This is a genomic window from Bradyrhizobium ontarionense, from assembly GCF_021088345.1.
Taxonomy (GTDB): Bacteria; Pseudomonadota; Alphaproteobacteria; order Rhizobiales; family Xanthobacteraceae; genus Bradyrhizobium; species Bradyrhizobium ontarionense.
In genome coordinates this window covers 4,566,793-4,623,967 of record NZ_CP088156.1, presented here as the reverse complement: position 1 = coordinate 4,623,967, position 57,175 = coordinate 4,566,793, and the positions used below count along the sequence as shown (strand labels likewise).

At 65.9% G+C, this 57,175-nt stretch carries 48 protein-coding genes (2 of these 48 running past the window's edge); 27 read left to right on the top strand and 21 right to left on the bottom strand.

Translation table 11 applies throughout. The annotated features are described in order from the left end of the window. Together LQG66_RS20505 and LQG66_RS20500 are read left to right on the top strand one after the other, a co-directional pair. On the top strand, window positions 1-229 hold the final stretch of the coding sequence (locus LQG66_RS20505) for an N-acetylglutaminylglutamine amidotransferase (protein WP_231317498.1). 1,544 nt of this gene lie to the left of the window's left edge; 229 of the gene's 1,773 nt are visible here — the last part of the coding sequence; the start codon falls outside the window, past its left edge; the stop codon is at window positions 227-229. Between the two features lie 21 nt (window positions 230-250). Then, window positions 251-1,483 carry a carboxylate-amine ligase gene (locus LQG66_RS20500; RefSeq protein ID WP_231317497.1) on the top strand — a complete coding sequence of 411 codons (1,233 nt, stop codon included), beginning with the start codon at window positions 251-253 and terminating at the stop codon, window positions 1,481-1,483. A gap of 7 nt (window positions 1,484-1,490) precedes the next feature. On the opposite strand, the gene LQG66_RS20495 is transcribed toward LQG66_RS20500, so the two are convergent. From LQG66_RS20495 to LQG66_RS20485, 3 genes are all read right to left on the bottom strand, one after another. Then, window positions 1,491-2,696 (bottom strand): amidohydrolase family protein, encoded by a 1,206-nt coding sequence (locus tag LQG66_RS20495; RefSeq protein ID WP_231317496.1) that lies wholly within the window; start codon window positions 2,694-2,696, stop codon window positions 1,491-1,493. A 119-nt stretch (window positions 2,697-2,815) separates the two neighbouring features. Beyond that, window positions 2,816-3,448 (bottom strand): alpha/beta hydrolase, encoded by a 633-nt coding sequence (locus LQG66_RS20490; RefSeq protein WP_231317495.1) that lies wholly within the window; start codon window positions 3,446-3,448, stop codon window positions 2,816-2,818. Next, a complete protein-coding gene (locus LQG66_RS20485) occupies window positions 3,445-4,383 on the bottom strand; it encodes a ring-cleaving dioxygenase (protein WP_231317494.1) in 939 nt (312 codons plus the stop codon). The genes LQG66_RS20490 and LQG66_RS20485 overlap by 4 nt, the downstream gene beginning before the upstream one ends. 137 nt (window positions 4,384-4,520) lie before the next feature. Between LQG66_RS20485 and LQG66_RS20480 the strand changes: the two genes are divergently transcribed. The 3 genes from LQG66_RS20480 to puuE all read left to right on the top strand — a co-directional run bounded on the left by LQG66_RS20480 (window position 4,521) and on the right by puuE (window position 7,293). Then, on the top strand, window positions 4,521-5,414 hold the full coding sequence (locus LQG66_RS20480; protein WP_231317493.1) for a LysR family transcriptional regulator: 894 nt from the start codon (window positions 4,521-4,523) through the stop codon (window positions 5,412-5,414). A gap of 89 nt (window positions 5,415-5,503) precedes the next feature. Further along, entirely contained in the window at window positions 5,504-5,860 is a 357-nt protein-coding gene (gene uraH / locus LQG66_RS20475) for a hydroxyisourate hydrolase (RefSeq protein WP_231317492.1), read from the top strand. A 5-nt stretch (window positions 5,861-5,865) separates the two neighbouring features. Next, window positions 5,866-7,293 carry an allantoinase PuuE gene (gene puuE, locus LQG66_RS20470; RefSeq protein WP_231317491.1) on the top strand — a complete coding sequence of 476 codons (1,428 nt, stop codon included), beginning with the start codon at window positions 5,866-5,868 and terminating at the stop codon, window positions 7,291-7,293. Here puuE and LQG66_RS20465 read toward each other — a convergent pair. Beyond that, a complete protein-coding gene (locus LQG66_RS20465; RefSeq protein ID WP_231317490.1) occupies window positions 7,284-8,636 on the bottom strand; it encodes an amidase in 1,353 nt (450 codons plus the stop codon). The two genes, puuE and LQG66_RS20465, sit on opposite strands and share 10 nt — an antisense overlap. Then, window positions 8,623-9,816 (bottom strand): MFS transporter, encoded by a 1,194-nt coding sequence (locus tag LQG66_RS20460; RefSeq protein WP_231317489.1) that lies wholly within the window; start codon window positions 9,814-9,816, stop codon window positions 8,623-8,625. Before LQG66_RS20460 ends, LQG66_RS20465 begins: the two co-directional genes overlap by 14 nt. A 29-nt stretch (window positions 9,817-9,845) precedes the next feature. On the opposite strand from LQG66_RS20460, the gene LQG66_RS20455 reads away from it, so the two are divergent. Next, window positions 9,846-10,187 carry a hydroxyisourate hydrolase gene (locus LQG66_RS20455; RefSeq protein ID WP_231317488.1) on the top strand — a complete coding sequence of 114 codons (342 nt, stop codon included), beginning with the start codon at window positions 9,846-9,848 and terminating at the stop codon, window positions 10,185-10,187. Between the two features lie 10 nt (window positions 10,188-10,197). Here the strand turns inward: LQG66_RS20455 and LQG66_RS20450 are convergent, their stop codons facing one another. The 8 genes from LQG66_RS20450 to LQG66_RS20415 form a co-directional block, all read right to left on the bottom strand. Then, a complete protein-coding gene (locus LQG66_RS20450) occupies window positions 10,198-11,013 on the bottom strand; it encodes an ABC transporter permease (protein ID WP_231317487.1) in 816 nt (271 codons plus the stop codon). Beyond that, on the bottom strand, window positions 11,010-11,879 hold the full coding sequence (locus LQG66_RS20445) for an ABC transporter permease (RefSeq protein WP_231317486.1): 870 nt from the start codon (window positions 11,877-11,879) through the stop codon (window positions 11,010-11,012). Before LQG66_RS20445 ends, LQG66_RS20450 begins: the two co-directional genes overlap by 4 nt. A gap of 4 nt (window positions 11,880-11,883) precedes the next feature. Then, entirely contained in the window at window positions 11,884-12,930 is a 1,047-nt protein-coding gene (locus tag LQG66_RS20440; RefSeq protein WP_231317485.1) for an ABC transporter substrate-binding protein, read from the bottom strand. A 31-nt stretch (window positions 12,931-12,961) separates the two neighbouring features. Next, on the bottom strand, window positions 12,962-14,047 hold the full coding sequence (locus tag LQG66_RS20435) for an ABC transporter ATP-binding protein (RefSeq protein WP_231317484.1): 1,086 nt from the start codon (window positions 14,045-14,047) through the stop codon (window positions 12,962-12,964). 356 nt (window positions 14,048-14,403) lie between these two features. Beyond that, window positions 14,404-15,174 carry an aspartate/glutamate racemase family protein gene (locus LQG66_RS20430; RefSeq protein WP_231317483.1) on the bottom strand — a complete coding sequence of 257 codons (771 nt, stop codon included), beginning with the start codon at window positions 15,172-15,174 and terminating at the stop codon, window positions 14,404-14,406. 66 nt (window positions 15,175-15,240) lie between these two features. After that, window positions 15,241-15,693, bottom strand: a complete 453-nt coding sequence (locus LQG66_RS20425; RefSeq protein WP_231317482.1) for a DUF3429 domain-containing protein — start codon at window positions 15,691-15,693, stop codon at window positions 15,241-15,243. Between the two features lie 13 nt (window positions 15,694-15,706). Continuing rightward, window positions 15,707-15,892: a DUF2256 domain-containing protein gene (locus LQG66_RS20420; RefSeq protein WP_231317481.1), complete on the bottom strand. Its 186-nt coding sequence runs from the start codon at window positions 15,890-15,892 to the stop codon at window positions 15,707-15,709. A gap of 242 nt (window positions 15,893-16,134) precedes the next feature. Continuing rightward, complete coding sequence (locus tag LQG66_RS20415) at window positions 16,135-17,610, bottom strand: amidase (protein WP_231317480.1); 1,476 nt, start codon at window positions 17,608-17,610, stop codon at window positions 16,135-16,137. A 369-nt stretch (window positions 17,611-17,979) separates the two neighbouring features. On the opposite strand from LQG66_RS20415, the gene LQG66_RS20410 reads away from it, so the two are divergent. From LQG66_RS20410 to LQG66_RS20390, 5 genes are all read left to right on the top strand, one after another. After that, a complete protein-coding gene (locus tag LQG66_RS20410) occupies window positions 17,980-18,564 on the top strand; it encodes a LysE family translocator (protein ID WP_231317479.1) in 585 nt (194 codons plus the stop codon). A gap of 121 nt (window positions 18,565-18,685) precedes the next feature. Beyond that, on the top strand, window positions 18,686-19,006 hold the full coding sequence (locus LQG66_RS20405) for a hypothetical protein (protein ID WP_231317478.1): 321 nt from the start codon (window positions 18,686-18,688) through the stop codon (window positions 19,004-19,006). A gap of 58 nt (window positions 19,007-19,064) precedes the next feature. Further along, window positions 19,065-20,333, top strand: a complete 1,269-nt coding sequence (gene ihpA / locus LQG66_RS20400; RefSeq protein WP_231317477.1) for a divalent metal ion exporter subunit IhpA — start codon at window positions 19,065-19,067, stop codon at window positions 20,331-20,333. After that, the gene (gene ihpB / locus LQG66_RS20395; protein WP_231317476.1) at window positions 20,330-21,325 is read left to right on the top strand and encodes a divalent metal ion exporter adaptor subunit IhpB; all 996 of its coding nucleotides are present in this window, start codon (window positions 20,330-20,332) and stop codon (window positions 21,323-21,325) included. Before ihpA ends, ihpB begins: the two co-directional genes overlap by 4 nt. Further along, window positions 21,318-24,491 carry an efflux RND transporter permease subunit gene (locus LQG66_RS20390; protein ID WP_231317475.1) on the top strand — a complete coding sequence of 1,058 codons (3,174 nt, stop codon included), beginning with the start codon at window positions 21,318-21,320 and terminating at the stop codon, window positions 24,489-24,491. Before ihpB ends, LQG66_RS20390 begins: the two co-directional genes overlap by 8 nt. A 2-nt stretch (window positions 24,492-24,493) precedes the next feature. Here the strand turns inward: LQG66_RS20390 and LQG66_RS20385 are convergent, their stop codons facing one another. Beyond that, window positions 24,494-25,153 carry a helix-turn-helix domain-containing protein gene (locus tag LQG66_RS20385; protein WP_231317474.1) on the bottom strand — a complete coding sequence of 220 codons (660 nt, stop codon included), beginning with the start codon at window positions 25,151-25,153 and terminating at the stop codon, window positions 24,494-24,496. 160 nt (window positions 25,154-25,313) lie between these two features. Between LQG66_RS20385 and LQG66_RS20380 the strand changes: the two genes are divergently transcribed. From LQG66_RS20380 to LQG66_RS20345, 8 genes are all read left to right on the top strand, one after another. Further along, window positions 25,314-26,546: a dienelactone hydrolase family protein gene (locus LQG66_RS20380; protein WP_231317473.1), complete on the top strand. Its 1,233-nt coding sequence runs from the start codon at window positions 25,314-25,316 to the stop codon at window positions 26,544-26,546. A gap of 64 nt (window positions 26,547-26,610) precedes the next feature. Next, window positions 26,611-28,152 (top strand): ABC transporter substrate-binding protein, encoded by a 1,542-nt coding sequence (locus LQG66_RS20375; RefSeq protein WP_231317472.1) that lies wholly within the window; start codon window positions 26,611-26,613, stop codon window positions 28,150-28,152. Between the two features lie 15 nt (window positions 28,153-28,167). Then, complete coding sequence (locus LQG66_RS20370; RefSeq protein ID WP_231317471.1) at window positions 28,168-29,175, top strand: ABC transporter permease; 1,008 nt, start codon at window positions 28,168-28,170, stop codon at window positions 29,173-29,175. Then, window positions 29,168-30,058 carry an ABC transporter permease gene (locus tag LQG66_RS20365; RefSeq protein WP_231317470.1) on the top strand — a complete coding sequence of 297 codons (891 nt, stop codon included), beginning with the start codon at window positions 29,168-29,170 and terminating at the stop codon, window positions 30,056-30,058. Before LQG66_RS20370 ends, LQG66_RS20365 begins: the two co-directional genes overlap by 8 nt. After that, window positions 30,055-30,927: an ABC transporter ATP-binding protein gene (locus tag LQG66_RS20360; protein WP_231317469.1), complete on the top strand. Its 873-nt coding sequence runs from the start codon at window positions 30,055-30,057 to the stop codon at window positions 30,925-30,927. The genes LQG66_RS20365 and LQG66_RS20360 overlap by 4 nt, the downstream gene beginning before the upstream one ends. Next, window positions 30,927-31,787: an ATP-binding cassette domain-containing protein gene (locus LQG66_RS20355; protein WP_231317468.1), complete on the top strand. Its 861-nt coding sequence runs from the start codon at window positions 30,927-30,929 to the stop codon at window positions 31,785-31,787. Before LQG66_RS20360 ends, LQG66_RS20355 begins: the two co-directional genes overlap by 1 nt. Beyond that, entirely contained in the window at window positions 31,784-32,500 is a 717-nt protein-coding gene (locus tag LQG66_RS20350) for an SDR family oxidoreductase (protein WP_231317467.1), read from the top strand. Before LQG66_RS20355 ends, LQG66_RS20350 begins: the two co-directional genes overlap by 4 nt. 246 nt (window positions 32,501-32,746) lie before the next feature. Then, window positions 32,747-33,346 carry a VOC family protein gene (locus LQG66_RS20345; RefSeq protein WP_231317466.1) on the top strand — a complete coding sequence of 200 codons (600 nt, stop codon included), beginning with the start codon at window positions 32,747-32,749 and terminating at the stop codon, window positions 33,344-33,346. Between the two features lie 314 nt (window positions 33,347-33,660). Here LQG66_RS20345 and LQG66_RS20340 read toward each other — a convergent pair whose 3' ends face one another. Then, entirely contained in the window at window positions 33,661-34,224 is a 564-nt protein-coding gene (locus LQG66_RS20340) for a hypothetical protein (RefSeq protein ID WP_231317465.1), read from the bottom strand. 310 nt (window positions 34,225-34,534) lie between these two features. Between LQG66_RS20340 and LQG66_RS20335 the strand changes: the two genes are divergently transcribed. Both LQG66_RS20335 and LQG66_RS20330 read left to right on the top strand, forming a co-directional pair. Beyond that, window positions 34,535-34,930 (top strand): GFA family protein, encoded by a 396-nt coding sequence (locus LQG66_RS20335; RefSeq protein WP_231317464.1) that lies wholly within the window; start codon window positions 34,535-34,537, stop codon window positions 34,928-34,930. Between the two features lie 1,018 nt (window positions 34,931-35,948). Further along, window positions 35,949-37,205 (top strand): aminopeptidase, encoded by a 1,257-nt coding sequence (locus LQG66_RS20330; RefSeq protein ID WP_231317463.1) that lies wholly within the window; start codon window positions 35,949-35,951, stop codon window positions 37,203-37,205. A gap of 93 nt (window positions 37,206-37,298) precedes the next feature. Here LQG66_RS20330 and LQG66_RS20325 read toward each other — a convergent pair whose 3' ends face one another. Next, the gene (locus LQG66_RS20325) at window positions 37,299-37,748 is read right to left on the bottom strand and encodes a DUF4399 domain-containing protein (RefSeq protein WP_231317462.1); all 450 of its coding nucleotides are present in this window, start codon (window positions 37,746-37,748) and stop codon (window positions 37,299-37,301) included. A gap of 331 nt (window positions 37,749-38,079) precedes the next feature. Between LQG66_RS20325 and LQG66_RS20320 the strand changes: the two genes are divergently transcribed. After that, window positions 38,080-38,532 (top strand): cupin domain-containing protein, encoded by a 453-nt coding sequence (locus LQG66_RS20320; RefSeq protein WP_231317461.1) that lies wholly within the window; start codon window positions 38,080-38,082, stop codon window positions 38,530-38,532. Between the two features lie 2 nt (window positions 38,533-38,534). Here the strand turns inward: LQG66_RS20320 and LQG66_RS20315 are convergent, their stop codons facing one another. Then, a complete protein-coding gene (locus LQG66_RS20315; protein ID WP_231317460.1) occupies window positions 38,535-39,356 on the bottom strand; it encodes an MBL fold metallo-hydrolase in 822 nt (273 codons plus the stop codon). Window positions 39,357-39,469: 113 nt separating this feature from the next. Between LQG66_RS20315 and LQG66_RS20310 the strand changes: the two genes are divergently transcribed. Then, window positions 39,470-40,396, top strand: coding sequence for an alpha/beta fold hydrolase (locus LQG66_RS20310; RefSeq protein WP_231317459.1), 927 nt, complete (start codon window positions 39,470-39,472; stop codon window positions 40,394-40,396). Window positions 40,397-40,402: 6 nt separating this feature from the next. On the opposite strand, the gene LQG66_RS20305 is transcribed toward LQG66_RS20310, so the two are convergent. From LQG66_RS20305 to LQG66_RS20295, 3 genes are all read right to left on the bottom strand, one after another. Then, window positions 40,403-41,929 carry a permease gene (locus LQG66_RS20305; RefSeq protein ID WP_231317458.1) on the bottom strand — a complete coding sequence of 509 codons (1,527 nt, stop codon included), beginning with the start codon at window positions 41,927-41,929 and terminating at the stop codon, window positions 40,403-40,405. Further along, the gene (locus LQG66_RS20300; RefSeq protein WP_231317457.1) at window positions 41,926-42,675 is read right to left on the bottom strand and encodes an ABC transporter ATP-binding protein; all 750 of its coding nucleotides are present in this window, start codon (window positions 42,673-42,675) and stop codon (window positions 41,926-41,928) included. The genes LQG66_RS20305 and LQG66_RS20300 overlap by 4 nt, the downstream gene beginning before the upstream one ends. Window positions 42,676-42,984: 309 nt before the next feature. Continuing rightward, the gene (locus LQG66_RS20295; RefSeq protein ID WP_231317456.1) at window positions 42,985-43,722 is read right to left on the bottom strand and encodes a transglutaminase-like cysteine peptidase; all 738 of its coding nucleotides are present in this window, start codon (window positions 43,720-43,722) and stop codon (window positions 42,985-42,987) included. Window positions 43,723-44,327: 605 nt separating this feature from the next. On the opposite strand from LQG66_RS20295, the gene LQG66_RS20290 reads away from it, so the two are divergent. Next, window positions 44,328-50,684 (top strand): Npun_F0296 family exosortase-dependent surface protein, encoded by a 6,357-nt coding sequence (locus tag LQG66_RS20290; protein ID WP_231317455.1) that lies wholly within the window; start codon window positions 44,328-44,330, stop codon window positions 50,682-50,684. Window positions 50,685-50,816: 132 nt separating this feature from the next. After that, window positions 50,817-53,045, top strand: coding sequence for a CHASE2 domain-containing protein (locus tag LQG66_RS20285; protein ID WP_231317454.1), 2,229 nt, complete (start codon window positions 50,817-50,819; stop codon window positions 53,043-53,045). Between the two features lie 265 nt (window positions 53,046-53,310). Here the strand turns inward: LQG66_RS20285 and LQG66_RS20280 are convergent, their stop codons facing one another. Further along, a complete protein-coding gene (locus tag LQG66_RS20280) occupies window positions 53,311-54,906 on the bottom strand; it encodes an ABC transporter substrate-binding protein (protein WP_231317453.1) in 1,596 nt (531 codons plus the stop codon). Between the two features lie 217 nt (window positions 54,907-55,123). Between LQG66_RS20280 and LQG66_RS20275 the strand changes: the two genes are divergently transcribed. Then, a complete protein-coding gene (locus tag LQG66_RS20275; protein ID WP_425601345.1) occupies window positions 55,124-56,773 on the top strand; it encodes an ABC transporter substrate-binding protein in 1,650 nt (549 codons plus the stop codon). A 195-nt stretch (window positions 56,774-56,968) separates the two neighbouring features. Further along, window positions 56,969-57,175, top strand: the 5' portion of a protein-coding gene (locus tag LQG66_RS20270) for an IS4 family transposase (protein ID WP_231327867.1). 942 nt of this gene lie beyond the right edge of the window; the window shows 207 of its 1,149 coding nt (coding positions 1-207); the start codon lies at window positions 56,969-56,971; its stop codon lies off the right edge, out of view.

The following is a 57,175-nucleotide window of genomic DNA, read 5'->3' as shown; positions in this document are numbered from 1 at the left end:
CCCGAAGGGCTACTTCCCGGTGCCGTCGCTGCGCTATCTGCGCGGGCCGTTTCTCGACTACGTGCGTGACGTGCTGAATGACGACAAGGCGCGCGCCCGCGGGCTCTACCAGCGCGATTTCGTCGACCACATGCTGCAGAACCCTGAAGCCGAGATGAGCCCGAAGGGGCATTCGCGGCTGTGGCAGGCGGCCCTGCTGGAAGCCTGGCTGCAGACCCACGGAATTTGACAACGGACAGGGATTGCCGAGATGGGTTTGGATCCGAGAATACTCGAAAAGCTGCGACTGGGCTTGAGCGACGATGAACGTCGCCTGGTGATCCGTTCCGCCTCCGGCGGCGAGGAAGTCACCGAATATTCCTTCGGCATCGAGGAGGAATACTTCCTGGTCGATGCGCAGACGCTGGATGTCGCGATCCGGACGCCGGACGATCTGTTCGAGGCCGCCAACTGGTCGACCGGTGGACAGGCGATGCGCGAGATGCTGCAGGCGCAGCTCGAGGTCGCGACCAACGTCCATGTCGACGTCGGCGATGCGCGCGAGGAACTGAAATTCCTGCGCCGCGAGGTCGCCAGCGTCGCGAGCCAATACGGCCTGACGATCCTGGCCTGTTCGACGCATCCGACCGCGATGTGGCGCAGCTCGCAGCCGAGCCCGAAGCCGCGCTACGCCGAAATGATGGAGGATCTGCGCATCGTCGGCCAGCGCAACATGCTGTGCGGCATGCACGTGCATGTCCAGTTGCCGGATCCCGAGCTGCGCTTCGTCGTGATGCGGGCGATGATTCCTTATATTCCGGTGTTCGTCGCGCTGTCGGCCTCCTCACCGTTCTGGAATTCGCGCGAGACGGGGCTGAAGGGCTACCGGCTCGCCGCCTATGACGAGCTGCCGCGCACCGGCCTGCCCGAGCTGTTCACGTCCAAGCAGCAATTCGACCGTTACGTCGCGGCGCTGACGAAATCGGGCGCGATGCCAAACGAGAGCCATGTCTGGTGGGCGATGCGGCCCTCGCTGCGCCATCCGACCTTGGAATTGCGTGCACCCGACGTCTGCACCGCGGTGGATGATGCGGTGGCCATCGCCTCGCTCTATCGCGCGCTCGCCCGTTACCTCTATCTCAACCCTGCTCTCGCCGAGGCCGTCGGCAACGTCGAGCGCGCGATCGCGGTCGAGAACAAATGGCGGGCACAACGCTATGGCACCGACTGCATCTTCGTCACCGAGGACGGTCCCGTCACCGGCCAGGAGATCCTGAACCGGATGATTGCCGACGTGGCGCCGCATGCCGAGGCCCTCGGCTGTCTCGCCGAGGTCGAGCGCTGCCGCACCATCATGCAGTTCGGCAGCTCGGCGGACTATCAGCTGCAGGCCTATCGGGAATCCGGCGGGCAGCTGTCGGCGGTCACGCAATGGATCGCGGCCGCAACCGTCTCGCGCGCCGAGCCGCCGCGCGCGCAGGCGCCGGTCGAGCCGGCGCAGTGAAGCCGGCTCAACGGCTCGGCCTGGTGACGCGTCCGTCACGTGCAACGAGGCGGCCGTCCTTGTACACGGAGCGCCCCCGGGGCACGGCGACCACCGCCTCGGGGATATGCTCGGCGCTGAGAGTGACGAAATCAGCGTGAGCGCCGACGCGCAGGCCGTAGCCCGCGAGACGCAACGCCTTGGCGCCGGCATCGGTCACGAGGTCAAAGGCGACACGCAACTCATCATCGATGTAGAAGCCGGAGCGGTAGCCGATCATCATGGCGCGGTTCAACAGGTCGCCGTCGCCATAAGGCCACCAGGAATCGCGGATGTTGTCGTTGCCGCTGAACACGGTGACGCCGGCGGCGCGGAGCAGGGCGACGGGCGGGAAGGGCCGCGCGCCCGGCGCATTGGTCATGATGGCGACGCCGGATGTCGCGAGCACTTCGGCGACCTTCTTCAGCGCGTCCGGCGGCAGATCGCCGAGCGCATAGGCGTGGCTGACCGCGACATGGCCCTGCATGCCGAGCGCGCGCGTGCGGGCCGCGATCTGCTCCAATTCGAACAGGCCGAGCATGCTCGCGTCGTGCAGATGGATGTCGACATCGACGCCATGCCTGTGGGCTGTGCCGAACACGACATCGAGATGCTTCTCGACGTCGCGGTCGAAGCTCGCGGGATCAAGCCCGCCGACCAGATTGGCGCCGAGCTTGATCGCCTCGTCGAGCAGCTCTGGCGTGCCCGGACTCTTGAGGATGCCGCTCTGCGGAAACGCGACGAGCTGGATCTCGATGCGATCGCGATATTCGTCACGCACCCGCAGGATCGTCTCCAGCGATTTGAGGCCGACCGAGCCGTCGACCATCACGTGGCTGCGCATCCGCGTGGTGCCGTGGGCGATGCAGAGATCGAGCTGGTTGCGGGCGCGGACGTCCATCGGTGCCGCCGCTGCCATGTTCTGGGCCTGGAACGTGACGCGCTCATGCACGTCGAAGCCGTTGGTGCAGGGCCTATGCGGCTTCCAGGCATCACCATAGAAGCTGGTGTCGAGATGGATGTGGCCCTCGACGAAGCCGGGAACCACCAGCGCGCCTTCGAGATCAATCACCTCGCGCGCCTCCGGCCGCTCGGTCTCGGCGAGCAGACCGCTGATGCGGCCATTGTCGACCGCGATCGCATGGCGCACGTCGCGGTCGAGCCGCGCATTGATGAACAGCTTGTCGACGGCCATCCTGCAGATCCCTTTCCATCTTTCGGCCGGCATCGGAGCCGCTTAAGCGGTCCGATGCCGGCGCCGATGAAAGAGCATTCTCGATCAGGAGCGGTCGAGCCTGCAAGCACCGATGCCGTTCAGGCGGCGATGGCCTGCGGCAGGCCGGCGACCCAGTCGCGTGCGAGCGCGATGTCCGCCTGCGACAGCTGATGCCCTGCCGGCAAGGTCGTGTGGGTCACGTCGGCGCCGGCGTTCGACAGCTCGCTGCAGAGTTTCGCCGACTTGCTGGCTGGCACGATCGGATCCGCCAGTCCCGACAGCATGAGCACGGGCTTGCGCTTAAGCTGGGCGACCGGCGTTTGCGACAGCGGCACCATGGCGCGGAACAGCACGGCACCAGCCAGCACCTCCGGCTGTAACAGCAGCAGCGCGGCTGCGATGTTGGCGCCGTTGGAATAGCCGACCGCGACCGGCGCCGCGATGCCGTAGCGCTGCCGCGCTTGGCTTACGAAGGCGCCGAGCTCCAGCGCGCGCCGGCGCACATCGTCCTCGTCGAACACGCCTTCCGCCAGGCGGCGGAAGAACCGCGGCATGCCATGTTCCAGCACCTGCCCGCGCGGCGACAGCAGCGCCGCGCCGGGCGACAACGTGGCGCCGAGCGGCAGCAGGTCGCTCTCATCGCCGCCGGTGCCGTGGAGGAGCAGCAGCGGGGCTGCTCCCGAGGTGCTTCCGGGCTGGAAGCGGTGGGTGAAGGACAGTGTGTCGGTCACGATGCGACCTCCTCAAGGTTGGGCAGCACGCCCTCGATCTGCTTGCGGTGCGATTCGAGGAAGGCGGGCAGCTTCAGATTCTGTCCGAGCTCGGCGACCGGCTCGTCGACCGCAAAGCCCGGAATGTCGGTTGCGATCTCGAACAGCACGCCGCCCGGTTCGCGGAAGTAGATCGAGCGGAAGTAGTTGCGGTCCTTCTGCTCGGTCGGATGCAGGCCGTGGCGATCGACCAGCCGCTGCGCCATGACGCCCTGTGCGGCGTCGTCGGCCGCGCGGAAGGCGATGTGATGCACCGAGCCCGCGCCCTGCGCGCCGCGCAGAAAGCCCTTGGCCTCGTAGATGTCGACGACGCTACCTTGCGCATCGCCTGGCGCCTTGAAACGGATCACCGAGCCTTCGCGTCCCGTCTCCGCAAAGCCGAACACGTCGGTGAGAACAGCGGCGGTCTTCTCAGCAGAGTCGAGCAGCAGGGTGACACCATGAAAGCCGCGGATCGCGTGCTCGGCCGGGATGTCGCCATTGCTGAAGCCGGGCTCGTTCTCCGCGCCGGGAACGCCGACCAGCGCTAGCGCCATCCCGTCGGGATCGGTGAACGGCAGCACGGATTCGCCGAAGCGCTTCTCGAGCGCCTCATAGGCGATGCCCTTCTCGGTGAGGCGCTGCGTCCAGTAGCCGAGCGAGCGCTGCGGCACCCGGAACGCGGTCTGGTGGGTCTCGCCGACACCGCGGCGGCCCGGCCGCACGCCGGCCCAGGGGAAGAAGGTCAGGATGGTGCCGGGGCGGCCGGTCTCGTCGCCGTAGTAGAAATGGTAAGTGCCGGGATCGTCGAAATTGACCGTCTTCTTGACGAAGCGCAGGCCGAGGTCGCGGGTGTAGAAGCCGAAATTGCGGATCGGATCGCCGGCAATCGCGGTCACGTGGTGCAGTCCGGGCATGTGGGTCTCCTGTCGATAAGGCCCCGCGGGGCCGTTGAATTCCTGTTGCGCAATATTGGTCGGCTTTGATTTGGAGACAATCCGTGCTTTTGTGACGTCTCTGTCTACAATTTGGCGACAATGGCGGCCCGGGACCGATGGACAAGCTCAGCAGCCTGCGCGCCTTCGTGAAGGTGGTCGAGAGCGGCAGTTTCGCCGAGGCCGGCCGCCAGCTGCGGCTGTCCCGCTCGGCGATCTCGAAATATATCGGCGAGCTGGAGCAGAGCCTCGGCGTGCAGCTGATCGTCCGCACCACCCGTCACGCCAGCCCGACCGAGACCGGCCAGCGCTATTTCGAGCGCGCTGTCTCCATCCTGGCGGAGCTCGACGCCGCCGATCAAGCCGTCAGCCAGTCGCAGGCCGCGCCGCGCGGGCTGCTCCGCGTCAATGCACCGATGTCGTTCGGCACCATGCGGCTCGGGCCCGTCGTGGCCGACTTCATGGTCGGCTATCCAGAGCTGCAGCTCCAGATCGTGCTGAGCGACGATCTGCTCGATCCGGTCCAGGACGGCTTCGACGTGACCTTGCGGATCGCCGAGCTGGAATCATCCAGCCTGGTGGCGCGGCGGATCATGCCGGTGGAGCGCGTCATCTGCGCCGCGCCGGCCTATCTGGCGCGGCACGGCACGCCTGATAGCCCCGAGGAGCTGCGCCGCCACACCTCGCTCACCTATGGCTTCCTGCTGACCGGCAATCAGTGGAAGCTCACAGGCCGCGATGGCGATCATTGGATCCAGCCGGCCTGGACCTTGTGCGTCAACAACGCCGAGGTGCTGCGCGACGTCGCCATCCGGGGGCAGGGCATCGCGCTGATCCCGCGCTTCATCGCCGCGGACGCGCTTGCCAGCGGCGCGCTGACCGCGATCCTTTCCGACTACGTGGCACCGCCGCTGGCGCTCTATGCGATCTATCCGCCGACGCGGCACCTGTCGGTGAAGGTGCGGCTGTTCATCGACTTCCTGGTCGAGCGCTTCGGCAGAGGAGAGAAGTGACCATCCCGCAGGCGGTTGGTGAACTGCAAATCGCCTCGAACCTTTAACCGGGCGCTGATAGTCTTTGGAGACAACAGAAGGGACGACGGATGGGCCGCCTGAGCACGCATATTCTGGACACGGTCAGGGGCAAGCCCGCCGCCGACGTCGCGATCGATCTCGATGCCCTGGAGCCGGATGGCTCCTGGCGTCGCGTCAAGCAGGTCCGGACCAATGCCGACGGGCGCACCGACCAGCCGATGCTGGCAGGGGATGAACTCACGACCGGCACCTACATGCTGACCTTTCATATGGGGGCCTATTTCAAGGCGCACGGCCTCGCCGCCGAAGATCCGCTGTTTCTCGATCTGATCCCACTCCGTTTCGCGGTCGCTGACGCCGGCGCGCACTATCACGTGCCGCTGCTCGCGACCCCCTGGAGCTATCAGACCTATCGTGGGAGTTGAGCCGGATGACCAATGATCCCTATCCGCGCGACATGGTCGGCTACGGCCGCACCCCGCCGCATGCGGGCTGGCCCGGCGACGCCCGCATCGCCGTGCAGTTCGTGATCAACTACGAGGAGGGCGGCGAGAACAACATCCTCCATGGCGATGCCGCCTCCGAAGCGTTCCTGTCCGAGATCGTCGGCGCCCAGCCCTGGCCGGGCCTGCGCCACATGAACATGGAGTCGATCTACGAATTCGGTTCGCGCGCCGGCTTCTGGCGTCTGTGGCGCCTGTTCACCGCCCGCAAGCTGCCGGTCACGGTGTTCGCGATCGCCGCCGCGATGGCGCGCAATCCGGAGGCCGTCGCCGCGATGAAGGAGGCGGCCTGGGAGATCGCCTCGCACGGCCTGAAATGGATCGACTATCGCGATGTCTCCGAGGCCGACGAGCGCGCCCATATCGAAGAGGCGATCCGCCTCCATACCGAGTTGACCGGCGAGCGACCGCTCGGCTTCTACCAGGGGCGCACCTCGGCCAACACGCTCGACATCGTCCTGGAGGAGCAGGGCTTCGTCTACAGCGCCGACTCCTACGCCGACGAGCTGCCCTATTGGATCGAGGGACCACACGGCCCGCATCTGATCGTGCCCTATACGCTTGACGCCAACGACATGCGCTTTGCGACCCCGCAGGGCTTTAATTCCGGCGACCAGTTCTTCGCCTATCTGAAGGACAGCTTCGACACGCTCTACGCCGAAGGCGCGGAGAGCCCGCGCATGCTATCGGTCGGGCTGCACTGCCGTCTGGTCGGCCGCCCCGGGCGCGCGGCGGCGCTCGCGCGCTTCCTCGATTACATCATGGCGCATGAGAAGGTCTGGGTCGCGACCCGGCTCGACATCGCCCGGCACTGGATCAGGACGCATCCGCCGGCCGGGGTGTTGCGGCCGTCGCAGATGTCCCGCGTGCTGTTCGTCGAGCGCTATGGCGACATCTTCGAGCACACGCCGGAGATCGCCGACCGCGCCTATCGCGCCGGCCTGTCCGCCTTCGACGATACCGCCGATGCCCTGCACTCCACGCTGATGAACGTCGTCCGCGCCATGAGCCGCGACGAGAAGCTGAAGCTGATCCGCGCCCATCCGGAGTTGGCGGGCCGCGAGGCGCTGGCGGGCGATATGACCGATGACTCCATCGGCGAGCAGGGCCGGCTCGGCTTCACCTCGCTCACGCGCGCCGAGTTCGAGCGCGTCTCCGACATCAACCGCCGCTATCGCGACAAGTTCACCATGCCGCTGATCGTGGCGCTGGCGCTGCACGCCGACCGCGCCTCCGTCATTGCCGAGATGGAGCGGCGGATCAGCAACGATCAGGACACCGAGATCGTCAACGCGATCGACCAGATCGGCCACATCACCCGCGCAAGGCTGGCGAAGAAGTTCGATCAGGGCTGAGCGAGTATCCGTTCAGCTTGCGCGGCGACGTCAAGCAGCAGGCGATCGCGGCCGCGGGCCGCAATCAGCTGCAGACCGAAGGGCAGGCCGATGGCGTTGCTGCCGCAGGGAATCGAGATCGCAGGCACCCCGGCATGATTGGCGTAAGGTGTGAACACGGCGTGCGCGCGCGGGCTCGCCGGTCTGCCGCCGATCTCAGCCGGGCCGAGCTGCGTGAGCGGCCAGGCGACGCAGGGCACCGTCGGCGCCAGCAGCACGTCGACCTCCATGAAGAAGCTGGCAAAAGCGCGCGCGATCCGTGCGCTCGCCTCCAGTGCGCGGCCGACATCGGTCCCGCTCAGGCCGAGGCCGCGCTCGATCTGCTTGGCGATGTCGGGATCGAACTGCGACGAGTCACGCCTGAAGGCGTCGCCGTAGAGCGCGGCGAGACCGGCATGCTGCAGCGGCATCACGGCATCCTCGGCGAGGCCCGCTGGCCAGATGGGGTCCGAGTTCACGATCGACATGCCGCTGGCGCGGAGCCGATCGATCGCCTGCTGCAGGCCCGTGCTCACCTCGTCATCCACCGCGACATCCAGCCCGAGCCGCGGCGAGAACGCCACGCGCAGCGACTTGGCAAGATCTGCCGGCGGCACGTTGAACGAATGCGGGTCGCGCGGATCGGCCCCTCTCATCACCTCGAAGGCCAGCTCGGCGTCGCCGACATCGGCCGCAATCGGCGCGATCACCGAGATGCCCCAGAACGGCTCGGGAAAGCCGGGTCCGTAGGGGATCGCGCCATAGGACGGCTTGAAGCCGACCACGCCGACATGGGCCGGCGGCCGCCGGCTCGAGCCGCCGGCATCGGTGCCGATCGCGAGCGGCACGAGCCCCGCGGCCACCGCGACGGCCGGTCCGCCCGACGAGCCGCCGGGCGTGAGGCGCGGGTCCTGCGGATGAACAGTCGGTCCGAACAGCAACGAGGTCGTGACGCCCTTGCAGGCGAACTCGGACGTCGCGCCGATGCCGACGATGACCGCGCCGGCGCGGCGCAGCCGCGCGATCGCGATTGCATCCTCTGTCGCCGTGAAGTCAGCAAATAGCCGCGAGCCCTGCGTGATGCGCCAGCCTGCGACCCAGATGTTGTCCTTGACCACGATGGGTACGCCGGCGAGCGCCAGCGTCTCGCCGGCGGCGACACGCGTGTCGACAGCGTCGGCCTCCGCGCGCGTTCTCTCCGGATCGATGGTGGCGACAGCGTTGAGGTCGCGCGCAGCATCGATGCGCGCCAGCGCCTGCTCAGCCATCTCCCTCGCAGTGGTCTGCCGCGCGCTGACGGCGCTTGCGATCTCATTTGCGCGCATATGATCGCTCCATCAGCAGCACGGCCGCACCCGCAGCCGCCGTCAATCCAAGCGCGACGAAGCTACCGCCAAGCCCGACGCGCGGTGTCAGTACGGCAACGAGCAGAGGCGCCGCGACGAGGCCGAGAAACGAAGCGGTCAGCACCGCGCCGGTAGCTTCTGCAACACGACCAGGCTTGGCGAGATTGGCGATCTCGGCAATGAACACGCCGTTCCAGCCGCTCGCGGTCAGACCGAATACGAAGGTGAGCAGAATCAGGATCGGCCTGCTCAGCAGCGGACCCCAAAGACCCAGCAGCAGCGCGCAGATCGCCATACCCACGCCCGCCATCACCAGCACCGCGCGTGCCGAGCGCAGCCTCGTGGCGACGACGCCCCAGCCGAGCCGTCCGAGGATGCCGGCGCCTTGCGCCGACGCCAGCACCCAGCCCGCTTCGACATGGCTCAGCCCGAGCTCCGCGGTGCCGAAGCTGACGAAGCAGGTGTTGAGGATCACCTGCATGCCGCTGAACGGGATCGAGGCAATGGCCAGCGCCGCCATGCGGCGGTCGGCGCTGATCAGCTGCAGCCGCTCGGAGAGGCCGAGCCGCGGCATGACCACCGGCGCGATGGCGTAGGCCGGCCGCAACCACTCGAAGGCGGCGAAGGCGATGGCGGCACAGACGATGACGGCGGCATAGGCGGAGCTCGGCGCCATCATCACCGCGATCGGCGGCAGCACCAGCGAGCCGACCACGGCGCCGATCTGGCTGCCGGTCTGCCGGATCGAAAACACCATCGCCCGCTTCTCGGCCGGCACCAGCCGTCCCAGCAGCGCCGAGCTCGCCGGCGTTTCCGGTCCGACCGCAAGCCCCAGCATCAGCCCGGCGCCGAGCAAGGCCCATCCGCTCTCGAACAGCGCGAGCGACATGCCCGCGCTGACGGCGACGGCGCACAGAGCCGCGACCCGCAGCGAGCCCAGCTTCTGCACCAATGTGCCGCCCCAGAACGAGGAGACGAGGCTGATAGCGAACGCCGCAGTCGAGAACAGCGACAGCTGTTCGATGCTGAGGCCTGCGCGCGGCGCCACCGTGCCGGGCGCGAACAGCGCCAGCGACACCAGCGCCTGCAGCGCGGTCATCGCGGCCAGCGCAGGCCACAGCGGTACGGCTGGCGCCGCGGCAGGTTTCGCGTCTATCATGCCGCCATGACCTGAGGGTGGAGTACGAAATGGCCGGCGGTATCTCGGTTCACGCAGTCGACGTGGCGAATGGGCGTCCGGCGCTCGGACTGCGGGTCGCGATCTGGCGCGTGGCGCCCGATCGCACGCTGCTTGCCGAAGGCGAGCTCGGCGCCGACGGCACCCTTCAGGCGCCGGTCGTCAAGGGCGACGGCGTCACCGCCGGCGAATATGAGGTGCTGTTCCATCTCGGCGAGTTCTTCGGGGCGGGGGCACAGACGAAATTCCTGACCATCGTGCCGTTTCGCTTCGCGATCGACAAGGTCGAGGAGCATTTCCATCTGCCGCTGAAATTCACGCCCTGGGGTTATTCGCTGTTCCGCGGCGCTTAGAAAGTCTGCGTCAGCCGGTCAGGCGCTTCGACAGGCCGGTGGTGCGCTCCATGATCGCCATCAGCGCCACCGTGCCGATGATCAGGACGCTCGACAGTGCGGCGATGGTGACGTCGAGCTTGCCTTCGAGGTCCTGCCACATCCGGATCGGCAGCATGTCGGTGGCGGCGTCGCGCAGGAACAGCGACACCGGGACGTTGTCGAACGACGACATGAAGGCGATGAATGCGCCGGAGATGATGCCCGGGCGGATCAGCGGCAGCACGATGCGCCGGAAGGTGTAGAGCCTGGACGCGCCGAGGATCGCCGAGCTCTCCAGCAAGGTCGGTTCGAGTTGGGCCAGCGCCGCGACGGTGTTGCGCACCACGTAAGGTACGCAGACGATGGTGTGGCCGATCACCAGCGTCAGCAGCGACACCGGCAGGCCGATCAGCGAGAAGAACATCAGCGCCGCAAGGCCGAAGGCCAGCGCCGGCAGCACCAAGGGCGACATGAACAGGGAATCGAGCAGCTTCGCGGTCAGGCTCTTGGAACGCGAGATCGCAAGCGAGGCTGCAACGCCGAGCACGATCGACAGCCCGGTCGACCACAGCGCGACGACGACGCTGTTGCGCGCGGCGAACTGCAGCTGCCAGGCGTTCCACAATTCGACGTACCAGCGTGTCGAATAGCCCGGCGGCGGAAATTTCAGCGAGAAGCCCGAGGTAAAGGAGACGATCACGACGACGAGCGACGGCGAGACGATCAGGACCAGCGCCAGCACGGCGATGACCGTCATCACGATCTGGAAGCTCAGCGCTTCGAAATTCGTCTGCCTGCGGCTCATCGGGCGTCTCCATAGCCGCGGGCGCGCCGTCCGAGCGTCGAGAACAAAGCGACGATGGCGAGCACGGCGAACAGGAAGATGATCGAAATCGCCGCCGCGAACGGCCAGTTCTGCAAGGTCGAGGCCTGCTGATAGAGATACATCGGCATGAACAGCATCTGCCCGCCGCCGACCAGCGACTGGGTGATGAAGGCGGTGATCGCCGCGGCATAGGTGAGGGTGCAGCCGGCGATGATGCCGGGCATCGACAGCGGCAGCATGATCTTGAAGAAGGTGCGCCAGCTGCCGGCGCCGAGCGAGGCCGAGGCGTCGCCGAGGTTGACGTCGATGCGGCCGATCGCGGTGATCAGAGGCAGCACCATCAGCGGCATCTGCACCTGCGCCAGCGCCGCCACCAGCCCGCCTTGCGTATAGATCATGCGCAGCGGCGTGCCGATCAACCCGAGTGACTGCAGCACGGAGTTGATGATGCCCTGCCGGCCCAGAATCACGATCCAGGCGAAGGTGCGGACGACGACGCTCGTCAGCAGCGGCAGCAGCACGATCATGATGATCAAGGTCTGCACCCGGCTGCCGGAGCGTTGATACAGCCAGGCGATCGGATAGCCGAGCACGAGGCAGGCTAGCGTGACCTCGGCACCAAGCAGGAGCGTCGAGCCGAGCACGGAGAGGCTGAAGGGGTCGGTCAGGAACTTGATGTACTGGCCGAGCCCCCACACCGTCGCCGCGGTGTCGTTGTGCAGCGACAGATAGAACAGCTGCGCCAGCGGCAGCACGAAGAAGATCGCGAACACTGCAGTCAGGGGCAAGGCAAGCCCGAGGCTGAAGCTGGTCACGTCGCCCGGTGCGGTCGTGGCGCTCTTCATCGTGTCAGATCTTGATGTCGCGATTGAACTTCTCGATCCAGGATGCCCGCTGCTCGTTGATCTTCTTCCAGTCCTGGAACACGAACTTCTTCTTCAGCTCCTCGGTGTCCTTGGCCAGCACCTTCGCGATCTCGCCGGTCATGGCGACCTTGGTGTTGGTCGGCACGATCAGATAGGGCGAGTTCATCAGCGTGGTCTGGACCTCCGGCGACAGCGCCGCCTCGATCAGCTTGAAGGCGAGCTCCTTGTTCGGCGAGTTCTTGACGATGTGGATCGTGGTCTTGAACGCGATCGCGCCTTCCTTCGGCGCCACGAATTCGACCGGAACGCCGCGCGCCTTGAGGATCTGGATGGCGTTGAAATTGCCGGGCGAGATGTCGATCTGGCCCTGCTGGAACAGCGTCGCCAGCGCGCCCGGATTGGCGGCGACCGCGGCAAGGTTGGGCTTCAGCTCCTCCAGCGCCTTGAAGCCTTCATCGACATTGGCCTCGGAGCCGCCGCGCATGCGCGCGATCTCGACCAGCCAGCCGGTGCCGAGCGTCGAGTTCAGATTGGTGATGCCGACCTTGCCCTTGAACTCGGGCTTCCACAGGTCGGCCCACGAGGTCGGCGGCGTCTTCACGGTCTCCGGATTGTAGGTCAGGCCGACCACCTGGAAGAACGGCGCCGGGCCCATCGCGTCCTGCGCTTCCGGAATCAGGTCCTTGTAATAGGCGCTCTTGTCGGCCGGGAACGGATCGACCAGATCCTGGCCGATCGCGACCAGCGCCGGGCCCGGATCGTGCAGCATGACGTCGATCGGCGGGTTGGCCTTGGCGGCGTTGACCTTGGCGATCTGGTCGACCGACAGCATCGGATCGAGCACGATGGCCGCGTCGGCATTGGCCTTGCGGAAGGCCGGCACCAAGACCGCCTTGTGCGCTTCCTCCCAGCTGCCGGTGAAGGTCGCGAACACCAGCGGCCGCGCCTGCGCGAGGCTGAGGCCCGGGAAGGCGTGCATGGCGCCCAGCGTCAAGGCGCTGGTCAGGAGCCGTCGTCGGTCAAGCATCATGTCTCACTCCCATCTCGATCTGAATCGTTGTCTAGGCCGGAAATACGGTGGCAAGCCCCGGCGCCAGCGGTGCAACCCGCACCGGCGTGCCGGCATCGCGCAGCGGGGTGTCGCCGCTGCGCGCCTGCGAAATCTTGATGCTGCCGCCGTCCTTGGTCTTGATCTCATGCACGACGGTGGCGCCGAGCGGCAGCGCCATGCCGATGTCGCCGGCGAAGCCGGTGTCGTCGCGGACGAAGGTGAGATGCTCGGGACGCAGGCAGACGGTGACCTTGTCTGAGGCACTGACCGGCTTCGGCGCGCGCGCAATGATCTCGCCGCCGGCGTCGAGGCCGACCCGCACGCGGCCAGCATCGGTCGCAAGCACCGTGCCCTTCATCCGATTGGCGGTGCCGACGAAGGTGTTGACGAACAGCGTCTGCGGCTCGTCGTAGATCTCGGATGGCGTGCCGAACTGCTCGAGATGGCCATGACTCAGCACGGCGACACGGTCGGCCATCGACAGCGCCTCCTCCTGGTCGTGGGTCACGATCAAGGTCGTGGTGCCGGCCATGCGCTGCAGCCGCTTGACCTCGATCTGCATGTCCAACCGCAGATTCTTGTCGAGCGCCGCGAACGGCTCATCGAGCAGCAGGATCGACGGCTTGATCGCGAGCGCGCGCGCCAGCGCCACGCGCTGCTGCTGGCCGCCGGACAATTGGCGCGGCAGCCGCTCGCCGAATGGGCCGAGTTGCACCATGTCGAGCAGGCGCTGCGCCTCCTTGTTGCGCGTGGCCTTGTCGACGCCGCGCGCGGCGAGGCCGTAGCCGACATTCTCGGAAATCGAGAGGTGCGGAAACAGCGCGTAGTTCTGGAACACGATGCCGACCGCGCGGCGATTGGGCGGCAGTGCGTCGACGACGTCGTTGCCGATGATGACGCGCCCCTCGCTCTGGCCGATGAAGCCGGCGATGATGCGCAGCAGCGTGGTCTTGCCGCAGCCGGAGGGGCCGAGCAGGGCGATGATCTCGCCGCCTTTCACATCGAGATTGATGTCGGAGACAGCCATCGTTCCGCTCGCGAAGCGGTGGGTGATCCGATCCAGAACGAGCGACTTGGCTTCCGATACGCTGGCCATTGGCTTCCTGCTCAACTCGTTTGAAAAAGCAAGAAGCATGCCGTCTTTTCAGGCAGCGGCGGCTGTTTGTGTACAAGGGAGCTCGTGGCCGGTATGCGAGTGTTTCAGCCGTGGAGCTTTGAGTCCCTGCCGGTTCGCTGCGCTCAGCTAGTGGCTTGCCCTCTCAGCACGTCATTCCGGGGCGCCCGAAGGGCGAGCCCGGAATCCATAGCCACAGGCGGTCGTTCTCGGGCGAGACGGGCGTGGCGACATCTCGGGTCCGCACGGACAGTCGTGGTTATGGATTCCAGGCTCGCGCTGTCCGGCGACTTCGTCGCCGCGCGCGTCCCGGAATGACGAAGGAGACAGCGCGGGGCTTATCGGTCCACGCAGTCCGACGACCCGTCGCGATGCTCCAGCCGCGCCGCCAGTGCCTCCGCCAAGCCCGTCGTCGGCTTCGCCGCCGGTCGCCGGAACGTGCCGGCGGTCGCCTTGCGCATCTTCAGCGCCAGCAGCGCTTCGGCCTGTTTCACCGCGGCAATCACCTGGTCGACGACCGGCACGGGAATGCGATGCGCGACGCGGGCGGCGAGCCCGGACAGCGGCGCGCCGGCGAAGATCAGCACGTCGGCGTCGTTCTCCTCGACCGCGCGTAGCGCCAGCTCGACCAACAGCTCCTCCTTCTCATGTTGCACGTCGGAGATCTGCTTGAAGCTGCCGTCGAGCATGCGGATGCCGGCGCAGCGCTCCATCAGCCCGTGCATGCGCACGCATTCCTCGTACCAGGGCCCCAAGGCCTGCGCGAAGGTGACGATGGCGAAACGCCGCCCGGCCATGCAGGCGGTCAGCATCGCCGCTTCCGCGAGCCCGATCACCGGCACGTCGAACAGCTCGCGCGCCGCGAACAGGCCGGGATCGCCGAACGCGGCGATGATCGCGGCGTCGAAGGTGCCGTTGCGCTCGGCCAGCATCTCCAGCGCGACGGCGCCGCCGATCTGTGCTTCCGCGCGGGTTGCGATATAGGGCACGCCGCGCGGCGCGGTGCAGGGGATCAGCGTCGTGCCGGGTGCCACCGCCTCGCGGCCGACCTGCAGCATCAGATCGGTGATGTCGGTGCGGATGTTGGGATTGAGCAGCAGGATGTTCATGGCGCCTCGCGAGGGATGCGCGAGCTTGCCCGAGGGATCGCCGTCTTGTCCACAGCGCTCGCCCGGTCAGGGCATGCCCTTGACGACGAGGGCGATCAAGGTCGCGAGCAGGGCCAGCGTCGCGCCGAGGCTGAGCAGCCGCCGCAGCTTCAAGAACCAGGCGCGTTCGCCGCCGCTGCCGAAATAGAACTCGTCGACGATGAGCGCCGCGAGCAGAGCGGACGTGAGCAGCACCAGCGATGACACAGCCGGCAGCGCCAGCGCGGTCCAGCCGACCAAAGCGGGTGTAACGCCCCAAGTCATGCGGGGCCAATTCGCAAGTGCGGGCGCCTGCACGGCGAGACCCCAATGCACCGCACCGAGGAAGCTGAGGATGACGGCGCCGTAGCCAACCTGCGCGCGCAGGGCCGTCATCCGGGTTGGCTCATCGCCGGCGATCACGAGAGCGGCGAGGCCCATGAACGGGATCAGCCCGGCGAGGCCAAGGGTTCGCATGGGAGCCGGGATGCCTGACATCATGGCGCACGCTCTCTTATGTTTCGATCGGGATTATGGCGGGCGTCGCCGCGGCGGTCCGGCCACGTTCGGCGCGGCAGCGATCGGAGCAGAATTTCACGTTCGCCCAGTCCCATGCCCACTTCTTCCGCCACGCGAACGGCCGGCCGCAGGCGGCGCAGATCCTGGTCGGCAGGTCAGCCTTGCGGCGCATCTTCGGCATGTCGCATCACCACCGGACCGGCGTCCCGCGCCAGTCGTAGAAGCCGCCGCGGGGGAAGAAGTCCAGCTTCACGCCGTGCCGCATTGAAGTTCGGCGCGGCCCCGCCTTACGATCCTGCTTCACCGCCGGCTGATCCGTCACGTTGCCCTCGCCGCAGCCTGGACAGCCGAAGAGCTGTTCATGGGCTGCAACGATTTAACGGCGAATTCGGATCAACCTGTCGTTCGCGGCACGTGTCCGGGCTACGCCTTGGTCACATGCACGGCCGGCGTCGCGCCGCCGTTCCATCGACCGTCGATGGCGCGCTCGATCTGGGCCGCCAGCTGCAGCAACAGGCCGTCGTCGGCCTGCTTGCCGATCGCCTGGATGCCGAGCGGCAAGCCGTGCTCGTTGGTGGCGAGCGGCAGCGAGATCGCCGGGACGCCGCAGAGGTTCGCCAGCGGCGTGAACGCGAAGTTGCGCCACAGATTCTCGAACCAGTCGAGCACATCAGGATTGTCGCTGATCGTCAGATATTCGGTGGTGCCGATCTTCGGCGTCGGCAGCGCCGTGATCGGCGTCAGGATGATGTCCCACGCCTCGAAGAAGGCGCCGAACGCGCGCGAGGTCGTGTTGAACACCGCCTGCATCGCGGCGCGCTCGGCGAAGCTGGTGTCGCGGCCGGCTTCCCAGATGCGGATGTTGACCGGCTCGATCAGGTCGGTCGGCGGCCGGTCGAGCTTGCGCGAAGCGAGCAGGTTGTTGATGACGATGGCGAAGTTGGAGATGTAGCAGGTGGTCTGGGCCGCGAACGCCGCACGATAGTCCACCTCCGGCAGTGCGTAGCCGATGTGATGGCCGAGGCCCTCCAGGAATTTGCCGACGCGCGCCAGCTCGGCCGCGATGTGCGGCGTCGCGCGGTAGTCGCCCCATTGATGCGACAGCGCGATCCTGAGCTTGCCCGGATCACGCTTGATCAGTTCGACATAGGGCTCCGGCGTGGTCCAGTACGGCATGAACTCGCCCGGCGCGCCGCCACGGCAATGATCGACGAAGGCCGCGGTGTCGCGCACGCTGCGCGACTGGCAGCCCTGGATCGAGACGAGGCCGGAGAGATCCGACAGATGCGGCGCGATCGAGAACACGCCGCGCGAGACCTTGAGGCCGATGTTGCCGTTGACGCCGGCGGGGATGCGGATCGAGCCGCCGCCATCGGTCGCATGCGCGATCGGCACCACGCCGGCGGCGACCATCGCCGCACTGCCGGCCGACGAGCCGCAGGTCGTGTAGTCCGTGTTCCAGGGATTGCGCGTGACGTAGACCGCGGGATTTTCCGCCGAGCTGCAGACGCCGAATTCCGGCGTCGTGGTGCGCCCCATCAAATTGAGGCCGGCCTTGCGCATCTTCGCCGTCAGGTGCGTGTCGGCGGCGGGACGGTTGCCGCGCATGTACAGCGAGCCCTGCTCCTGCAGGCGTCCGGCCATCGTCGGTCCGAGATCCTTCATCAGGAACGGCAGTCCGGCGAATGGACCGGCGAGATTCGCGCCGGCCTTGGCCGGATCTTCGACCGCGTCGGCGAACACTTCCACGACGCCGGATAGCGTCGGATCGACCTTGGCGATTCCTGCTGCCGCCTGGCTTGCCAATTCCGCCGCGGTCAGCTCGCCGCTCCTGACCCGTGCTGCGAGCGCCATGCCATCATGCCGGGCCCACTCGTCCCAGCTCATCGCCAAAGTCATTCTTATCCGATCCTTCGCGCCGCGATCATCGTTGCCTCGCGCGCGGGCGCGGCGGCCGTGCCATGATCAGTCGCAGTTCAATATCCGGCGACGCGAACCTTAGTGGGCAGAGGCCCCAAGTCAATCAAGCGCACTGCATGCCGCCAATACGGGGCGCTCATGCGGCACGGTGTACCGCCGGTAGCGCAGATATCAACGAATGACCTACGAGCGAGCGGTGCCGGAAAGTGGGACCAAACGCTCAGGTCAAAGGACAGGTGACCAAGAACCGCACGGGGTCGCACACGACCATCAAGCCCACCGGCATGGGGCCGCCGTGATATTGACCCTGGTCAAGGCGGCCGTGCCGCGTGCGTGGTGAGTAGCGACATGGAATTGTTGATCTTCGTTCTGTCGGCCGCGGCTCTGCTGGCAACGCCCGGCCCGACCAACACGCTGCTGGCGACTGCGGGCGCGAGCCGGGGCGTACGCTATTCCGTTCATCTGCTCCTGGCCGAACTTGCGGGCTACCTGCTCGCAATCCTGACGTTGCGCGTCGTGCTCGGTCCGGTCATCGCAACCGCACCGCTCGTCGGCCATGCTCTGCGCGTCGCGGTCGTGCTGTACCTGCTGCACCTTGCGGTCGCGCTCTGGCGCCATGGCGGCGCGTCCGTCGTCGATGTTGCGCCGGTCACATCCCGTCGCGTGCTCATCACGACGCTGTTGAATCCGAAGGCCATCATCTTCGCGTTCACGCTGCTGCCGTCGGCAGCCGATGCCGCGAGCCTGCTTCCGTTCCTGATCGCGCTCGGCTTCTCGACCATGCTGATCGGAGGCGGCTGGCTGCTGCTCGGCGCGACCCTGCGTCGCGGTCTCGGCGGTCTCGTGCCGGCGACGCTCGGCTATCGCTGCAGCGCGGCGGCCCTGGCGCTGCTGGCCTGCGTGATCCTCGCTCCTGCGCTTGCCGTGCTGTGACGCGGTTCCCCTTGTTACATTGTTGCTGATCGACAACGGTGCGAGCCGCGTGCTATCCGCTGCACCAACAGGGGGCGCGGTGCGCATCATCGGTCGACGATATCTCACGAGCCGCCCGCGCATGCTGCGCCGGATCGCGGCGCTGTGCGTGATGTTGGCTTATCTGCTCGCGGGCGCGCTGCACGGTGCCTGTGATCTCGACGTCGCCCATGCCTCCGCCGGCAAGCCGGAGATCGCGTCTCTGCTCGACCAGGCGGATCACTCCGATCAGCGCGGCACGGCGGATCATCACTGCCACGGCTGCTTCTCGGTTGCCGTGCCACAGCTGCAGCTCGCAGTGATTCCGGCCGACATGGTCGCCGCGACGGACTGGGCCATTCCGGTGCTTCGCGCCGGGGTTCTGTCCGAGTCCGAGTCCCCACCGCCCAGACACCTGACCTGACGCCACGTGCCGGACGGCCAAGCCGTCCATCATTGCTCGTCAAGACAGGTTCATCTTCATGCCATTCCCCGGGATGGCTGCGCGCGTTGCCTGCGTTGCAGCCCTGCTCGCCGTGTCCGTGCACGCCGCGGCCGCGCAGCCTCTGACCATGCGCGAGGCGCTCGCGCGTGCGCTCGCCGCCAATCCGCGGCTGTCCGCCGCCGACCGCGACATCGGCATCGCCGGCGGGCAGCGCCTGCAGGCCGGCGCATTGCTCAATCCCGAGCTCTCCTACGAGCAGGACAATTCGTTCGGCTCGGGTCCATACCGCGGTACACGGTCGGCCGAGACCACCCTGCAGATCAGCCAGGCGTTCGAATGGTTCGGCAAGCGCGATGCGCGCATTGCGGCCGGCCAGGCCGGCGTGCAGGTCGCCGCGATCCAGCTCCAGGCGGTGCGGCTCGAGGTTCTGTCAGAGACGGCGATCGCCTTCGTCACGGTGCTCGCGACCCAGCGCCGCATCCAGATCCTCGATGATCAGGTCGCCGCGCTCGACCGGCTGACGCCGCTGCTGCGGCGGCGGGTCGAGGCTGGTGCCTCGTCGCCGGCGGAGACCGGGCGTGCCGAGGTCGCCTCGGCGCTGGTGCGCGCCGATCGCGAACGCGTCAAGGCCACCCTGGCGAGTGCGCGGCGCGAGCTCGCGGTGCTGCTCGGCGATACCTCGCCGAAATTCGCCGCGGTGTCGGGGCGCTTTGATGCCAGCGGACAGCCACCGTCGTTCCAGGGCGTCATCGCCGCCATCGACGCCAACCCGCAGCTCGTGCGCTGGACTGCCGTCTACGCGCAGCGCAACGCCGAGCTGCTGCTGGCGCGGCTGAAGCCCTATCCCGACGTGCGCGTCAGCGCCGGCTGGCGCCATTTCAACGACACCCAGGACGATGCCGTCAGGCTCAGCGTCTCCGTGCCCATTCCCGTGTTCGACCAGAACCAGGGCAACATCCTGTCAGCCCAGGAAAGCCTCGCCAAGACCGAGGTCGAGCGCAAGGCCAACCGTAACGCACTGCTCGTGATCGCCGGTCGTGCCTACGACTCGCTGCAGGGGTCGCTGCGTGAATTGTCGGTGCTGCGCGAGATTGCGCTTCCCCGGGCGCAGGAGGCGGCGGACGAGATCGCGCAGGGTTACAGCGCCGGTCGGTTCACGCTGTTGGAAGTGCTGGATGCCCAGGCGAGCGTGGCGCAGGCACGGCTGCGCGAGCAGGAGGCGCTGCAGAACATCCACGTTGCCACCGCGACGATCGAGGGGCTCGTCGGCCGCCCCTTCACTTTGATACGGGAGACTGCGCGATGAAAACGTCCATCGTCATCGTCATTGCGATCCTCGCGGCCGCAGCTGGCGCTGGTGCGTCGCGCCTGCTGCTCGACGCGGCGCCGCGCACGGACGCGACCGTCGGCGATGCAGATCATGCCGAGAAGCACGAGCGCGCGGTACCGAAGGATCACGTCGAGCAGGACGAGCATGGCGCGGATCGCATCCGCATCAGCGACGTGAAACTCGCCGCCGCGGGCGTCACGCTCGCCGAGGCGGGGCCGGCGACCTTGTCGGACACGCTGTCGTTCAACGGCGTGCTCAGGGCCAACCAGGAGGCGCTGGTGCAGGTGACGCCGCGCTTTCCCGGCATCGTTCGCGCGATCAGGAAGCGCATCGGCGACACCGTCGCCAAGGACGAGCTGCTCGCGTCGATCGAAAGCAATCAGAGCCTGACTGCCTATGATCTCAAGGCGCCGCTCGGCGGTACCATCATCGATCGCCAGATCTCGCTCGGTGAATACGCCTCCGAGCAGAAGCCGGCCTTCGTGGTCGCGGATCTCTCGACCATCTGGGTCGATCTGTCGATCTATCGCCAGGACCTCCGGCGCGTCCGGCTCGACGACGAGGTGCTGATCGATCCCGATGACGGACGCGGCGTGATCAAGGGAAACGTCTCCTACATCGCCCCCGTCGGCGCCAGCGAGACGCAGACCGCGCTCGCCCGCGTCGTGCTGGCCAACGCCGACGGCCGGCTGCGTCCCGGCCTGTTCGTCACCGCGCGACTCGTTCTGGCCAAGCGCAGCGTCGCGGTTGCCGTGCGCGCCAGCGCGATCCAGACCTTGGAAAACAGGACCGTCGTGTTCGTGCGCGAGGAGGGCGACAAGATCGAGGCGCGCCCCGTGGCGCTCGGTGAGTCCGATCCGAGCTACGTCGAGATCCGCGACGGCCTGTCCGCCGGCGAGCACTACGTCGCCGAGAACAGTTTTGTGGTGAAGGCGGAGATGGGCAAGGGGGAGGCCGAGCATGATTGATGCGATCCTCGCGCTCGCCGTGCGCCAGCGCTGGCTGATGCTGTTCGTCTCGTTCACCGCCGCTGCCTTCGGCGCCTGGAATTTCACCCGCCTGCCGATCGACGCCGTGCCTGATATCACCAACGTCCAGGTGCAGATCAACACCAAGCCGCCGGGCTACTCGCCGCTCGAGACCGAGCAGCGCATCACCTTCCCGGTCGAGACCGCGATGGGCGGCCTGCCCCGGCTCGACACCACGCGCTCGCTGTCGCGCTATGGCCTGAGCCAGGTCACTGTCGTGTTCCAGGACGGCACCGACATCTATTTCGCGCGCCAGCTGGTCAATGAGCGCATCCAGCAGATCAAGGACCAGCTGCCGCCCGGCGTCGAGGTCGCGATGGGGCCGCTCTCGACCGGGCTCGGCGAGATCTTCATGTACGCGGTGGAGGCGAAGAAGGACGCCAAGACACCGGATGGGGCCGACTATTCACCCAGCGATCTGCGCACGATCCAGGACTGGATCATCCGGCCGCAGTTGCGCGGCGTGCCCGGCGTGATCGAGGTCAACACCATCGGCGGCTTCGAGCGCCAGTTCCACGTGCTGCCGGATCCCGGCAGGCTGATGGCCTACAAGATCAGCTTCCGCGACGTCATCGCCGCGCTCGCCTCCAACAACGCCAATGTCGGCGCCGGCTATATCGAGCGCAACGGCGAGCAATATCTGGTGCGCGCGCCCGGCCAGGTCGGCAGCGCCGCCGAGCTCAAGGACATCGTGATCGGTGCCCGCGGCGGCACGCCGGTGCGCATCGGCGACGTCGCCGAGGTCACGGAGGGCCGCGATTTGCGCACCGGCGCTGCGACGCTCAACGGCGAGGAAACCGTGCTCGGCACCGCGATGCTGCTGATCGGCGAGAACAGCCGCGGCGTTGCAAGGCGCGTCGCTGCCCGGCTTGACGAGATCGCGAGATCGCTGCCCGAGGGCGTGATCACGCGGACGCTCTATGACCGCACTCATCTGGTCGAAGCGACGATCCGCACCGTGGAAAAGAATCTGCTCGAAGGCGCCGCGCTCGTCGTCGTCGTGCTGTTCCTGCTGCTCGGCAACATCCGGGCCGCGCTGGTCACCGCCTGCATCATCCCGCTATCGATGGCGATGACGATCACCGGCATGGTCGAGACCAGGGTCAGCGCCAATCTGATGAGCCTCGGCGCGATCGATTTCGGCATCATCGTCGACGGCGCCGTCATCATCGTCGAGAACTGCCTGCGGCTGCTGGCCGAGGCGCAGCACCGCAAGGGCGGCCTGCTCACCAGGTCCGAACGGCTGCAGACCATCGTCAGCGGCGCGCGCGAGGTGATCGGGCCGAGCCTGTTCGGCACTGGCATCATTGCGGTCGTCTACCTGCCGGTGCTGACCTTGACCGGGGTCGAGGGCAAGATGTTCACGCCGATGGCGCTGACGGTGCTGATGGCGCTCGGCGCGGCCGTGCTGTTCTCGATCACCTTCGTGCCGGCCGCGATCGCGATCTTCGTCACCGGCAAGGTCTCCGAGCAGGAGAACCTGGTCATGCGCGGCGCGCGGCGGATCTACGCGCCGCTGCTGCGCGGCGTCATCGCCTATCGCGTGACGGTAGCTGCCGCAGCGGTGGTGATCGTCGCGGTCAGCGGCTTCGCGGCGACGCGGATGGGCGGCGAGTTCATTCCCAGCCTCGACGAAGGGGACGTGGCGCTCGCGGCGTTGCGCATTCCCGGAACGAGCCTCACGCTCTCGGTCGATCTGCAGAAGGCGCTGGAGTCGCGGCTGCGCCTGATACCCGAGGTGAAGGACGTCTTCACCCGCATCGGCACCGCCGAGGTGGCCACCGATCCGATGGCGCCGTCGCAGGGCGACGGCTACGTCATGCTGAAGCCGCGCGCCGCGTGGCCCGACCCGTCGAAGCCGAAGGCGCAACTCGTCGCCGAGATCGAGCAGGCGGCCGACGAGATCCCCGGCAGCAACTACGAGATCTCGCAGCCGATCCAGCTGCGCTTCAACGAGCTGATCTCCGGCGTGCGCAGCGACGTCGGCGTCAAGATCTTCGGCGACGATCTCGACATCCTGCAGGGCGCGGCGCGTCAGGTGGAAGCCGCGATCCGCGGCGTCAATGGTGCCACCGACGTCAAGACCGAGCAGGTCGCCGGCCTGCCGATCCTGACCGTGAAGATCGATCGCCAGGCGCTGTCGCGCTACGGCCTCAGCGTCGCCGAGGTGCAGAACGTGGTCGAGATCGCGGTCGGCGGCAAGGCGGTGGGAAAACTGTTCGACGGTGACCGCCGCTTCGACATCGTCGTGCGGCTGCCCGAGCGCCTGCGCGGTAATCTCGACGCCATCCGCGCCATCCCGATTCCGTTACCCGCGGGCGACGAGCCCAATGCCGCGCCGCTACGCACGGCGCTGTCGGGCGCGACGGCCACTCAGCCGCGCTATGTCCCGCTGTCGTCGGTGGCCGCCATTGCCTCGGCGCCGGGTCCGAACCAGGTCAGCCGCGAGAACGGCAAGCGCCGCATTGTCGTATCAGCCAATGTTCGCGGTCGCGATCTCGGCTCGTTCGTCACCGAGGCGCAAGCCGCCGTCGCCGAGAAGGTGAAACTGCCGCCCGGCTACTGGATCGGCTGGGGCGGCCAGTTCGAGCAGCTGGTGTCGGCGACCAAGCGGCTCACGATCGTGGTGCCGGTCGCGCTGGCCCTGGTGTTCCTGCTGCTGTTCATGAGCATGGGCTCGCTGGCGGATGCCGCGCTGGTGTTCTCCGGCGTGCCGCTGGCGCTGACCGGCGGCATCGCGGCGCTGATCCTGCGCGACCTGCCGCTGTCGATCTCGGCCGGCGTCGGCTTCATCGCACTCTCAGGCGTCGCCGTGCTCAACGGTCTCGTCATCATCGCCTTCATCGAGCGGCTGCGTCAGGAGGGACGCTCAGTGCTTGCCGCGGTGGAGGAGGGCGCGCTGGCGCGGCTGCGGCCGGTGCTGATGACGGCGCTGGTCGCCTCGCTCGGCTTCGTGCCGATGGCGCTCGCCACCGGCGCCGGCGCCGAGGTGCAGCGCCCGCTCGCCACCGTCGTCATCGGCGGCATCATCTCGTCGACGGTGCTGACCCTGCTCGTACTGCCGGCGCTCTATGTGCTGTTCAGGCGGGAGACGCGGGTGGCGTAGCCTCAGGACTGGTGCCGCCTGGTGATCGCCACCCGCGTCGCCTGGCTGTACAGTCCCGACATCTGGTCGAGCTGCGCGGTTGTCGCGGCGCAGCTGTCGATCCAGCCGGGCATCGATTCGAACATCGGCGGCAGGGTTGCGGCGCGCAAGGCCGCGTAGTCCTCGGTGACGGCGCGGCCCCGCGCCGTGGCGCGGTAGCGCGTCTCCTTGCGCGAGGAGCGCCCCTCGGTCTCGATCAGCCCGGCGCGCACCAGCTTGCGTGTCGCATATTGCAGGTTGGGCACGTCGACGCGGTTGAGCAGCTGCCCGACCTCGGTGAGCCGCTTCGGTTCGTCGCCCATGCGCACGACGTTGAGGACGGCGACATCGTCACCGGTCAGCGGCACCTCGCACACCGCTGCGAGGCAGGACGCCTTCCAGCGATAATAGGATTGCGCCAGCCGCTCCAGGGCGAACTCGAAATCCGACAGCCGCCGCTCGGCATCGCTGCGGGCGAGATGCCAGGAGCCTTTGCCATCGCCTCTGTTCTCGGCGCCGGTCTCGGCACCCTCTCGCGCCTTCTCGGCCGTCGAACCGACGTTGCCGCCTGCGGATTTCGGCTTCATAGGTGTCCTGCCCGCCACGGTCTTGCGCTTCGCCGCGGCGCTATCAGTCCTCTTCAATATCCCGTCTCCCGATGCCGCTCCGCACAATGCGTGTGCAGCGCATGCTCAATCTCTGCTGTTTACATCCGACATTTTTACATTAAAAATTCAATGAAGAAAACACATCAGGTGCGGCGTCATTGTGGACCCCGCCACCGACGAACCGGGGAGCACGACAGTGGCTGGACAGTGGATCGAGATCGCCGCCGCCGATGGCGGCACGTTCAAGGGCTATCTGGCCGTGCCGGCGTCGGGCTCCGGCCCCGGCATCGTGCTCCTGCAGGAAATCTTCGGCGTCAACGCCTCGATGCGCGACGTCGCCGACTACTATGCCGAGGAGGGCTATGTGGTGCTGGCGCCGGACCTGTTCTGGCGTTTCGAGCCCGGCATCGAGCTCGGCTATGGCGAGGCCGATTTCGGCAAGGCGTTCAGCTACTACCAGCGCTTCGACGTCAATCTGGCGATCAAGGACACCGCTGACGCGCTGAAGGTGCTGCGCGCGCGTCCCGAATGCAAAGGCAAGGTCGGCGCGCTCGGCTTCTGTCTCGGCGGCAAGCTCGCCTACCTCACGGCCGCGCGCACCGACGTCGACTGCGCCGTCTCCTATTATGGCGTCGGCATCGAGGCCGACATCGGCGAGGCCAAGAACATCAAGGGCCCGATCGTCTTCCACTTCGCCGAGCTCGACAAGTTCGCGCCGGCCGAGGCGCGCGAGGCGGTCAAGGCCGGCTTTGCCGGCCGCGACGATGCCGAGTTCTACCTCTACCCCGGCTGCGACCATGCCTTCGCCGCACCGGAGCGTGCGAGCTTCGACAAGCCGGCGACCCTGATGGCGCATTCGCGCTCGATCGCGCTGTTCCGCAAGGTGCTCGGCCCGCATTACGACCTGTCGTCGCTGTGGGACCGCCACACCGAGCTCGAATTCGCCACCCGCTCGGCGCAGGCGACGATGGGCACGATGGTCGCCGAGCCCTATGTCAACCACATCCCGACCATGACCGGCGGCGTCGGTTACAAGGACCTGCTGCGCTTCTACGCCAATCACTTCATCCCGAAGACGCCCGTCGATACCAAGCTGGTGCCGATCTCGCGCACCATCGGCGCCGACCGCGTCGTCGACGAGATGCTGTTCTGCTTCACCCATGACATCGAGATCGACTGGATGCTGCCGGGCATCCCACCGACCGGCAAATATGTCGAGATCCCGCTGGTGGCGATCGTGCGCTTCCGCGGCGACAAGCTCTACAACGAGCACATCTACTGGGACCAGGCCTCGGTGCTGGTGCAGATCGGCCTGCTCGATCCGGCCAAGTTGCCTGTCGCGGGCATCGAGACCGCCAAGAAGCTGGTCGACGAATCCCTGCCCTCGAACACGCTGATGAAGCGCTGGGCCGAGAGCGCACCGAACTGATCGTTCATTCCGATGGTGCCGGCAGGGGGCGCCATCTCTTCAGCTCATCCGGAGTTGCATCACCATGCGTGACCATCAGATCTCCCGTCGTACGATGTTGCAGCTCGCGGGCGCGGCTGCACTGCCTCTCGCCGCGGGGCTTCCGCTTCAATCGGCCCGCGCCGCCGCCGGCACCTTGACCATCGCCTACAACGTCAACCTGCCGTCGTTCGATCCGACCGTCGGCGTGTCGGCGGTCAACCCGACCATCCAGTCCATCTACCAGGCGATCTTCGATCCCTATATCGGCCAGGCCGCCGATCTCTCGTTCACGCCGGGCCTGCTGACGAAGTGGGGCTGGAACGAGGACCGCAGCAAGGTCACGATGGAGCTGCGCTCCGACGCCACCTGGCACGACGGCTCCAAGGTGACGCCGGAGGACGTGGTGTGGTCGCTGACGCGCGCGGCGGACCCGAAGGGCGGCAATCCGATCCAGTTCGTGTGGTCGAAGATCAACAACTTCAAGATCGACGGCCAGACCATCACAGCCGATGTCGTCGAGTTCGAGCCGGTGCTGTTCAAATGGATGGCGTTCCTGACCGGCTACGTGCTGCCGAAGGCCTACTACGAGAAGGTCGGTGCGGAAGGTTTCGAGAAGGCGCCGATCGGCTCGGGGCCGTACAAGGTCGACGCGTTCGAGCGCAACGCGTTCCTGCGGCTGAAGGCGCATCCTGGCTATTGGGGGCCGAAGCCGGCGTTCGAGACCGTCGTGTTCAAGTTCGTCACCGATCCGACCAGCCGCGTCGCCGAGATCGAGTCGGGCGGCTCCGACATCACCTTCGAGATCCCCTATGAGGAGTTCGACCGCCTCAAGGGCAAGCCGAACCTCGCCGGGGTGACCCAGCCGATCTCCGACATCGGCATGATCTTCCTCACCGACATCGATCCGATGCTGGATCGCAACGTGCGCGTCGCCGCCAATCACGCCATCGACAAGAAGGCGATCGTCGAGAAGTTGCTGCGCGGCTATGGCGTGCCGATCGACACCTTGGAAGCGCCGGGCTACGCGGCCTTCGATCCCTCCATCAAGGTGGCCTACGATCCGGAGCTGGCCAAGAGCCTGCTCGCCAAGAGCGGCTACTCGACCACGAAGCCCGTGAAGTTCACGATCCAGACCACGCGCGGCTTCAAGCCCAAGGACTACGAGATGGTCCAGGCCATCGCCGGCATGTGGCGTAAGGTCGGCATCGAGGCCAACATCGAGGTCTACGAGATCGCCCAGCACTTCGAGCTGCGTGCGCGCCACGCGCTGGCGCCGGCCGCGTTCTACAATTGGGGCAACGCGATCGGCGATCCCACGACGTCGACCGGCTTTGCGATGTTCGGCCCGTCGCCGCATTCGGCCTGGAAGGGCAAGGACCTGATCGAGCGCATCGGGCCGCTGTGGGGCGAGAAGGACGAGGCCAAGCGCATCGCCGGCTGGAAGGCCGTCGACAAATACATCGCGGAAGAAGGCGAAGTGATCCCGCTGCTGCAATACGTCCAGGCGATCATCCACAAGAAGGGGCTCAAAGTGGTGGCGCAGGCCAACGGCATGATCCTGCCGCAGCTCGTCACCCAGGGCTGAGAGGAGCAAACGGCGATGCGCTGGAGCGCCATTCTCAAGCGCCTCGCCTTGATCCCGCCGACCCTGCTCGGCGTCGGCGCCATCGTATTCGTGCTGCTGCGCGTGGTGCCGGGCGATCCCATCGCCATGATGATCTCGCCCGGCGCCTCGCCGGCCGACGTCGCACGCCTGCGCGGCCTCTATGGCCTCGACCAGCCGCTGCTGACGCAGTTCCTGAGCTGGCTCGGCCAGGTCGCGACAGGAGATTTCGGCCGCTCGATCAGCCTGCGCCAGCAGGTGTTCGAACTGGTCGTGGCGCGGCTGCCGGCGACGCTCGAGCTCGCGGCGCTTGCGGTCAGCCTCGCGCTGCTGATGGGCCTGGCGGTCGCGCTGGTCGGCAGCCTGCTGCGCGGCACCCGCGCCGAATGGCTGCTGGATACGGCGAACGGGTTCTTCCTCGCGATTCCCGACTTTCTGTGGGCGCTCATTCTGCTGCTCGGTTTCGGCGTGCTGCTGCCGCTGTTGCCGATCTCCGGCCGGCTCGATCCGCAGCTGGCCGTGGCCTTCCGCACCCATTTCTATCTGATCGAGAGCCTCCTCACGTTCCGCCTCGACGTCGCCGCCGATTTGTTGCGCCACATGCTGCTGCCGTCGCTGGCGCTGGCGCTGCCATTCGCCGCGCTGGTCGCGCGCTTGTTGAAGGCGCAGCTCGCCGAGGCCGAGGACCAGGACTATGCGCAGATCGCGCGCACCCGCGGCTTCTCGCGCACGACGATCCTGCAGCGCGAGGTGTTTCCCAACGCACTGATCCCGACGGTGGCGCTGTCGGGCGTGCAGGTCACCTTGCTGCTCGGCGGCACCGTGCTGGTCGAGCGCATCTTCTCCTATGAGGGCATCGGCAACATGGCGATCGATGCCGTGATCAACCGTGACTTCCCGCTGATCCAGGGGCTGATCCTGACCTTTGCCGTGCTGTTCATCGCTCTCAATCTCGCGGTCGACCTGCTGGTCGCGCGGCTCGATCCGAGGCTGCGTCATGTCTGATCTCGTCCTCGCCGGTCCCATCACGGTGCCCGCCTCACGATGGCGCAGCGCGCTCGCGCGCGGCGGAGGGCGGCTGTGGATCGGCGGCGGCATCGTGGCGCTGTTGCTGCTGATTGCGCTGTTCGCACCACTCATCGCGCCGCATGACCCGGCCGAGCAGGACCTGATGTCGGCGCAGCTGCCGCCAGCCTTCATGCAAGGCGGCGAGGCGGCGTTCCCGTTGGGCACCGACAGCCTCGGCCGCTGCGTGCTGTCGCGGCTGATGTACTCCGCGCGCACCGCCGTGATGGTCGCGCTGATTGCATCATTGCTCGCGGCTATCATCGGCATTGTGCTCGGCCTGATCGCCGGCGCGTTCGGCGGCTGGATCGATCAGCTGGTGTCGCGTCTCATCGATGTGTGGATGGCATTTCCGCCGGTGCTGCTGTCGATCGTGCTCGCCGCCGTGATCGGCGCCGGCCTCACCTCGGTGATCGCTGCGATCGTGGTGGTCGACTGGACCCGCTTCGCCCGCATCGTCCGCGCGGAAACGCAAGCCCAGCTGGCGCGCGACTATGCCGCTGCGGCGCGCGTGCTTGGCCTGACGCGGGTTCAGGCGCTGCGGCTGGAGATCCTGCCCAACCTCGTGCCGCTGATCGTCACGTTGTTCGCCGTCGAGATGGGCATCGCCATCCTGGTCGAGGTGATCCTGTCCTTCGTCGGCATCTCCGTCACCGGCGACACCGCGAGCTGGGGCGGCATGATCACCGAGGGGCGGCAGATCGTCTATCAGGCGCCCTGGATCATGGCGCTGCCGATTCTCGCCGTCATCGTCAGCGTCATCGGCTTCAACATGCTCGGCGACGGCCTGCGCGCCGCGCTCGATCCGGTGCAGCGCCGATGAGTGCCGTGCTCGAGATCGACAATCTCCATGTCGCCATCGGCAGCGCCAACGTGCTGCGCGGCGTCAGCCTGCGCGTCGAGGCCGGCGAGGTCCGCGGCCTGGTCGGTGAATCCGGCGCCGGCAAATCGATGGTCGGCCGCACCATCTTCGGCCTGCTGCCGGCCAAGGCCGCGATAACAGCCGGCCGGGTGAGCTTCGAGGGCCGCGATCTGCTGGCGATGCCCGATAGGGAGCGGCGCGATCTGCTCGGCCGCCGCATCGCGCTGATCCCGCAGGACCCGATGACCTCGCTCAATCCGGTCAGGCGCATCGGCGCGCAGATCATTGCCGTGCTGCAGCTGCATCTGAAGCTGTCGAAGCGCGCCGCGGGCGATCGCGCGGCCGAGCTGCTCGCCGAGGTCGCGATCCGCGATCCCGCGCGCGTGCTGCAGCTCTATCCCCACGAGCTCTCGGGCGGCATGCGCCAGCGCGTGCTGATCGCGATGGCCTTTGCCTGCGATCCCGCATTGGTCATCGCCGACGAGCCCACCACCGCGCTCGACGTCACCGTGCAGCGCCAGGTGCTGCAGCTGGTCGAGCGCCTGCGCCAGCGACACGGCGCCGCGATCCTGTTCGTCACCCACGATCTCGGCGTCGTCGCCAAGATCTGCCGCAGCATGACCGTACTGCATGCCGGCCGCGTGCTTGAGGACGGCCTTACGTCTGACGTGCTGGTCAAGCCGCATCATGCCTATACCCGCGCGCTGCTGGCGGCGACGCCGCGCGCCGATCGTCCGGCAGATCACCTGAAGCCGGTGCCGCCGGCGCTGATCGAGAGCCTGTGGGCCGAGGCCCACCGGCTCGATCAGCTCACCGCCGGGAGGCCTTGATGAGCGAGATCCTGCTGCGCACCGGCCAGCTCGGCTTCGCCTATCCGGCGCGCAGCACGTCGCTGTTCGGCAAGCCGGTCATGCGCGACGTGATCAAATCGGTCGATCTCGCCGTGCCGCGCGGCGCCGTGCTCGGTCTCGTCGGCGAGTCCGGCTCGGGCAAGACCACGCTCGGCCGCCTGCTGGTGCGGCTGCTGGAGCCGACCTCGGGCGGCATCCAGTTCGATGGCGTCGAGATCAGTCATCTTTCGGAAGTCGCGCTGCGTCCCCTGCGCGCGCGTATCCAGATGATCTTCCAGGATCCGCAGTCCTCGCTCAATCCGCGATTGCCGCTGGCGGTCACGCTCACGCGGCAGATCGAAGTCTACGGCCGCCTCAAGGGCCGGCGCGACCGCCGCGATCGCGCCGCCGGGCTGCTCGATCTCGTCGGCCTGCCGACGGCGTTCGTCGACCGCTATCCGCATGAGCTGTCCGGCGGCCAGCGCCAGCGCGCCGGCATCGCGCGGGCCTTGGCGCTGCAGCCGGATTTCATCGTTGCCGACGAGATCGTCTCGGGTCTCGATGTCTCGACCCAGGCGCACATCCTGATGCTGCTGAAGGAGCTGCGCGCCAAGCTCGGCCTCACCGTCGTCTTCATCAGCCACGATCTGTCGGTCATCCGCGTGCTCTGCGACGAGGTCGCCATTCTCAAGGGCGGCGAGGTGGTCGAGCACGGTCCGGTTGGCCGCATCTTCTCCCAGCCGCAACACATCTATACTCGCCAATTGCTGGCCGCCATTCCGCTTCCCGATGTCGAGCCGGGCTGGCTCGACGACACTCCGCTCCGTCAGCATCCTCATCAGCAAGGATCAGCCGCATGAGTGCGACCATCAAGGACTCCGTCGTCGTCATTACGGGCGCCACCGGCGCCATCGCCCAGGCGCTCATCGCCGAGATGCGTGTGCGCGGCGCCGCCAAGATCTATGCGGCGGCGCGCGATGTCCCGGCGCTTGCGGCGTCAGACAAGATCGTGCCGCTGAAGCTCGACGTCACCAGCGACGCCGACGCCGCGGCCGCCGCGGCGCTCGCGTCCGACGTGACGTTGCTGATCAACAATGCCGGCGTCAATCACAACACCTCGCTGCTGGCCGCGCCGGATCTCGCCATTGCCAGGGAGGAGATCGAGATCAACTATCTGGCGCCGCTGCGGCTGACGCGCGCCTTTGCGCCTGTTCTGATCAAGAACCAGGGCGCGGTGCTCACCATCCTGACCATCCTGGCGCGTGTCAATCTACCGATCATGGGCTCGTATTGCGCCTCGAAGGCCGCCGCGCTCAGCCTGACGCAGGGCCTGCGCGGCGAGCTCGCGCCGAAGGGCGTGCGCGTCGTCGGCGCGCTGCCCGGCGCGGTCGACACCCGCATGACCGCCGGGTTGCCGATTCCGAAGATGACGCCGGCCGATGCCGCGAAGGAAATTCTCGACGGCTATGACGCCGGAGAGGAGGACATCTATGTCGGCGACCTGGCGAAGGGCCTCGCCGCCGGCTTGGCGCAGGACCACAAGGCGGTCGAGAAGCAATTGGCGTCGGGGTGACGCGCGCGGCCGGCAGCTCGCCTGCGGCCGTCCTTCGAGACGCCCGCCTTTCGGCGGGCTCCTCAGGACGAGGACTGAGTGTGCGACAAAAATCCAAGACTCTCTCCATGAGCACGCTGCTCATGGTCGATGTGCAGCGCCGAATTCGGAGCTGAACCCTCATGGTGAGGAGCGCCGCCCTGCGGCGCGTCTCGAACCATGAGGCCCCAATGGCTCACTCTTTCATTTGTTAGTCGGAGTCCTCCAATGAAGTTTGCCAAGCTCGTCAGCTCAACCGTCGCCGCCCTCGCTCTCTCCTCCACCATCGCCTCGGCTGACTCGATCCCCGGCCTGCGCGGCCATGACCACACCGGCATCACGGTCCCGGATGTGAAGGCGGCGATCGCCTTCTTCACCGATGTGATCGGCTGCAAGCAGGCGATGTCGTTCGGTCCGTTCTCGGACGACAAGGGCACGTTCATGCAGGACGTCGTCAACGTGCATCCGCGCGCGGTGATCGACGAGATCAGCATGGTCCGCTGCGGCTATGGCTCGAACATCGAGCTGTTCCAGTACGAGGCCCCGGACCAGGCCAGGACGCAGCCGAAGAACAGCGATTTCGGCGGCCACCACATCGCACTCTATGTCGACGACATCGACAAGGCCGCGGCCTATCTGAAGTCGAAGGGCGTGCGCACGATGCAGGGTCCGATCGCGATCAACGAGGGACCGGCGGGCGGGCAGTCGATCCTGTATTTCCTGACGCCATGGGATCTGCAGATGGAGCTGATCAGCTACCCCAAGGGCATGGCCTACGAGAAGAGCGCGACGACGCTGTTGTGGTCGACGACAGAACCGCAAAAATAAGGGGTGTAGCCGCTACACCGCGAACGTCCCGGGTGTGTCGACTCCCTCTCCCCGTTCTTACGGGGCCGCGACGAGCTCCGCTCGCGCTGAGAGGGGTGGGGGTGCGGGGCAGCCACACCCACTGATGCATGTTGTTAGACCTGTACCCCCTCACCCGGATTGCATCTTTCGATGCAATCCGACCTCTCCCCGCAAGCGGGAAGAGGTGAGCAACGTGCAAGCCGCAGGTCATGTGCTCGAATCAACCCGACAAGGAGAGATGAACCGAGACGTAGGCAGGCCGTTCGTTTCGACTGAGCCGTCTCATGCCTGACCTAGTTGACGAACATCGGCGCCGCGCTGGCCATCCAGTCCGACGACGGCGTGTTGCGAGCGAACCGCTGCAACGCCGGCGCGCGGGCCTGTCGCGTGGGACCGGACATTGCTCCGAACGAGGTCGAGCCGGCGCCAGGGTTCACGATCGTGTAGCCGGCAATCGAGCGCGGATGCTCGCGGGTGACATGACCGCCGGAGTTGCCGTCATGGACATACCAGACGTCGCCTGCGACCTGCTGCTGCAGGATCATGACATGGCCGGAGCGGACGGCTGCCATTCCCGGCGCGGGAGCCGTGCGCGGAAAGCGGCGCCAATTGGCGGCGAGGTTCAGTTCAGGAACGACGCGGCCGAACCGATAGAGAGACGCCTCGCAGCCGCAGAATGCGTGTGGGCATCCCGACGGGCGACCGCCGACGACTCTCCCTTCGCCTTGCATGGACATCATTGCGGACGTGGCGGAGTGGTGGCGGTGAGAATAGTGATGATGGTGGTGACGGGGACGCGCCTCGGCTTGAACGGAGAGAGCGAGCAATGCGACGAGGATTACAACAACGCGGTACATTCGGAGGACTCCTGTACTGTGAGATCCCCCTGCCGCGCGCTAATCAACGTTCAAACATGTCCTCAAGGTGACCGAATCACTCGTGAGCCATGCAATTGCGGGACGCCGCTGCCCGCGGAGGCGGTTCCAAATGAATGGAGGTAATTGACTGTTGATGATGAGAATGACGCAAGGCGAACTCATCGCGGATAAGTGAAAAAGGCGGCGTGCGATTGGCAGTCGGATGACAGATGTCTGCTGTGGCCCAACCTGATAGGTGCTAAAACACCATCACCGAGGTGTAGTTCGTGAATCATATCAGGAGGAGGTCATGGCGACGTTCCGCGGCAGCTGTCTGTGCGGCGAAGTGGCGTTCGAGGTCGACGGGCCGTTCGACAAGTTCCTCAACTGCCACTGCTCGCGCTGCCGCAAGGCTAGCGGCACGGCGCACTCCTGTGAGGTGATCGTCGAGGCTGCGGCGCTGCGCTGGCTGCAGGGTAAGGCGTCCGTGACGCGCTTCGACCTGCCGCAGGCGCGCAGCTTCGCCACAGCGTTCTGCTGCAGATGCGGCAGCCCGATGCCGCATCTCACGCGCAGCGGGCGCGAGGCGATCATTCCCGCCGGCGGCTTCGATCAGCTGCTGGGCGCCGCGCCCGACCGCCATGTCCATTGGGCGTCACGCGCCGATTGGTACGTTCCTGGCGAAGGGCTGCTCGTGGAGGAATGAACTATGATCCGCCAGATGTGGCGGATCACCTGGTGTGATTTGTCATGGTGTCGCGGCGCAAGGGACTGCTCGTCGGGCAAATCAGTCTTGACGTGCGCTGGTAGCAGACCGCCTGGCGGGATTCGATCAGCCGCGAATGGGCTGCGCGGAACGGCGATCTTTGATCGTGGCTTCAACGCGATGGCCATGTCCAGTCGGCCCATCTGAAAATTTCACTTTCGTTTTTTCGGAAAATGTGGTTGTCTGTGCGCATCCCGCCTCATGCGGAGGGGCGTATCGCGGTCGTCACGACACGTGGAGGCGGGGAGTGATGGGCGAGCCGGTTTGCAGCGTGAGTCATTCGCGCGGACGAACAGACCGGTTTGCACGGTCAAGTCGCGTGGTCCTGATACTCCGATGCCAGTATCAAGCCTGCGCCGGCGCTGACGCGCCGCGCGGGTGACGGTGACCAAAAAGCCCGGCGCACCGGGGAGAACGCGAAGCAGCCGTAAAGCCATCGCGCAGGGAGGGCCGGATTTCCGGCTGAACCTGTGGTACCTGCCGCCTGCATTTTTTTCGCAGGCGGGCCACGGGCCTCAGTCGAGGTCCGGCCTTCCCTGCACCCTCTCTTTGGTGAGGGTGAGATCGATGCATGACCCGGGCGTGATCAGCGTCGCGGGACCGCGTTGGGCTGTTTGGACGAGGACTGTTTCGGCAATCATTCGGCGGATGCCGCCGTTGCCTCTGGACGCGCCGTCGACATCGGTGATCGAGAGATGAAATGGCCGGACCACAGACTCGGTGTCGTCCCGGGCTTGACCCAGGACCCATACCCACCAGTGGGTGTGAGATGCGCAAGTGGATCGACCGACCGCATCATATCTCCCCGTGGCTATGGGTCCCGGGTCAAGCTCGGGACGACAGCGGAGAATGCGGCGGACGATGACGGCCCAGCGCATCGAGCCCCCTTCACCATTGACCCCCTCCTCGATTGGCCTATCTCTTGATCACCGCAAAGAAACGGAACTGGATACACCTGATGACTGCACATCCGCGCAACTTCGATGCCGCCATCGATCCCGTGAAGCTCGACCGCCTCGCCGAGGTCGCGGTGAAGGTCGGCCTGCAACTGCAGCCCGGTCAGGATCTGCTGCTGACCGCGCCATCCGTGGCGCTGCCGCTGGTGCGCAAGGTCGCGGAGCACGCCTACAAGGCCGGCGCGGGCATCGTCACCTCGTTCTTCTCCGACGATGAGCTGACCTTGGCGCGCTATCGCTTCGGCCACGATGCGAGCTTCGACCGCGCCGCCGACTGGCTCTATCAGGGGATGGCCAAGGCGTTCTCGGAGAACACCGCGCGGCTCGCCATCGTCGGCGACAATCCGATGCTGCTGTCCGGGCAGGATCCGGCGAAGGTTTCGCGCGCCAGCAAGGCCAACTCCAAGGCCTATCAGCCGGCGCTGGAGAAGATCACCAATTTCGAAACTAACTGGAACATCATCGCCTATCCGAGCCTGTCCTGGGCCAAGCTGGTGTTTCCCGACGTGCCGGACGAGGTCGCGGTGGCCAAGCTTGCCGACGCCATCTTCGCGGCGTCGCGAGTCGATCGCGAGGATGCGGTATCCGCCTGGGAGCGTCACAACGCGGTCTTGCGCGAGCGCACCGAGTGGCTCAACGGCCAGCGCTTCAGCGCTTTACGCTACACCGGCCCCGGCATGGATCTGACGATCGGTCTGGCCGACGGCCACGAATGGGAAGGCGGTGCCTCGACCGCGAAGAACGGCATCGTCTGCAATGCCAACATCCCGACCGAGGAGGTGTTCACGACGCCGCATTGCCGGCGCGTCTCGGGCCACGTGGTCAGCTCCAAGCCGCTGTCCTATCAGGGCACGCTGATCGACGACATCCAGGTCAGGTTCGAGGAGGGGCGTATCGTCGAGGCCAAAGCCTCGCGCGGCGAGGAGGTGCTGAACAAGGTGCTCGATACCGACGAGGGCGCTCGCCGGCTCGGCGAGGTCGCGCTGGTGCCGCACTCCTCGCCGATCTCCAAGAGCGGGCTGTTGTTCTACAACACGCTGTTCGACGAGAACGCGGCCTCGCACATCGCGCTCGGCCAGTGCTACTCCAAATGCTTCGTCAACGGCACCTCGCTGTCGCCGGAGCAGATCGCGGCGCAGGGCGGCAATCGGAGCCTGATCCACATCGACTGGATGATCGGCACGGCCGAAACCGACATCGACGGCGTCCATGCCGATGGCCGCCATGTGCCGGTGTTCCGCAAGGGCGAGTGGGCCTGAGGCATGGCAGGCGCCGGCACGCGACCGGCGCCAGTCGTGAAACTGCCGCCGGTCATGCCGGCGGCAGCGACGCTGTCAGGTCAGTCCAAGACGTTACTGCTTCGCGCTGCCCGTCGTGGCCTGCACGTCCACCGTGATCCGCTCCGACATCACGGGCTTGCTGTGCGGGATGTGGCTCCAGTCGCCGAGCACGAGCTGCAAGGTGTGCTTGCCCGGCGTCAGATTCACGGAGGCTTCGGTCTGGCCCTTGCCGAAATGCACGTGGCCGGAATCGACCGGGATCGCCTCGTTGAGCGCATCCCCCTCGAGCGCGGGGGCGTCGATCAGCAGGTGATGATGTCCGGTGTTGGGGGCCTCGGTGCCGGACGGCGCGATGCCCATGCCGGACAGGCCGAAGCGGATCAGGACGGGCGAGGAGACGGTGTCGCCATCCTTGAGGTTGATGAAGTAGGCCTTGGCATTGTCGGGGGCGGGCGTTTCACCGGCGAGGGCAAGTGTCGCCATCGACAGCATCAGGGCGGTTGCGAGGCTCAGTCGGCGCATTTCGGCAAATCCTTCTTCGTGAATCCGGCAAATCTGTAAAGGTGGGGGCATCATGCGTAATGTGTGTCACGACCATGATGGTCACGTCCGCGTCACATCTCGCACTACGGATAAACAGTAGATCAGCAGGTTGGGCGAGCCCGCGAACAAATTGCGGCGTTCGCGTGATGTTTATAGCGCTTGCGTGTTTGTGATGCGACCGCTGGTCGCGGCGGATGGCGCGAATTTGAACGATTCCGGAAAGTGGCCGTTCAGTGCAACCGGATATGCTGATGCTCTCATGCCGGTCATCGGCCGGTCATTTCAATCTGGTGTATTTTGAGGTCCCGCGATGTCCCTTCCGTTGATCGAAACCGCCAATCTCGCCGTCGAGCTGGCGCCGGCTCCAATCGAGCCGTCCTGGATCATCGAGGGCAATCCGACGGCGACCTCCTGCACGGTGTCGCGCAGCAGCGACGGGCTGGGCTCGACCATCGTCTGGCATTGCACCGAGGGCAAGTTCAACTGGTACTATGATTTCGACGAGACCATCCTGATCCTGGAAGGCGCGATCGTGCTGGAGAGCGAAGGCATGCCGGCGAAGCGCTACGGGCCCGGCGACGTGATCTTCTTCCGCGACGGCGCCCATGCCAAATGGCACGTCGAAGGCCACGTCAGGAAGCTCGCTTATTGTTTGAAGACGCAGCCTTACGTGCTCGGCCTCCTGGTCCGCGTCATCAACAAGCTCAAGCGCATGTTCCTGACGCCCGAGGGCCGCCGCGGCACCAGCCTCGCCGGCGCCTGAGCCTAGACGCCGTCGAGGATGATCACGGTCGGAACCGACGGCAGCAATTCGCGCGACATCTTCAGCGTTCGCTCAGTGCGCCGGTCGATTTCGAACTGCTGGCCGATCCTGCGCATGAATTCATCGAGCGGCGTGGCGAAGCGGTGCATGGGCAGCACGACGGAGGCGCGCAGCCGCTTGGTGATCTCCGAGATGCCGTCGAGCGACATCGTATAGGTGCCGTCGATCGGCACCATCACGATGTCGAGCCGGCCGATCGCGGCGAAATGCGTCTCGTCCAGCTTGACGTGAAGATGGCCGAGATGGCCGATGCACAGGCCGGCGACCTCGAAAATGAAGATCGAGTTGCCGTCCTTGATCATGTCGATGCCGATGGAGTCGCCGAAATAGCGGCGGATGTCGGTGGTGATGTTGCGGATCAGCACGTCGCCGACGCGCTCGAACACCTGGGCCGGCTTGCCGTCGTCGCCCCAGCCGTGCAGGACATGCGGGATGTGCGGATCGGGCGCCAGCGTGTAATGCGTCGAATGCGCCCGGTTCATGGTGATCACGTCCGGCAGCCGCCCGACCTGATAGGCGCCGCTGTAGTCGGTCGCGATGCGGATGCCCCCGGGCGTGTCGATGAAGTAGGTCGAGTGGCCGGCGTAGGTGATGGTCACCTCGTTGCCATCAGCGGCAGCCTGGCGCAGGCTGATCGGAACGGCGCGCGGCGGGCCGCCGGCCATCGCCAGGCACTCGCTGGCGCGCGGCCCCGGCTGCTGCGCCAGAGCGGGCGATGCGAACGCGACCACGACGGCAAGCAGCGAGACCAGCGAGCGCAGCATGTCAGTTCCCCTTCAATGGTCCGTGAGAGTGTAGCGTCGAATCCGGATCAGAACTATCCTGATCGCAAGGCCCCGGTGGACCGGGCAGGGTATGGTGATCGCGGGAGCGTGGCATGACCGGTCAGAACGCATCATCGCAGGCGCAGGTCATGCAACCCGTACGGTCGATCGATGCCGGGGCGCTCAGCATCGCCTACGTGGAGAGCGGACCGGCGGATGGTCCCGTCGTCATCCTGTTGCACGGCTATCCCTACGACATCCATTCCTATGTCGACGTCGCGCCGCAACTGGCCGCATCGGGATGCCGCGTCATCGTGCCGTATCTGCGCGGCTATGGGCCGACACGCTTCCGCGATTCATCGACGCCGCGCTCGGGACAGCAGGCCGCAGTCGGGGCAGACCTGATCGAGCTCATGGATGCACTCGCGATCCCGCGCGCCGTGTTCGCCGGCTATGATTGGGGTGGCCGCGCGGCCTGTGTCGGCGCGGCGCTGTGGCCCGAGCGCTGCCGGGGCCTCGTCTCGGTGAACGGCTACCTGATCCAGGACATCGCTCGGGCGTTGAAGCCGGCATCGGTGCCGCGCGAGTTCGCGTTATGGTATCAATGGTACTTCCAGACCGAGCGCGGCCGGGCCGGGCTTGCCGCCAACCGCGCCGAGATCGCGCGCCTGCTATGGGAACAATGGTCGCCGAACTGGCGCTTCGACGATGCCACCTTCGCGCGCTCGGCGGCGGCGTTCGACAATCCCGATCACGTCGACGTCGTGATCCACAGCTATCGTCATCGCTATGGCTTGGTTGGCGGCGATCCGCGCTATCAGGAGCTCGAACGGCGGTTGGCGGACCAGCCCATCATCACGGTGCCGACGATCACGCTCGATGGCGACAGCGATGGCGTGATCCCGGCGACGGACGGCAAAGCGCATGCTGCGAAATTCAGCAGCCGGATCGCTCACCGCGTGATCGCACGCGCGGCCCACAACCTGCCGCAGGAGGAACCCGACGCGTTCGTCGCCGCGGTCATGGATCTGCTGCGTTGACGACCGTCAGGCCCGCGGCGGGCTGAGCTTCCAGGCGGCAAACAAAAGCGCCGCGGTCATCAGGCCGCAGATCATCGCCGCCTCCGGCAGCGCCAGTGCGAGCGCAGCCGTCGCGGCCCAGCCGATCGAGGAGAACGCCTCGGCAAAGGTCGCGAGCCGCGACGAGGTCTGACGGCGGCGGAACTGGCTGCGCCGCGCCTGGACACGGAACCACAGCTGGATGGCGGTCGAGGCGACCGTGGCCACCAGCACTGCGGCAGCCGTGACCAGCGCCTGCGACGGCGCGATCCAGGCCAGCGCGAGCACCAGCGGCGCGAAGATCACCGCGATCGTCATCAGCACCACCTCGATCTTGGCGCGCACGATGCGGGTGGCGGTCAGCGGCGCGGTGGCGACGAGCTCAGGCGCATCTTCGCCCGAGATCGTAAGCCAGGCGAGACCTCCGGCGAGCTGGCCTGCGGCCATCACGATGACCGGCGTGATCAGGATGACGGCCTGCGAGCTGTCGGAATAGCTGCGCCACAGCAGCAGGGCAGGCGGCACCAGATAGAGCAGCTGCATGAGCGTCTGCGAGATCAGCCAGGGATCGCGCCGCAGCAGCGTGAATTCCTTGCGCCGCAGTGCCTGCTGCCGCGATCCACCGCGAAACGCCCGGATCTGCGTGCCGGCGCGGCTGGAGACGCCCTGGGCCGCGGCGCTGATCGCGGTGTCGGCGAAGCGCGGCGAGAAGACCGCCATGACGACGCCGAGCAACAGCAGGCCCGCGGCAAGCACGATCAAAAGAGCCTGACCGTCGCCCAGGGCGGCGCGGGCCGGCAGCCAGAGGACACTATCGGGATCGGGAGCGATGGCGGCCGCGGTGTCCGAGGTGAGGACGGCAAAGCGCGACAGCGTTCCGTAGGACACGATCGCCGCGATCTGCAGCACGATGACGAAGCCGGCGCCGATCACGGCGGCCAGGATCTGTGCGACCAGACGTGTGCGCGCCGGGCCGATGAGGCGGAACAGGAAGATCGTGATCGCGATGGCGAGCGCGGCCGCGGATAGGCCGACGGCAGCGACCACGACGAAGGCAGCAAGCCATCGCACTCCACCCTCGATTAGCAGAACGTCGATGAACGGCGTCGCCAGCAGCAGCGCCATGGTGGTGACCGAGAGCGCAATCGCAGCGATCCGGACCGAGAAGATCTCGGCCAGGCGCACCGGCGAGGACATGATGAGGTCGAGATCGGCGCGCGCGTAGAACACGCGGGTGACCGACTCGATCGCCTGCGACAGCATCAATGCCCAGGACAGCATGATGGTCGCGGTGACGACGATCAGCGCGGTCTTGTCGAGCGGCGGCCGCAGATCGGCGTAGCGACCGACCACGACCCAGGCCGGCAGATGCATGAGCGCGCCGAAGAGGAGCAGGCCGATGATGGCGGCGCGGGTCCGGCGGCGCCGTCCGGCCGTGATCATGCCGAGCCATTCCCGCCACGCCAGCCGCAACTCGTGACGGGCGAACCATGCGAGCGTCGTCGCCCGCATCATGCCGCCGACTCGACGTCGACCAGGGCGATGAACAGCTCCTCCAGGCTGGTGTCGGTCCGTCCGTTCTGCTGGCGCAGCTCGGCGAGCGTTCCTTCGGCCAGGACGCGTCCGGCAGCGATCACGCCGATGCGGTCGGCCATGCGCTCCGCAACTTCGAGAATGTGGGTGGTCATGATCACCGTGCCGCCGCGGCGTACCCGCTCGGCCAGCAGGCCCTTGACGTGCCGCGCCGATACCGCATCCAGGCCGGTGAGCGGCTCGTCCAGGATGATCAGTTGCGGGTCATGGACCAGCGCGCCCGCAAGCGCCACCTTCTGGCGCATGCCCTTGGAAAAGCCTTCGCACCGTTCGTGCAGATGGCGCTCCAGCCCGAGCGAGACCAGAAGCTCCCGGGCGGTTTCGCCGGAGCTCGCGGGATCGATGCTCCAAAGCCCCGCCACGAATTCGAGATATTCGAGCGGGGTGAGCTTGTCGTAGATCATCGGCTCGTCGGAAACCCAGGCCATGACCTGCTTCGCGGCAATCGGATCGCGCAGTGCATCGATGCCGAAGATCGCGATCTGACCGGCATCCGGTCGCAACAGGCCGGCCACCATTCGCAACGTCGTCGTCTTGCCGGCGCCATTCGGGCCGACCAGCGCGTAGAACTCACCCGCGCGCACCACCAGGTCGAGCCCGTCGACGGCCGGGCGTTCGAAACATTTCGTTAATCCTCGCACCGCGAGGGCAGGGCTGTCTGGGGTCATGACGGCGATGTCGCCTCGTTCGGTTCACGCCTGCAACTTGGACGCAACTCGTTGCGGCGCGGTGAACGGACCGCCCGATTGCGATTCTGGAGCGCCGTCCCGCGTCGACCGGTTCCGCCAGATGATCCTGACGGCGTTCCCATCGCCGGGCCGGCCCGCACCACTGGACAACGGCGTCGAGTCGGGAGCAGGGCAATGATGCTGGCGTTCCGCGGGCTTCCCCCAGGGATCGCGAGTGATGATCATTCGCTTGCGCAAGAGTCGCGATCCCGCAGCGAGGGGCGAGATTCGAATGCCGAAGCCGCTGCACTAGCGGGACAGGCTGCTTACCTCCGCCATCAGCGGAGAGGCCTGATACTTCGCGATACCCGTCTCGTCGATCACGAACCGGGGGTCCACCTGCCGCGCATCGCTGTCCGCGATCATGGCCATGCGCTGATTGTCGAGCATCAGCCAGCGTCCGTCGAGGCGGGCCGCCGCGACCGCGTGATCCTCACCACGAACGGTATCGCGAAGAATCACGATCCGCAGATCGTCTGGTGCGAATCCGGCCAGCCGGAGCGCGACGAACTTGGCGATGGCATAATCCTCGCAGTCGCCCGCCAGACGATCGAATGTGACGAGGGGCGAACTCCAGACGTCCAACTGGCCATATTGAACCAGGTCGCTGGCAGGCCGGATCGCAAGATTGATCGCGCGGTTGATCTCACCGAGCCGGGCACGACCCTCGCGGAGGCGGCCCTGGTCGACGATGGCAAGCAGGCGCAGTGCCGCGGGTGACGCGCAACGCGCACGATCCCCATCGCAGAGTGCAAGCTGGACGCGCTCGTCATCGAGCTTGAGAGACAGCGTGAGCCATTTGGTTCGCAGAGCGCCTGCCTCGAGCTCGACGCGCGACAGCCCGAATGGCTCCGTCGCACCCCCGATGACGGCCGCGAGCCCCAACGGCTGCCCGATCGGACCGGCATTTGCCGGGCCGCCGATCCATATGATGGCACTGGCCGCCGCTGCCGCAAGCGACGCGCGGAACAACGCGAGAGTGTTCATTTGACGCCCCGTGTCCGGATCTCAGCGGTGTGAAGGCGCGCACCGCGGAGACGGATGTTTGTTGGGGCGAGCATCCGCGAGCCGGACTTTGTGGCTGCTTAAAGCGGATGGTCTGACGATCAAATCGCAGGATTCAGGCTGAACGTTCTGTTGCTCCGATGCGACAAATCCTATGAAAAGGCCAAGTTCGGGTCGCGAACGTTGGAGTACTTCACGGCCAGGTTGTAGTCGCCGGCTCTCAAGAGCTCCGGCTAAATTGATGCAATTTGTAGATTTTTGTCGGCCCGATCACCGTCCTCCACTTGAAATTCGCCCAGAAGAGTATGGGGGTGCGCACGTCGCGGTCGCGCAATGTAATCGTTCTTCACGAATTACTTTTATTTACTTGAGATCTGCAGGAATCCTCACTCGAATATTATATAATACTTATAATTCTTCGCACGAAAGAAGGCCGAAACTTGACAATATGTAAGCAAACCCGTGGGCGCCGCAGTTCCCGTAGGCTCGAAGTACAAGCTGAAGATGGTTCCGCCAGACACTCGCCAGTGATATGCACGGTTTGAACACGCTTTCTTATGTAATAATTAACCATTTGTGGTGGCCCCGTGAATTACGCTGGCAAGTTTGAGGCCGCGCTTTTCTCCGATGGCCTCAACGCGCACGCACATGCGCATGTGCGGCTGGATGCGCCGCCTGCCCATGCGCCGGCCGACGCGATTGTCGTCGCCGACGCGCATTTTCTGTTCAATGCCGATTTCAAGCGCTCCGGGGTCGACCTGATCCTGTCCGCCGACGGCCGCGAGGTCCTGCTGCCGGACTATTTCAAGGGCGAGAAGCGCGCAGCGCTGGCGTCGCCGGATGGCGCTCACCTCACCGGCGAACTGGTCAATGCGCTCTCCGGTTCGGTACAGCTGAGCCAGGCTGGCGCGGCGGCCGCTGCGGGCAAGGTGATCGGCCATGTCACCAAGCTGCAGGGCACCGCCACCGCCGTCCGCAACGGCGTCTCGATCCTCCTGCACCAGGGCGACAATGTCGAAAAAGGCGACGTCGTCCAATCCGGCTCGGATTCGACGCTCGGCATCACCTTCATCGATGGCACCGTGTTCGGCCTGTCCTCGAACGCGAGGATGGTGCTCAACGAGATGGTCTACGATCCCAACGGGTCGAACAACTCGTCGCTGATCAGCCTCGTCGCCGGAACGATCTCCTTCGTCGCCGGTGAGACTGCCAAGCACGGCGACATGAAGGTGGATACGCCGGTCGCGACCATGGGCATTCGCGGCACGGCCGTCCTGGTCGAAATCGACTTCACCGTGCCAGGGCAGGGCGGCCTGCCCGATGCCAAGTTCCAGGTGCTGGTCGAGCCCGACGGCCGGACCGGCTCCTACGTCCTGTTCGACAAGACCACGCTGCAGCCCATCGCCGTGGTCAACCAGGCCGGGCAGCAGATTCAGATCAGCAATGGTGTGGTGAACCAGAGCGCCGTCCCGCTCTCACCCGACATCCAGAAGCTCATCAACGACGTCTTCACACTGAAGTTCACCGACAACACCAATCCGAAATCGACCACTCACTTCACCGACATCGGCGTGCTGCAGACGCTGACGCCGCTGACCTTGGCCAATGGCACCAGCGCAGTGCCGACTTTTCTGGTCACCGACACCAGTTCGACGCCGACGACGAGTACGACGTCCGAGCCGCCGTCGCACATTCCTGGTCCGCCGGAGGTCAGGATTCTCGATGCCACCGGCCGGCTCACTTCCGCTTTCGGCCTGACCGAGCGGGCCGGCCAGACGGGCAACAGCACGGATCTCGACGCGGTCCTCAGCCGGGTCAATTTCACCGACGTCAATGGCGGCGACCGGCCGACGGTTTCGGTGAGCTTCAAGGCCTACACCTACAAGACCGCGCAGCAGGGCGACGTCACCGGGGCGCTCAGCCAGCTGCAATTGCAGGACGTCCTGGCGACCGCGGTGAAGATCTCGGTGGCGGCGGATCCCGGCAACGTCAACCATGGCTCGGCAACGCTGACCTACAGCGTTCCTGACAACACCTTCGATTTCCTGGCCGCGGGCGAGACGCTGACGCTGACCTATGTCGTGCGCGTCGACACCAATTTCCCGGTGGCCAACGAGTTCAAGGAGGTGCCGATCACGATCACGGTGACCGGCACCAATGACGTGCCCGTCATCACGACGAGCGCCCGGACGATCACCTTCACCGGCGGCACCAGCGTGCCCGGCGGACCGCTGACATCAGACGACCCGACCTCCGGCTCTCTCAATTTCACTGACGTTGACCTCACCGACAGCCACACGGTTTCAGCAAAGCTGGCCAGCGCAGTGCTGCAAGGTGGCGGCAGCATTCCTCCGACGCCGTTGGCCCTGTTCGAACAGGCGCTGACGGCCCAGCTGGCGTCGGACAGCACGGGAAGCGGCACCGGCAAGGTGAACTGGAGCTTCGGCAACCTGCCGGTCTATGTCGCCGATTTCATTCCGGCCGGGCAGACACTGACACTCACCTACACGGTGACGGTGACGGACTCGCAGGGGGCCGCGTCGACGCAGATGATCACGGTGACGATCACCGGCACCGACGATCCGGCCGTGGTCTGGATCGCCACGACGCAGGGGCAGTCCGGCGAAAGCCACGCCGCTTCGGTGCTGCTGTGGAGCGACGGCGCGAACTGGGAGACGGGCCTCGCTCCGACGGCCGCTGACGACGTCATCATCATCACCGATCAGTTGCATGGTTTGACGCCGGCCTTTCCGGTCACGATCGACGCGGCTGCGTTCGCCAGATCGGTGAGCCTGAATGATTTCGGTGGCGGAGCCGTTCCCGAGCTCGATAACCACGGCACGCTGGCGATCAGCGGTGCGCTGACGGCCAAGGCCGATGCCCGCATTTATAATTTCGGCAGCGCCACGATCAGCGTCGGTGGTCTCGCTCAGATCCTGGACCAGAGCGTGCTCAACAATGCCGGCAAGGTCGTGCTGGCGGGCGGCGGCGAGTTCGGTGCCGCAGCCAGCATCACCAACAGCGGAAGGATCGAGCTCTCCGGCGGTACGCTGACCGTTCGCGGCGACGTCGAGAATACTGCTGATGAGAGTTCCGGCCTGATCCAGGTCGATACCGGCGCCACGCTGGCCCTCGCGGGCGGCAGCATCGACGGCGGCACCATCCTGATCCAGGGCACACCGGTCATCCACACCTTCGGAACGCTCGAAAGCGGCTTTCAGGTCGCACAGCGAGCCGATGGTGTCCTGGCGCTGCAGGGTGGCGCCACGATCAGCAACGGCGGGCTGGATAATTTCGGCCGGATCGAAGTATCCGGCAGCGGCAATGCGGTTTCCAACGAAAGCGTCACGAACTCTGGCCTGATCGATATCAAGGCGAACGGTGGGCTCACGCTCGATCTCGACACCGGCATCGACAATGCTGAGGGTCTGATCACGGTCGAGCAGTCGGCCAAGCTGACGCTGTCGGAGGCGCACCTCACCGGCGGCACGCTGACCAACGAGGTCGGTGGAACGGTCGCGCTGACCGGCCATGCCGCGCTCATCGGCGGCACGCTCGGCAATTTCGGCGTGGTCGCCATATCCGGCAGCGGCAATGTGCTCGAGGACGAGTCGGTCACCAACGCCAATGCCGCGGCGATCACCATCGCGCTCAGCGGCGTTCTCGCGCTGACCGGCACGAATATCGCCGGCGGCGCGATCACCAATGACGGCCTGATCGAGGTCACAGGCGACAGCACCATCGATGGCTCTGCCGTCGCCGGCGGCGCGATCGTGATTGGCGCGTGGGGCGACGGGAACGGCGGCGGCAATATTCACGCTGTCGTCACCACGGAGGACGGACCTCCGGAAACGCCGTGGACCCCCGTCACCCTGACCATCCAGGGCGGCGCCATGTTCACCGATGCCGTCATTGCGGTCAGCGATGGCTCGGTGCTCGAGGTCGCGTCGAGCAAAGGTGCGACCCTGGCCGGCGTCTCGGTCGACAATCTCGGTACGGTCCAGATCGGGCAGGATGCGTTGCTGCTGCTCGAGGACAGCACCATCACCGGCGGCGATCTTGTCAACCGCGGCACGGTGCATATCGAAACCGCGGCCGCGACGACGTTCGAAAGCGTCCACATCGACAATGCCGGCGGCGAGATCATCATCGATGATGATGGTGATGCACCCGTGCCTTCCACCTTGGTGTTGGATGGCGGCACAAGCCTCACCGGCGGCACATTGAGCGTCGGCGTCGTCGGCACGCTGGAGATCACCGGGTACGACGTGACGTTGTCGGATATGCATGTCGACAATTCCGGCGTCTTCACTGTCGATCTCGGCGCGATGCTCGCTCTCGCCGGTACGGACGTCAGCGGCGGCGGCACGCTCTACATCTACGGGACGATCACGGCGAGCGGCTTCACCAGCATTGGCGGATCGGTCATCAACGACGGCACGATCGAGATCGTCGGCGGCACGTTCGAGATCACGGGGTCGATCTCCGGCTCCGGGACGATCGCGATCGATCCCGGCGCCATCCTGCACCTCGCCAGCGGCAGCACGCAGACGATCGACTTCAGCGGCGACGGCAGCAGTGAGCTCGTGGTCGACGACACCAGCTTCGCTGCCAGGATCACCGGCCTCGGCGTCTCCGATAAGATCGACCTGTCCACGGTCCATTGGAGTTCAGCGACAACGGCGTCCTACGATTCTGAGACGGGCGTGCTGACCGTCAGCGATGGCGCCGGCCACAGCGTCAATCTGACCCTGAGTGGCGCCGACTATTCCGGCGCGCATTTCGTCGGCAGCAGCGACGGCCAAGGCGGCACGCTCATCACACTCGCGGCTGCCGACGCCGCGCCCGTGATCGCAGATCCCGAGCAGGCCGGCGCGATCACGGAGACGATCGGGCAGACGGCATCATCTGTTGCGGACAGTGTCGGCGGCACGATTCATTTCGGCGATGTCGATCTGACGGATCGCCCGACAGCTGCGATCCTCGCCAATGCACAGAGCGTGACCTGGACGGCAGCGGATCACCACACGAATCTGTCGGACCAGCTCACCTCGGGGCAGATCGCTGCACTGGAGCAGGCGCTGCAGCTGGCGCAGAGCGGGACTACCAACAACGGCTCGGTCGGCTGGACCTATGCGATTCCCGATGGATCCCTCGATTTCCTTGGCGAAGGTCAGAGCGTCACGGTGACCTCCACGGTCACGCTCGACGACCACCGGGGCGGGACCGCGACCTCGTCGATCGTGGTGACCATCACGGGCACCAACGACCAGCCGGTCGTCACGTCGGACGTGCAGACGGCGGAGATCGCCGAGCGCGTCGGCAAGTCCGGCTCAGATCTGCGCGACACGGCGAGCGGCACCATCACCTTTGCGGATGCCGACGTCACCGACACGCATGTGATCAAGGTGACGGACGTCGTCGTTTCCGGCGCCGATGATGGCCTGCCGTCCGATACGTCCATCCTGATGAGTTGGCTGTCGCTCGGCCGGTTGACGGATTCCGGGCATGGCGGCGCGGGGGCGCAGCCCTGGACCTTCTCGGCCAAGGACAAGGTGTTCGACTATCTCGGCGCCGACCAGCAGGTGACGCTGACCTATACGGTGGAGATCGACGACGGTCACGGTGGCGTGGTCGACGTGCCCATCACCATTACGGTCAAGGGCGCGGAGGATGCGCCTGTGATCGTCGGTGAAACGAACCCCACGGTCCAGACCGTCATCCTGTCCGAGCGGGCGGCCGTGCTCGCGACCGGCACCACCGTGAATGCGGAGGGCATGGCGACCGAGACCTTCGACCAACTGTCGGACGGTTCGGACACGAACGAGGGCCGCGCCCACGGCAGCTTCTACAGTCAGGCACTGCACGCGACCTTCACTGCCGACGGCAATGCCGGCGTGGTGCACGGCTCATCGTCGGCTTCGGCGGCGCCCTACATGCCCGGCGGCCAGGATCAGACCAATTATCTCAGCATCGGCGGTCATGCGCAGGAGACGATCACCTTCGACAGCGCCAAGAACAGCTTCGGGCTGTATTGGGGCTCCGTCGACAGCTACAACAGCATCTCGTTCTACAACGGCAACAAGCTGGTCGCGTCCTACACCGGCAGCGACGTCGCGCCGCTGATCGCCAATGGCGGCCAGGGATCGTTCGCCTCGAACGGCTATGTCGAGTTTCTCGGCCTGTCGCCGTTCAACAAGGTCGTGCTGGCGAGCAGCCAGAACGCATTCGAGCTCGACAACGTATCTGCCGGATCGATCGCCGACCAGCCGGTGAAGCTGGCGAGCGACATGTCGGGCACCTTGACCATCCTCGACAAGGATTTCGGCGACACGCTGACGGCCTCGGTGCTCGGCAATGGCGTCGTCAAATACAACGGCTCGTCGAGCCTGCCGGCGGATGCGCATGTCCAGGCGCTGGCCGATGCCGGCGCCATCAGCTTCGACAGCGCGACGTCTGACGGTGACACCGAAACTCTCCACTGGAGCTATCATCCGGCCGACGTGAACCTGGACTTCCTGAAGCCCGGAGACACCCTGACCGTCACCTATCAGGCCGAGGTCAGCGACGGCCACGGCAGCTCCGGCACGAAGGCGCTGACGGTGACGCTCGTCGGCAACGGCGCGTCGACGGTCAATGGCACGAGCCAGGACGACACCTTCGTCAATGTCGGCGACGGCGTCACGATCTTCGGCAAAGGCGGCAACGACAGCTTCGTCTTCAACCCGCATTTCGGCAGCGCGACGATCGGCGATTTCGACGTCAACAAGGATACGATCGAGATCGACCATTCGCTGTTCGCCAGCATCGAGGCAATCCTCGGCGCTGCAAGGACGGTGAATGGCGATACGATCATCACCGATGCGGCGCACGACACGATCACGCTGAAGGGTGTTACGGTCACGCAGCTGCAGCACCATCAGAACGATTTCCATATCGTCTGATCGGCGGACTCCAAGGCTGGCGGCCGGCCCGCCTGCACCACGATCGGAGGCGAACATTCCGCGGTGGAGCAGCTGCGTCTGTTCCAACTCGGCCTTCCTCTCTGAACCGAATAGGACAACAGCGGGCGTTTCATGAAACGACTGAAGGCAGTGCCCCGATGGTTCGCGCGCCGATTCGGCTATGCGCGCCTGATCTGCCTGCTGCTGTTGGTCGGCGTGGCCGCGCTGCGCGTCGCCGATCCGGCGCCGATCCAGGAGGCGCGCGTCCGCACCTTCGACAACTTTCAGGCCTGGAGTCCGCGGGTCAAGACGATCCGCCCGGTCACCATCGTCGATATCGACGAGAAGAGCCTTGCCGATCCGAAGCTCGGGCAGTGGCCGTGGCCGCGCACGCGCATCGCCGAGATCGTCGACAAATTGACCCGGCTCGGCGCCGTCGTGATCGCCTTCGACGTCGTGTTCGCCGAGCCGGACCGGCTCAATCCAGGGATTGCCGCGGATTTTTTTCCGGAGCTGGACGAGGGGACCCGCGACAAGCTGAAAGCGCTGCGGTCGAATGATGAGGTGTTGGCGGAGGCGCTGCGCAGGTCACGCGTCGTGTTGGGCGAGTCCGGCGGTCCCGACGTTCGCGCCGATCTCGACAAGACGCTGCCGGTCACCGGCTTGGCGATGCTCGGCGAGGAGCCGCAGCCTTTCATGTGGCCGTACCCGGGACTGTTGCGTAACGTCCCGGTGATCGAGCATGCCGCAACCGGGCGCGGCCTGTTCTCGATCCCGCCGGAGCGCGACGGCATCATTCGCCGGGTGCCCATGATCATGCGGGCGCAGGACATCGTCATGCTGTCTCTGAGCTTCGAGATGCTCAGGGTGGCGACCCACTCGGATACTGTTCGGATCAAGACCGACCCCGGCGGCATAACCAGCCTCGGACTGGACAGCTTTCAGATTCCGACTGACGGCAATGGTCAGATCTGGGTGCACTATGCCAATCACGACCCATCGATCTACGTCTCCGCAATCGATGTGCTCGAGGGGCGCGTCGCGCCAGAGAAGATCGAGAAAAAGCTGATCCTGATCGGGCCATCCGCCATCGGCCTGAACGACATCAAGACCACGCCGGTCTACCCGGCGATGGCCGGCGTCGAGGTGCACGCGCAGGTGCTTGAGTCGGTGCTGACCGGTTCGATCCTCACTCGGCCGTACTGGGGCATTGCGGTCGAGTTCGGTGGCGCGGTGCTGCTCGGTCTGCTCGTGATCGTGTTCGCGCCGCAGTTCGGCGCGGTCACGCTGGTCGTGTTCGGCGCGCTGTTCGCGACCGCGCTGATGGGGCTGTCCTGGTACTTCTACACCCAGCACCGGCTGCTGATCGACTTCACCTATCCGATGCTGTCGACGACGGCGATCTATCTGACGCTGATCTTCGCCAACTTCGTCCGCGAGCAGAACCAGCGCCGGCAGATGCGCTCGGTGTTCGGGCAATATCTGTCGCCGGTGCTGGTCGAGCAGCTTGCGCAGTCGCCGCCCACGCTCGGCGGTGAGGAGCGCGAGATCACGGTGATGTTCTCCGACGTGCGCGGCTTCACCACGATCTCGGAGAGCTACAAGCACGATCCGCAGGGCCTGACGCAGCTGATGAACCGCTTCCTCACGCCGCTGACCAACGCCATCATCGCCCGCAAGGGCTATGTCGACAAATACATGGGCGACGCGATCATGGCGTTCTGGAACGCGCCGCTCGCCGACAAGGATCACCAGATCAATGCCTGCGAGGCCGCGCTCGACATGCTCGACCGGATCGACCGGGTGAATGGGGAGCGCGAGCAGGAGGCCGCGCATGGCGGCCACGTCTACATTCCGCTCAAGGTCGGCATCGGTCTCAACACCGGCATCGGCGTGGTCGGCAACATGGGCTCCGACCTGAAGTTCAACTATTCGGCGCTCGGCGATAGCGTCAATCTCGCGTCGCGGCTCGAGGGCCAGTCGAAGGAATACGGCTTTCCGGTCATCGTCGGCTCGGCCACCGCGATGGCGGTGAAGGACAAGCTCGCGATCCTCGAGCTCGACTTCATCATGGTCAAGGGCAAGACCGAGCCGGAGGTGATCTATGCCATCGCTGGGCGCGACGACGTGATGTTTTCCGAGCGCTTCCAGCGGCTGCGCAACCTGACGATCGAGATGCTCGCGGCCTATCGCAGCCGCGACTGGGACGAGGCGCTGGCCGCCATAGCGCGCGGACGCAAGAGCGATGAGGCGAAGGAGCTGACGAAGCTCTATGATCTCTACGAAGAGCGCATCCGCGCCTATCAGCAGACCCCGCCACCGGACAACTGGAACGGCGCCCATGCGCTGCTGTCGAAGTAGCTCTTGAATTCGTAGGGCGGGCAAAGCGGCGCCGCAGGCGTTGCGTGCCCACCATCGGTACACCGACATTGCGGATGGATGGTGGGCACGGCGCGTCGCGCCTTTGCCTACCCTACGACGATCTCTCCATCGTCATTGCGAGGAGCGCAGCGACGAAGCAATCCAGAGTCGTTGGCTTGGCCCTGGATTGCTTCCGCCTTCGCTCTTCGAGCTACGGCGGACAGGTCGCCGCGCTCGCAATGACGGAAACGAACACCGTCGAGACCTACTCCGCCCCGATCGTGGTCAGGTCCTGGAACCAGTGCTGGGCCTGGACGAACGTCTTCACCTTTGGCGACAGCGCATGCGGGTTGGTGTCGTGCACCACCCAGACCAGCACGGCGTCATCCACCACCAGCGCGTGCGCCTGCGCGATCAGCTCGTCCTGCTTGGCCGGATCGAAGGTCTGCTTGGCTTCGGAGATCAGCGCATCGACCTTCGGGTTCTTGTAGCCACCCCAGTTGACGCCAACCGGCGCGATCTGGTCGGAGGCGAAGAAGCGGACGATGGCGTAGAGCGGATCTGAGGTGACATAGGCGATGTTGTTGGCGGTGATGCCGGCGTTCATCTCGTCGGCCGCGCCCTTGCGCCAATGCGTGTACAGCGTCTCAAGCTCGACCACCTTGAAGTCGATGTCGATCCCGATCTCTTTGAAGCTCTGCTGCAGGAACTCGTTCATTGGCAGCGACAGCATCTGGCCGGTGCCGCCCTGCGCGATGATGAAGGTCGTCTTCAGCGGCTTGTCCTTGGAGTAGCCGGCTTCCTCGACCAGCTTCTTGGCCGCGGCGAGATCATATTTCAGCTCGAAGGTCGGCTTGCCGAACCACGGGCTCGACGGATCGACCTGGCCTTTGGCCGGCTTGGCGAGGCCGTTCATCAGCCCGACGACCTCGTCGCGATTGATCGCGAGATTGAGCGCCTTGCGCAGGCGGATGTCGGTCCACGGCGAACCCGGCAGCACGCTTAAGTGATAGTTCCAGACATGCGGCGTGATGTTGTCGACGAGCTTCATGCCGGCGGCCTTGAGCTGCGGCACGGCGTCCGGCGCCGGCGTCTCGATCAGGTCGACCTGGCCGGCGAGCAGCGCATTGGTGCGCGTCAGCGCTTCCGGCATCGGCACCAGCACCAGCTTGTCCGTCTTCGGCAGCCGGTCCTTGTTCCAATATTCGGAATTCTTCGTCAGTTCGGCGAGCTCGCGCGGCACCAGCTTCGTCAGCTTGAACGGGCCGGTGCCGGAGGGCTGGCTGGCAAACTTGTCCCAGTCCTTGCCGAGCTTGTCGTATTGCGCCGGGCTCGAAATCAGGAACCACAGCATCTGATAGGGGAAGAAGGAATCGACGGTCTTGGTTGTGATCTCGATCGTGGAATCGTCGATCTTGGCGTAGCTCGCCACCGAGGGAAGGCGCGTCTTGACCTGCGCGCTCTGCCGCTTGTCGAACTGCGGTGCCTTATCGTTGAGCACCTTGTCCAGATTCCAGATCACTGCGTCGGCATTGAAGTCGCTGCCGTCGTGGAACTTGACGCCCTTGCGCAAGGTGAAGCGCCACTTGGTCTTGTCGGCATCGTCGACCTTCCATTCGCTGGCGAGGCCGGGAATGAGCTTGCCCGGCTTGTCGCCGGTGCTCATGTCCCACGCGACCAGCGGATCGTAGATCGTATAGCCGGTAAACTGATAGGCCCCGGCGCCGCGATCCGGCTGTCCGGTCGTCAGCGGGATGTCGGCCATCGAGATGCCGTAGCGTAGGACCGTTTCGGCGCGCGCGGCGACGGTTGAGAGGCCGAGCGCGAGCGCGGTGGCGAGCAAGGACAATCGGGTGCGCATGAAGGTGAAGCTCCGTGAAAATCGGATCAATTCGACGTGCGAAACCTGCAATCCGGGTGCCAAGCCCTGGGCATGATCATTTGAGTACAAACGGTTGTGACCACGGGTCGCAGGGCCGTGATCGGAAGCATTGCTGGCATAGCCGTTGCATAACGCTGCACAGAAATTAGCCAGCTTGATCGGAGATGTGATCGTGTTCTCGCGTATTGCGACCTCAATGAAGGGCCGTGCGGCCCTTGCAGCCGCGTTGATGACGACGGCTTCGCTCGTCATGTTGCCGGGGCGGGCCGGTGCGGAATCCGTGCTGCGCATCGGCATGACCGCGGCGGACATTCCGCGCACGCTCGGCCAGCCCGATCAGGGGTTCGAGGGCAACCGTTTCACCGGCGTGACGATGTACGACTCGCTGACGATGTGGGACCTGTCGTCGGCGGACAAGCCGAGCGTCGTCATTCCCGGCCTCGCCACGGAGTGGAAGGTCGACGACGCCGACAAGACCAAGTGGACGTTCAAGCTGCGTCCCGGCGTCACCTTCCACGACGGCTCGCCGTTCAATGCCGATGCGGTGGTGTGGAACGTCGAGAAGGTGCTGAAGCAGGATGCGCCGCAGTTCGATCCGAGTCAGGTCGGCGTCACCGCCTCGCGCATGCCGACGCTCGCTTCGGCGCGCAAGATCGACGACATGACCGTCGAGCTGACGACGAAGGAGCCGGACAGCTTCCTGCCGATCAACCTCACCAACCTGTTCATGGCGAGCCCGACGAAGTGGCAGAAGCTCTACGAGGCCGCCACCGGCGCCGACGACAAGGCGAAGTCGCAGGCCACCTGGACGGCCTTTGCCAAGGACGCATCCGGCACCGGCCCCTGGAAGATGACGAAATTCACGCCGCGCGAGCGGCTGGAGCTATCGAAGAACGAGGCCTATTGGGACAAGGCGCGGGTGCCGAAGTCCGACAAGATGATCCTGCTGCCGATGCCAGAAGCGAATGCGCGCACTGCGGCGTTGCTGTCCGGGCAGGTCGATTGGGTCGAGGCGCCGGCGCCGGATGCGCTGCCCGAGATCAAGCAGCGCGGCTTCAAGCTCTACGCCAATGAGCAGCCGCATGTCTGGCCCTGGCAGTTCTCGCGCGTGGAAGGCTCGCCCTGGAACGATATCCGCGTCCGCAAGGCCGCGAATCTCTGCGTCGATCGCGAAGGCCTGAAGGATGGTCTGCTCGCCGGCCTGATGGTGCCCGCGACCGGCACCTTCGAGAAGGGCCATCCCTGGCGCGGCAACGTCACCTTCGAGATCAAGTATGACAAGGCCGCCGCGCAGAAGCTGATGCAGGAGGCCGGCTACGGCCCGACCAAGAAGCTCGAGGTGAAGATCCAGACCTCGGCGTCGGGCTCCGGCCAGATGCAGCCGCTGCCGATGAACGAATATCTGCAGCAGGCGCTTGCCGAGTGCTACTTCGACGTCAAGCTCGACGTCATCGAATGGAACACGCTGTTCACCAACTGGCGCCGCGGCGCCAAGGACCCGTCCGCCAACGGTGCCAACGCCACCAATGTGACCTATGCGGCGATGGATCCGTTCTTCGCGCTGGTGCGCTTCCTGCAGTCGTCGATGGCACCGCCGGTGTCCAACAATTGGGGCTACATCAACAACCCGAAGTTCGATGAGCTGGTGAAGAAGGCGCGCCAGACCTTCGACCCGGCCGAGCGCGACAAGGCGCTGGCTGAGCTGCATGCGGCCTCGGTCGACGACGCGGCGTTCCTCTACGTCGCCCACGACGTCGGCCCGCGCGCCATGAGCCCGAAGGTCAAGGGCGTGGTACAGCCGAAGAGCTGGTTCATCGACTTCTCGCCGATTTCGGTGGAGCCGTAGGCCGCGACAATCCGGTGTTCGTCATGGCCGGGCTTGACCCGGCCATCCACGTTTATCCGAGGCGAGAAAGACGTGGATGCCCGGGTCAAGCCCACGGCTGTCCGGTTTAGAATGAGTGGACAAGGCGCATGGCGTGGATTCTTCTGCGGTCTTGAGCATCGCCAAATGTTCGAGACACGCCAGGAAGGTCCCGCCATGCGCCACCACAATACTGTATTTCACGCGCTGCAGAAGCTTGTTCCGTGGAGGGATTTCGACCGGCTTGTGGAAACACATCGGGCGAACAAGCGCGTGCGCCGGCTCAGTACCCAGAACCAGTTTCTCGCTCTGCTTTATGGCCAACTGGCTCGCGCGGAGAGCCTGCGTGCCATTGAAGCGTCCTTCGAGAGCCACGCAGCGCGG

What these genes read in the sequence shown, in the direction of transcription:
- LQG66_RS20440 (WP_231317485.1), bottom strand. Translation starts at nt 12,930, where the DNA reads ATGATGCTTGACCGACGACGGCTCCTGACCAGCGCCTTGACGCTGGGC.
- LQG66_RS20315 (WP_231317460.1), bottom strand. Translation starts at nt 39,356, where the DNA reads ATGCTGCGCTCGCTGGTCTCGCTGCTTGCCGTCGTGGTCGCGTTCGCA.
- LQG66_RS20355 (WP_231317468.1), top strand. Translation starts at nt 30,927, where the DNA reads ATGAGCGAGATCCTGCTGCGCACCGGCCAGCTCGGCTTCGCCTATCCG.
- LQG66_RS20330 (WP_231317463.1), top strand. Translation starts at nt 35,949, where the DNA reads ATGACTGCACATCCGCGCAACTTCGATGCCGCCATCGATCCCGTGAAG.
- LQG66_RS20360 (WP_231317469.1), top strand. Translation starts at nt 30,055, where the DNA reads ATGAGTGCCGTGCTCGAGATCGACAATCTCCATGTCGCCATCGGCAGC.
- LQG66_RS20415 (WP_231317480.1), bottom strand. Translation starts at nt 17,610, where the DNA reads ATGACTTTGGCGATGAGCTGGGACGAGTGGGCCCGGCATGATGGCATG.
- LQG66_RS20285 (WP_231317454.1), top strand. Translation starts at nt 50,817, where the DNA reads ATGAAACGACTGAAGGCAGTGCCCCGATGGTTCGCGCGCCGATTCGGC.
- LQG66_RS20420 (WP_231317481.1), bottom strand. Translation starts at nt 15,892, where the DNA reads ATGCCGAAGATGCGCCGCAAGGCTGACCTGCCGACCAGGATCTGCGCC.
- LQG66_RS20365 (WP_231317470.1), top strand. Translation starts at nt 29,168, where the DNA reads ATGTCTGATCTCGTCCTCGCCGGTCCCATCACGGTGCCCGCCTCACGA.
- LQG66_RS20275 (WP_425601345.1), top strand. Translation starts at nt 55,124, where the DNA reads ATGAAGGGCCGTGCGGCCCTTGCAGCCGCGTTGATGACGACGGCTTCG.
- uraH (WP_231317492.1), top strand. Translation starts at nt 5,504, where the DNA reads ATGGGCCGCCTGAGCACGCATATTCTGGACACGGTCAGGGGCAAGCCC.
- LQG66_RS20405 (WP_231317478.1), top strand. Translation starts at nt 18,686, where the DNA reads ATGCTGCGCCGGATCGCGGCGCTGTGCGTGATGTTGGCTTATCTGCTC.
- LQG66_RS20345 (WP_231317466.1), top strand. Translation starts at nt 32,747, where the DNA reads ATGAAGTTTGCCAAGCTCGTCAGCTCAACCGTCGCCGCCCTCGCTCTC.
- LQG66_RS20425 (WP_231317482.1), bottom strand. Translation starts at nt 15,693, where the DNA reads ATGATGTCAGGCATCCCGGCTCCCATGCGAACCCTTGGCCTCGCCGGG.
- LQG66_RS20495 (WP_231317496.1), bottom strand. Translation starts at nt 2,696, where the DNA reads ATGGCCGTCGACAAGCTGTTCATCAATGCGCGGCTCGACCGCGACGTG.
- LQG66_RS20320 (WP_231317461.1), top strand. Translation starts at nt 38,080, where the DNA reads ATGTCCCTTCCGTTGATCGAAACCGCCAATCTCGCCGTCGAGCTGGCG.
- LQG66_RS20455 (WP_231317488.1), top strand. Translation starts at nt 9,846, where the DNA reads ATGGCCGGCGGTATCTCGGTTCACGCAGTCGACGTGGCGAATGGGCGT.
- LQG66_RS20295 (WP_231317456.1), bottom strand. Translation starts at nt 43,722, where the DNA reads ATGAACACTCTCGCGTTGTTCCGCGCGTCGCTTGCGGCAGCGGCGGCC.
- puuE (WP_231317491.1), top strand. Translation starts at nt 5,866, where the DNA reads ATGACCAATGATCCCTATCCGCGCGACATGGTCGGCTACGGCCGCACC.
- LQG66_RS20485 (WP_231317494.1), bottom strand. Translation starts at nt 4,383, where the DNA reads ATGCCCGGACTGCACCACGTGACCGCGATTGCCGGCGATCCGATCCGC.
- LQG66_RS20370 (WP_231317471.1), top strand. Translation starts at nt 28,168, where the DNA reads ATGCGCTGGAGCGCCATTCTCAAGCGCCTCGCCTTGATCCCGCCGACC.
- LQG66_RS20310 (WP_231317459.1), top strand. Translation starts at nt 39,470, where the DNA reads ATGACCGGTCAGAACGCATCATCGCAGGCGCAGGTCATGCAACCCGTA.
- LQG66_RS20325 (WP_231317462.1), bottom strand. Translation starts at nt 37,748, where the DNA reads ATGCGCCGACTGAGCCTCGCAACCGCCCTGATGCTGTCGATGGCGACA.
- LQG66_RS20410 (WP_231317479.1), top strand. Translation starts at nt 17,980, where the DNA reads ATGGAATTGTTGATCTTCGTTCTGTCGGCCGCGGCTCTGCTGGCAACG.
- LQG66_RS20340 (WP_231317465.1), bottom strand. Translation starts at nt 34,224, where the DNA reads ATGTACCGCGTTGTTGTAATCCTCGTCGCATTGCTCGCTCTCTCCGTT.
- LQG66_RS20280 (WP_231317453.1), bottom strand. Translation starts at nt 54,906, where the DNA reads ATGCGCACCCGATTGTCCTTGCTCGCCACCGCGCTCGCGCTCGGCCTC.
- LQG66_RS20465 (WP_231317490.1), bottom strand. Translation starts at nt 8,636, where the DNA reads ATGCGCGCAAATGAGATCGCAAGCGCCGTCAGCGCGCGGCAGACCACT.
- LQG66_RS20450 (WP_231317487.1), bottom strand. Translation starts at nt 11,013, where the DNA reads ATGAGCCGCAGGCAGACGAATTTCGAAGCGCTGAGCTTCCAGATCGTG.
- LQG66_RS20460 (WP_231317489.1), bottom strand. Translation starts at nt 9,816, where the DNA reads ATGATAGACGCGAAACCTGCCGCGGCGCCAGCCGTACCGCTGTGGCCT.
- LQG66_RS20350 (WP_231317467.1), top strand. Translation starts at nt 31,784, where the DNA reads ATGAGTGCGACCATCAAGGACTCCGTCGTCGTCATTACGGGCGCCACC.
- LQG66_RS20300 (WP_231317457.1), bottom strand. Translation starts at nt 42,675, where the DNA reads ATGACCCCAGACAGCCCTGCCCTCGCGGTGCGAGGATTAACGAAATGT.
- LQG66_RS20375 (WP_231317472.1), top strand. Translation starts at nt 26,611, where the DNA reads ATGCGTGACCATCAGATCTCCCGTCGTACGATGTTGCAGCTCGCGGGC.
- LQG66_RS20430 (WP_231317483.1), bottom strand. Translation starts at nt 15,174, where the DNA reads ATGAACATCCTGCTGCTCAATCCCAACATCCGCACCGACATCACCGAT.
- LQG66_RS20390 (WP_231317475.1), top strand. Translation starts at nt 21,318, where the DNA reads ATGATTGATGCGATCCTCGCGCTCGCCGTGCGCCAGCGCTGGCTGATG.
- ihpB (WP_231317476.1), top strand. Translation starts at nt 20,330, where the DNA reads ATGAAAACGTCCATCGTCATCGTCATTGCGATCCTCGCGGCCGCAGCT.
- LQG66_RS20435 (WP_231317484.1), bottom strand. Translation starts at nt 14,047, where the DNA reads ATGGCCAGCGTATCGGAAGCCAAGTCGCTCGTTCTGGATCGGATCACC.
- LQG66_RS20305 (WP_231317458.1), bottom strand. Translation starts at nt 41,929, where the DNA reads ATGATGCGGGCGACGACGCTCGCATGGTTCGCCCGTCACGAGTTGCGG.
- LQG66_RS20480 (WP_231317493.1), top strand. Translation starts at nt 4,521, where the DNA reads ATGGACAAGCTCAGCAGCCTGCGCGCCTTCGTGAAGGTGGTCGAGAGC.
- LQG66_RS20500 (WP_231317497.1), top strand. Translation starts at nt 251, where the DNA reads ATGGGTTTGGATCCGAGAATACTCGAAAAGCTGCGACTGGGCTTGAGC.
- LQG66_RS20445 (WP_231317486.1), bottom strand. Translation starts at nt 11,879, where the DNA reads ATGAAGAGCGCCACGACCGCACCGGGCGACGTGACCAGCTTCAGCCTC.
- ihpA (WP_231317477.1), top strand. Translation starts at nt 19,065, where the DNA reads ATGCCATTCCCCGGGATGGCTGCGCGCGTTGCCTGCGTTGCAGCCCTG.
- LQG66_RS20335 (WP_231317464.1), top strand. Translation starts at nt 34,535, where the DNA reads ATGGCGACGTTCCGCGGCAGCTGTCTGTGCGGCGAAGTGGCGTTCGAG.